The organism is Algoriphagus ornithinivorans, assembly GCF_900115305.1.
GTDB lineage: Bacteria > Bacteroidota > Bacteroidia > Cytophagales > Cyclobacteriaceae > Algoriphagus > Algoriphagus ornithinivorans.
Window position 1 is genome coordinate 64,183 of sequence record NZ_FOVW01000012.1, and the last position, 57,671, is coordinate 121,853.

Sequence of the window (57,671 nt, forward strand, 5' to 3'; positions counted from 1 at the left end):
AAAGGCCTTTAGCGCTATTTATGACTTTATTATTGATTCAAAATTTTAATCAAAGTCAATCTTGGTTTTTCATTGGAAATAAAAATGCCCCCAAAAAGTTATACACTTATTGGGGGCGGATCGACTTTCAACAGCCTTTTCTATTTCAATTATATATCAAACTTAATCCCTTGCGCCAAAGGCAATGCAGTTGAATAATTAATCGTATTAGTTTGTCTTCTCATATATGCCTTCCAAGCATCTGAGCCAGACTCACGTCCACCACCGGTTTCTTTTTCTCCTCCAAAAGCACCTCCAATTTCAGCACCTGAGGTTCCGATGTTGACGTTTGCAATTCCGCAATCAGAACCTGCCGCTGACAAAAATGCTTCAGCCTCTCTCATATTCGTAGTCATAATTGCAGAAGAAAGTCCCTGAGGAACTCCATTTTGAATGGCTATAGCCTCCGCTAAAGTTTTATACTTGATCAGATATAAAATTGGCGCAAATGTTTCATGCTGCACAATTTCAAAGTGGTTTTCCGCTTCATAAATGGCCGGCTTGACATAGCATCCAGACTCATAGCCCTCACCTTTTAAAACTCCTCCTTCAACAACTGCTTTACCTCCCTCCTCTTTTACTTTTTGGAGAGCATGCTCATACATTTTAACAGCATCCTGATCTATCAGTGGCCCAACATGATTTTTTTCGTCCAGAGGGTTCCCTATCACCAATTTGCTATATGCCGATGCCAGACGCTCTTTAATCGCATCAAAAACAGATTCATGAATAATTAATCTACGAGTACTAGTACATCTTTGTCCTGCTGTGCCTACAGCTCCAAAGAGTGCTCCTCTGATCGCCATATCCATATCCGCATCTTCCGTGATGATTATAGCATTGTTCCCGCCAAGCTCAAGCAAAGATCTTCCCAATCGCTCTCCAACTGCTTTACCTACCAATTTCCCCATTCTGGTAGACCCAGTGGCAGAAACTAAAGGGATTCTGGAGTCATGGGAGAGCAATTCCCCCACTTTATAATCTCCTACAATCAAAGAAGAAATCCCCTCAGGCATTCCATGTTTTCTGAATATTTTTCCAACTATCAATTGACAGGCAATTCCGGAAAGTGGCGCTTTTTCTGAAGGCTTCCATACGGTCACATCCCCACAAACCCAAGCTAAAGCTGTATTCCAAGACCAGACGGCTACAGGGAAATTAAATGCAGAGATAATTCCCACAATCCCCAATGGATGCCATTGTTCATACATTCTGTGACCAGGTCTTTCCGAGTGCATCGTTAAGCCATACAATTGTCGGGATAGACCAACGGCAAAATCACAGATGTCAATCATCTCCTGCACTTCTCCTAAGCCTTCTTGATAGGATTTTCCCATTTCATAGGAAACTAATTTTCCAAGATCAGCTTTTACTTCTCTCAGCGCATTTCCAATTTCCCGAACGATTTCCCCTCTTTGAGGAGCTGGAATAAGACGCCACTTTTCAAAGGCAACTTGGGCCGTTGTTATCACTTTCTCGTAAGTTTCCTCATCAGTCACCTGTACCTTTCCGATTAAAGTACCATCAGCAGGAGAAATAGAGGAGATATATTCTTTTCCGGAATCCATCCAGTTTTCACCGGTAGAAGAGCCCAAATTTTCTGATTTAATACCCAGTCTTGCTAGGGATACGGCTATGCCAAACTGCTTACTCATACATTTAGAATTTTAGGAATACCTTCAAAGCTAAAATAAAAGCAACCTTAGCCCAAGAATTCGATCAATCTTTCTTTATTAAACGCAATGGATTGATTTTGGAAAAGCCACGCTTAAAACCTTCTCCAGGCTGAAATTTGTAGATAAAATTTATCCTATAATTCCCAGTCTCTTTGCTTAAATCAAAATTATCCAAGCGAACCATCTGATTGTTTTTCAGGACATAATTTGCATTGATAGAAAACTTTCTGGAATTGTACCCAAAAAAGCCTCTTAAGAAATAGGTGGGTACTATGCCCCATTGATCTAAATCAGAGGATCCATTCCATTGCGCGTAAGCCAGGCTTAGATTCCCAGAAAATACTCCTGTAAGAAAAAAACCTCCTCCGAAAACAAGCGTACCTGCCAATCCTGCATTAGGACCAACCTGAAAAGATCGGTTACTTGAAAAATTACTTTCTCTTTGATTTTCGAAAGCCGGCAAAAGCAATGAATCACCTTTAATAGATCCACCATAAACCTCAAATCCTACAAAAGGTGAGAAGGCTGATCTCTTTTGAATAAATGACTGGTTAAATGCAGCCATCAAAGAGAGCTGTTCCCCATTAAATAAGTAATTAAAATTTAAACCCAATTTCCGCAACTTGATATCTTCGCGGAGATAAGGTGAATCAGAATTAGAAAGAAAATCTGACGGGATGCTATATCCATTGTAAAACTGTCCAAATACATCTATGATCATGTTTTTTGGATAAAGATGTGCCTGTAAATCCAGGTACAATGGCCAATCTTGTTGCCTGTCTGGATTGAGAAAGCCTACTGGCATAGCTAGATTTAAAGTAAGCTTTTGATAAGTAAAGCCTATACCCAAATTATTTCCTGAATTTGGTTGAAATCGATAAGTACTTCCATCCGCAGTCTTTTGGATCAGGTCAGTATATTTTTTTGAGAAATAAAATCGAAGACTGAAAAGCTCAGGAGTCTCCTCAACATAATTGGAGTCCAATTTAAATTTTTGCCCTATTACAGGTTCAAAAACCAGTACACTGAAAAAAATAAGGAAAAGGAGGATTCGCCGAAAAGCCATTTTTATTCATCTTGATAATTTCAAAATATCCAAAAAAAAATCCGGATCGCAAGGACCCGGATTTCTTTAGAAAACTGTTAGAGTTCGAAAATTGAGGCGATAAAACCTCGAGATTTAAAAAGAATAGTTGACAAAAGTTGTTTAATCACCGGAATAAAGTTAAGAATAGGATTTAATTATCCAAATTAAAATTTGCATTTTTTGCATAATCTAATTCATAATTAGCACTAGTCAATAAATTTCAAAATTTTTGGATTCAATTTATGGAGTTTGAAATAGACTTTCTTTGAGTTAGTTTGCAGAATTATGGATTCCGATATGCCTTTAGTCTCTGTAGTAATCCCCTGCTACAATCAAGCCTCTTTTTTGAAAGAAACCATTGAGTCAGTCCTGAAATCAACCTATTCTAAGATTGAAATAATCATAGTGAATGACGGAAGTACTGACCATAGTCTGCAAGTTGCCCTCAAAGCAGCTTCTACCAATCAGCAAATCGATGTGATTGACCAAGAAAATTCGGGAGTAGCTGCTGCCAGAAATAATGGTATTCAAAAAGCAAAAGGAGAGTTGATTTTACCACTGGATGGAGATGATCTTATTGCTGAAGATTATATAGAAAAATCCGTCGAGCAGTTTCAAAAAGATCCAGAGGTAAAAGTGGTTTATGCCCAAGCTGTGAAATTCAATGAGCAAGGGACTAAGCCCTGGAATCTCAAAAAATTCAGCAGAAAAGCATTGGCAAGGGATAACATGATCTATGTTTCTGGTCTATTCAGGAAATCAGATTGGGAGGATTGCGGCGGCTTTTCTGAAGATATGAAAATGGGAAGGGAAGACTGGGAATTTTGGATCAAAATGCTCAAAAACGGAGGAAAAGTGGTTCAATTACCTTTTGTGGGATTTTTTTACAGGCTTAGTCCAAATAGCAAGCGAAAAAGAACTGGTACCAACGAAATGAAAAAAAAGCGCATCGCTTATTTAAATTCTAAACACAGCGATTTCTTCGAGAAAGAATTAAACGGGCCTCTTAGATTTCAAAGAACCTGGAGTAAACCTTACAATACGCTGTTAAAATGGGTAAATAATTTTTTTTCTTGACTCTTTAATTTCTTTATCAAAAACCTTCAATTACTTAAATGAAAAACTCTTTAAAGAACAAAGCAAAGCAATTCTGGAAGGATTTCAGGTTTAACCTGAGTGCCACCGAAAACCCGCTTTTCATGAATTTTTATAAGCATCTTTATCAACCAAAAAAAGGGAGCATTGCTGAATTTTTATCGGAATACTCTTTGAGTAAGCAAGGTGACTTTCATGTGATTCAAATAGGGGCCAATGACGGAATAACGAATGACCCGATCCATAAATTTATTAAAAGAGACAGATGGAAGGGAGTTTTATTAGAGCCGCAACCAGATGTTTACAGGAATTACCTTTCCAAAATTTATGTCAAAAACAAAGGCCTTCATACGCTCTGCGCTGCAATTGGAGAAAAGGATGGTAAGCAAAAACTTTATAAAATTGGATTTAGCACCATGAGATGGGCCACGGGACTTGCTTCATTTTCTTTGGAAAAGCTAAAGGAAAACTTTGCATCAGGGGTAGTACAGAAAAACTGCGATCGGTTTGGAATAGAGATTCCAAAAGATCCTGAGAAGCAAATCACTTCCGAAGAAGTAGAAGTGATAAGTCCTGCTACTTTATTGGAAAAGTTTAAAATCCCAAAAATCAATCTTCTCCAAATTGATGCAGAAGGTTATGATCTAGAGGTGATTAAAATTTTTGAAATTGAAAAAACTCAACCCGAAGCTATCATTTTTGAAAATGTGAACTTACCAGAAGATGAATTAAAAGCCTGTCTTCAACTTTTGAAAAACAACAACTACCTATTGAAAAAATTCGGGAGAGATACCTTAGCTCTTCATTCCTCCAATACTGAAATGGCACATTTGGTGTTGAGTTCGAATTAAATCTTATCCAATCCCTTCCAGTATTTTAAAAAGTAGTATTTCAATGGGTTCTTATATTTCAACTGCTTCCAAGGTCTACTTCCATGTGGCCTGTGCCATACCGGTGCTTCCATAAGCACGAAATTCTCAAATCCACAATCTAAGGCTTTTGTAGAAATGAATGTATCGTACCAATCCTTGGCATCATCCAGTCCGGTAAAATCATAAGCCTTCAGAAATGGAAGAGAAAATAGCGTACAGCAGAAACTCAAACTCCGTTTTGTATTGATCTCAGTCTCTTTTCTTCCTTTGAATTTCAAGTATGGAAAATTGACAACTCCTGCTTCATCAACAGTAACAGCCCCGGTCAAGCCAGAGCCTGAATGGGATTTTTGATGCGCTAAAAGTTTGCTTATCGTATCCGCCTTCACCACCACATCCGATTCGACCACCAATAGTGGCAAGCCCAATTCCAAAGCTTTCTTCTGAGAAGTCTGAAGTACCAGTTTATAATTTGGAGAAGGGTGATCTGTGATTTCTTCTAAGTGAATCAATTCATAGCCGATTTCAGCTTTCTTTTTCTCTAATTCCACTTTTGTCTCTTCTGTGCTAAAATCATTAAAAATGATATGATGCACATCAACATCAGACTTGGAAATAGCTCTAGCTGTGTCCAATGTGGTTTCTATGGAATTTTTAACCGGCGTTATTACTAAGACTTCTGCCATGAATCGATTTTTGAACAAAAGTAAACCATTCTTGTGGGCAAAAAAATAACCCCGACTTTCGCCGGGGCTGTATAGTTAGGCTAACTCAGCCAATGCTTTTTTAATTCTTTTCATTGCTTCTTTGAGCTCATCTTCTGAAGCAGCATAACTCAAGCGAACGCAATTAGGAGCTCCAAATGCACCTCCTGTCACTAAAGAAACGTGAGCAACATCCAATAAATAAAGACATAAATCATCAGCATCTTTGATGGAATGCCCATGAGCCGACTTCCCAAAGTATGCTGTCACATCCGGAAAGAAATAAAATGCGCCCTCTGGAATATGAGTTTTGATACCCGGAATTTCTTTCAATAGGTCCAATACAATTTGTCTTCTGTTGAAATATGCTTCCGCCATTTCCTTAGAAGGAGTCTGATCACCGGCAATGGCGGCCAAGGCTGCTCTTTGAGCAATTCCTGTTCCCCCAGAGGTAAATTGACCTTGGATTTTTTCCACAGCTTTTGCTATCTCTACAGGAGCACAGATATATCCTACTCTCCATCCAGTCATAGCATAGCCCTTGGAGAATCCATTGACCGTAATGGTTCTTTCAAACATGCCAGGAAGAGATGCAATGCTGAAATTTTTTCCTGTGAAATTGATCAATTCATAAATCTCATCTGCAATCACCATCAAGTTTGGCTTCTTTTTAATCACTGCTGCTATAGCTTCCAATTCCGTTTGGCTAAACACCGAACCGGTAGGATTACAAGGAGAGGAGTAGATAACTGCTTTGGTTTTATCTGTCAATGCATCTTCCAATTGAGCTGCAGTAGCTTTGAAATTATTTTCTAAAGTACCCTCAATCAAGACAGGAACTCCTCCCGCTAGCTTGATGATTTCAGCATAACTCACCCAATACGGAGAAAAAATAACCACCTCATCTCCCTCATTTAACAAACACATGAAGGTATTGGCAATGGAATGCTTCGCTCCTGTAGAAACTACAATATTCTCCGCTTTAGCTTCTGAGATATTATTTTCATCTCTCAACTTTTTAGCCAGAGCCTCTCTCAGATCCTGATATCCAGCTACAGGAGGATAAGAAAAGTACTTTCCTTCGTCAATAGCTGATTTAGCTGCTTCCTGAATGTGTTTGGGAGTCTTGAAATCCGGCTCGCCGAGACTCAATCCAATAATGTCAATTCCCTGGGATTTCAGCTCTCTTGCTTTTTTTGCCATTGCAAGGGTTGCTGACTCCTCCATATTCAAGATGCGATCTGATAGAATAGAATTCATTTTTACAGTAGGTTTTTTACAAATTCCTCAAAAATAGGCAGAAGATTATTAATTCTAAACAAAGAAGCTGATTTGATGATGAATTGCTTTTATGAAAGTACCATATCGATGACAGGAATATCCAGCGTCATTCAGATTGCTTGCAAAAAACTGATAATAATCGTTTGAAATGTTATTTTTGAGTAAAATACTCAGAGCGGATTTCCGTTTTTTATTACATGAATAGAATTTATTCCATTCTTCTTTTAACCCTGTTTTTTCAGTCAGCTCTTTTTGCCCAAAGCAAGGAGAAAAAAGCCGATCCTGATTCTACGGGAGTAGTAGACTCTTCCCTTTTACCGACCACCATGCCTCTTTTGCTTTTTGATGATTCTAAAGAAAAAGAAGAGAAAAAAGAAAAAAAGAAGAAGGCCCGTAAAAACATCTGGTTTGGAATAAAAACTCAAAAAGGTTTCATCCGAAATAATATTCGGGGACAGCAGATTTATGAGTTCTTCAATTACACGGATTTGGAAAGAAAATTAGATCCTTATATCCGTGATGTGTACTGGTTTGACCCTAAAGATCGTGGTATCAAAAAAGAAGGTTTCGCCAAAGGCAAGGGTTACTTATTGCATGGACCTTACGAAAGAAGAGTCAATGATGTAGTGGTGGAAAGCGGGATGTATTATTATGGCACAAAGCATAAAACCTGGATGCTTTTTGACAGTAAAAATGTCCTTCAGGACAAAGACCACTTTACAGAAGGCTGGCCAAGAGAATCCAAAATCACTTATTATAACAGAAGCACCCAAACCGTAGAGGAAATCACTCCTATCCAATATGGACTGGAAGAGGGGAATTACTTCTATTTTTATGAAGACCGACAAATCGCCGTCACAGGAGAATTCCAATATGGTGAGAAAGTTGGCTTATGGACTGAATATTGGGACACCAACAATAGTAAAACCATCCGAAAAAGGGAGATTCAATATCCAGAAACTCCTTTTGCTGACAATTTCAAACCCTACATTCGAGCAGAGTGGGACAAGGATGGAAATCTCGTTTACAGAAACCCGAGAGCTGTTAATAATTAATAGAAGGCATCCTCAAATTGACGGAAATTGATGTTTCCGCTTTTATCCTTGTAAACAGCCACTATATCAAAGCGAATATCCTTATGCCAGTCTTTTTCATGGACATAAGCATCTGCTGCTTTGACCAGTAACTTCTTTTTGGTAAAATCCACAAACTCTTCTGCAAAGCCAAAACCAGTCCCTGAACGAAACTTCACCTCCACAAAAATCAAAATCCCTCTAAATTTCATGATTAGGTCGATTTCGGCATGTTTAAAGCGGTAATTTTTGTCCATTAACTCATAGCCTTTCCCAATTAACCATTCGGCAGCAAGCTCCTCGGCCATTTTGCCTTTATCATTATGCTCAGCCATCTTATATAATTGCTTAATTTTGAAAAATCGAAGAACGAATTCAACTCATTGACGGTTGAATAAAAATCCATTTGGAGACTTGAATGAACGAAGTAATTAATAAAAAGGTTGAGTTCCGCGATTTAGGCTTGATGGATTATCAGCAGGCCTGGGATTACCAAGAAGAGCTTTTTGCTAAGACCGTTGCCCGGAAAATCCGGAATAGAAACCTCCCGATTGCTGAACAGGAAGCAACCGACAACTACCTCCTTTTTGTAGAACATCCGCATGTCTACACTCTCGGAAAAAGCGGTAAAGAAGAAAACCTATTATTGGATGAAACGGGCCTTAAAAGTCATCATGCCACCTACTATAAAATCAACCGAGGAGGAGACATTACTTATCATGGACCGGGACAGTTGGTTGGGTATCCCCTGTTGGATTTGGACAACTTTTTTACTGATATCCATAAGTACCTCCGTTTATTAGAAGAAGCCATTATTTTAACTTTAGCTGAATATGGGATTGAAGCTGGCAGGATAGAAGGCCTCACTGGTGTTTGGTTAGATCATATCGAACAAAAAAACCCAAGAAAGATCTGTGCTATGGGAGTAAAATCCAGCAGATGGGTCACTATGCACGGATTCGCCTTTAATATCAATGCTGACCTCAGTTATTTTGGACACATCATCCCTTGCGGGATTGACGATAAGGCAGTCACATCTCTTAACAAGGAATTAGGAAAGCCAATTCCTATGGAGCAAGTAAAAGAAAAAGTTAAAAGGCATCTCAGACAGCTTTTTGAGATGGACTTATTCGAAAAATGAATTAGCGGAAAAGGATTTCCTCTTTCGAAGAAGAGCAATTACCTCATTTCCCCAAGCCATTGAAAATTTATACAGATGAAAAAAGATATTGACTTTTCTCCGGTAACTGGAGTCAAACTAGCTATTGCAAAAGAAGAAACAGCAAGTGGAACTGAATGGGGAGTTTATATCATTAACCTCAACCTAATCGAACTCAACACCGTCATGATTACTTCTAAAGGATATGGGGAAATTGACGGAGAGCAAAAAAAGACCTCAATTCTGAGACATATGATCAAAGAATTGGGACCAGAATGTGTGGCTAAGATTGAGCCGATAGACCCACAGGTTTTTGCTCTGACCAATGAGTTTTGGGTAAGCTACTATATTCTTGACCAGATATTTGACAAAAAGTTTATATTTACTCCAGGCAGTTTTGACCCCTCACTGCAGCGCATGATCCCCGAATTAGGTTTGGAAGGGGTTTTACATAGTTAGAATAAAGTATGGCTGATTTTTTTGAGCAATTAGGCGACATATTGTTTTTAGATATTGAAACCGCCTCTCTGACCGAGAAATTTGAAGATCTTGGGGAGCGGTTGCAAGAGGAGTGGGTCAAAAAGGAAAAACTCATCAAGAATACTGATCACGGCAAAATAGAACCAGGTTCATTGTATTTTGACAGAGCAGGAATTCATGCGGAATTTGGTCAAGTAGTCTGTGTAGGTGTGGGTTATTTCCAGTGGAAAAAGAAGGACAAAAAACTGATTTTTCGTTCCAAAGTTTTTTCAGATCCCGATGAAAGGGAACTTCTTGTTGACTTTTCTAGCTTATTAGAGAAGAAAAAATGGATTCTTTGCGCACACAATGGGAAAGAGTTTGATTTTCCCTATCTATCCAGGCGCATGCTGATTCAGGGAGTTCCGCTTCCTGAGCCTTTACAGATTGCAGGCAAAAGACCATGGGAAATACGTCACCTCGACACCATGGAGCTGTGGAAGTTTGGCGATTACAAGTACTACACCCGACTTGAGTTACTAGCTTCTGTTTTTGGAATACCTTCTTCCAAGGAAGATTTGGATGGGAGTGAAGTCAATGCCACTTTTCATTTGGAGAAAAACCTGGAAAAAATCAAAAAATATTGTCTAAGAGATGTAGAGGTCACGGCAAGAGTTTACCTTGCTATGAATCCACAGATTGACGAAATGAACCTTGAAGTTGTTCAACTGGACGACTTAAAAAAAGAACATAAAAAATAGGGTGTATTTCTTTTTACCTTAACCAAAACAAACACCCAAAACATGGGAAGAAAATCAAATAGAAAAAGTTCTAACAAGCAAAACGGAGGAAAGAAAACGGATGCCGCATCATTGGCCCGTAGAATTCTCCAATTTTTAGATGCGAATTACGGGCAGGAATTTAATGCCAAACAGATTATCAAAAAACTGGATATAAGAGACTCTCTTACTAAAGGTGGAGTGGAGCCAGTTCTTCATAAACTCGTGGAAAACGGGTCAGTCTCTAAAAGTCCGAGAAACTATTTTTCATCTACTCAAGACCCGGATTTTATAGAAGGAACTGTAGATTTTGTAAATCCACGATTTGCATTTGTAATTCCTGATAATCCGGAAAAAGTAGATGGAGACATTCTTGTCAAAGAAGCCGACCTCAAGCAAGCCTTAGATGGCGACAAAGTCAGAGTGATGGTATATCCTCTAAAGGGAAAAACTGGAAGGACTGAAGGAAAGGTGTTGGAGATTCTCGAAAGAGACAGAGATGAATTCGTCGGAAGAGTAGAAATTTCTCCACGATTTGCATTTGTGGTGCCTGATTTCAAAAAAATGCACAAAGACATCTTTGTTCACAGAGGTGATCTTATGGGAGCTGAGCATAATGAAAAGGTCATTGTCAAAATGACTGAATGGAGAGAAGGAGATAAAAATCCTACCGGAAAAGTCATCAGAGTGCTTGGCAAAGCGGGTGTGCATGAAGTAGAAATCCACTCCATTATGGCAGAGTTTGGGTTGCCATTTGAATATCCTCAAGAAGCAGATCAGGAAGCAAACGCAATTCCTGAAAAAATTACTTCCAAAGAAATTAATGCCAGAAGGGATTTCAGAGACGTGACCACATTCACTATTGATCCGGCAGACGCCAAGGATTTTGATGATGCCATTTCTTATAGAAAATTAGAAAATGGAAATCTGGAAGTTGGAGTCCATATCGCAGATGTTACCCATTATGTGAAGCCTAAAACAGCTTTGGAAAAAGAAGCTTATGACCGAGCTACATCGGTTTACTTGGTAGATAGAACCATCCCAATGCTTCCTGAAAGGCTAAGCAATGGTCTTTGTTCGCTTAGACCTCATGAAGATAAATTAACCTTTGCTTGTGTGTTTGAAATGGACTCCAATGCCAATGTGGTGAATCATTGGATTGGAAGAACTATCATTCATTCAGACCGAAGATTCGCCTATGAAGAGGCACAAGAGAACATAGATAATCAATCCGGAGACTTCTTTCAGGAGTTAACGTTGTTAAATGACCTTGCAAAGCAGGTACGAAAAAGAAGGTTCCAACATGGTGCTGTCAATTTCGAAACTGTGGAGGTCAAGTTCAAATTGGATGAAAATGGCACTCCACTCGGATTGATGATTAAAGAGCGAAAAGACATCCACAAAATGATTGAGGAGTTCATGCTCTTGGCAAACAAATACGTTGCTGAGTTTATCTTCAAAAAGAGAAGTGGTGCAGACACCTTCGTATACAGAACCCACGATTCTCCAGACATGGAAAAGCTTGAAACATTTTCGGGTTTTGCTAAGCGTTTTGGTCATCAAATGGACTTAGATAACGAAAAGAAAATTTCTTCCGCTCTCAATAAATTAATGGATGAAATCCAAGGCAAGCCGGAGCAAAATGTATTAGAGCAACTTGCTATCCGAAGTATGGCTAAGGCTAAATACACCACTGAGCCCAAAGGTCATTTTGGTTTGGCATTTCCACATTACACCCACTTTACCTCCCCAATCCGTCGATATCCTGACATGATGGTGCATAGACTTTTGGAACACTATCTGGATGGAGGCAAATCACCAGACGCAGAAGCCTGGGAACAAAAATGCGTACACTCTTCCGAACGGGAAAAGCGCGCAGCTGATGCAGAAAGAGCTTCTATCAAGTACAAGCAGGTAGAATATATGGCTCTGGCTGAAGAGAAAGATTATGACGGAATCGTCTCTGGGGTGACTGAATGGGGAGTCTTTGTAGAAATCACTGAAACCAAGTGCGAGGGAATGATCCGAGTACAGGATATGGACGATGATTACTATGATTTCGACCAGAAAAACATGCGACTTATTGGGTCGAGAACAAAAAAAATGATCACTTTGGGTGACAAAGTGAAGGTCCGCGTAGTTAATACCGATATTGACCGAAGAACTATCGATTTGGAATTTGCGAACAATGACGAAAGAAAGCCTCGCGCACGCGCTTTTAGATAAATTAGAGTCCTTTATCAGGGAACAAAACTTTGGAGAAGATCCCAAGGAACTTTACGAACCGATCACCTATATTCTCAGCTTGGGAGGAAAAAGAATAAGGCCTCTTTTGAGCTTGCTGGCCTATGGACTTTATAAAAAAGATCCTGAAACAATTCTAAGCCAAGCGAGTGCAGTCGAGGTGTTCCATAATTTCACCCTGATGCATGATGATATCATGGATCAGGCACCATTGAGAAGAGGAAAAGCTACTGTTCATGAAAAATGGAATGAGAATGTAGCTATTCTTTCCGGGGATGTCATGTTGGTGCGAGCTTATGATTTATTGCTTCCTACGCCTCCTACCCTTCTTCCCAAAGTCATTCGTCTCTTCAATAAAACCGCTGCAGAAGTATGCGAAGGGCAGCAGCATGATATGAATTTCGAAAGCAGGGAAGAAGTTCATGAGGATGAGTATGTCAATATGATTCGGTTAAAAACTGCTGTTTTGCTAGGCTTCGCTTTAGAATTGGGAGCAATCCTAGCAGAGGCATCCGAAGAAGACTGCCAAAAAATTTACGATTTTGGGGTAAATATTGGTATAGGCTTTCAGCTTAAAGACGACCTCTTGGATGTATTTGCAGACCAAGCAAAATTCGGCAAGCAAGTGGGCGGCGACATCATTTCAAACAAGAAAACATACCTCCTTATCAAAGCACTGGAACTTGCCGAAGGAGATGATAAAGATTTGCTTGATTTTTGGTTAACACAAAGCGAATTTGATAAGGAAGAAAAAGTTCAAGCCATCAAGGGACTCTATGAGAAATTAGGAATCCGAAAAAAGACGGAGGACAAAATGAATCATTATTTCTCAGAAGGCTTCCGGCAGTTGGATACGCTTCATTTTAAGAATGAGGATTTTTATCAAAACCTCAGAAAAATCACTGAAGACCTGATTCACAGGGAAAAGTAATATGGAACTTTCGATAACTGTAATCCTGATTATTATCACAGTAATCAGCAGCTTTTATGGATTCAATAATCACAGCTTCATCGAAAGGTGGATGTTTACTCCCTACAAAATCAAACATCAAAAGCAGTGGGATAGATTTATTCTTTCTGGTTTTATCCATAAGGATTATATCCATCTCCTCTTTAATATGTTTACTTTCTACTTTTTTGGGAGGGTAGTAGAACAGTTTTTGGCCTACCAACTTGGGAGCAGTCTCGGAGGTGTTGTATTTGTTCTGTTTTATATTCTGGGAATAATTATCGCGGATATCCCCACATACTTAAAGCACCAGAATAACAGTTATTACAGAGCTTTGGGAGCATCGGGAGGAACTGCTGCGACTGTCTTTTCCAGTATCATCATTCTTCCTTTGGCAGATATTTGTCTTTTCGGGATCATCTGTCTTCCAGGATTTATCTTGGGCGCATTATTTCTGATTTATTCCTACACCAAAGGAAAACAGGACAGCGATGGAATAAACCATGATGCCCATCTTTATGGAGCGCTTTTCGGAATCATTTTTATCCTGATTCTTTCTCCTAGCAGCGCTGTGCATTTTATAGATCAAATCAGGAATTGGAGGATTTTCTAAAGAAAAAACTAGATCCTTGACTAAGACTTTATCTGCTACAATTTTTCTAATTGTCTGATATTTTTATCTGCAACAGACTTTAAAAGTTGTGAAAGGTTATCCCCTTTCTCTTCCGCATAAACATCCGGCCCAGGGATTCCCACTCTCATTCCTACGATTTTGACAGCAGATGATCCATGCCCTTCCGTGGAAAAATAAATGTCGACTGCATTGATTTTGGACGAGTGGCGACCAATCTTATCTATCTGGTCCCTAATCAGTTGTTGGATAGAAGAGTCAATATCAAAATCAACTGCCTGTACGTCTATTTTTATGGCTTTATAGTTTTCTGTGTAATTCATGGAAACAATTGATTGTTGTTTTAGTTGATAATATAAGAATTTCTTTTTATATTATATATAGAAATTTTAGTATAAATCCTTTTTAAAACTCAAAATAAATAACCAATTATGAAAATTTTTGATAAAAACTTATTCTTGGAACTCACTCAGAAAAAAAGTGAGCCATTCATTTCTATTTACGTGCCTACATCACGTAAAAGCACAAACGCTTACAAAGACGACCAAACACGTTTTAAAAATCAATTATCACAAGTCGAAAAAGATTTAGAAAAGAATTGGGGTATGGATGAAAAAAGCATCTCGAAAGCACTTCGTCCTGCTCATCAATTATTGGAAGACTTTAATTTTTGGCAACATAATTCTGACCTATTAGCGGTATTTCTAGCTGGTGGTGAAATGGAGTATTTCCAGGTTCCGATCCCAGGAGTAGAATCTATGAATTTTATAGGAACCAAAGCTTTTACAATGCCATTAGTCCCAGAACTCAATGATGATGGTCACTATTATTTATTACTGCTTAATTTGGATAGAATTCGTCTATATGAAGCAACAAGAGATGTCATTCAGGAAATTATTCTTGACGAAGAAGAAGTTGCCGTTTCATTTACTGTAGAAGAGGAAATAGCCGAAAATCAAGATCATTTACAGGGACAAGGTGGCGTAGGAAGCGCAGGAGCCATGTATCATGGACATGATGGTGGATCGGATGAAGAGAAGAAAACAACAATCCTAAACTATTTTCACCGTATGACCAATATGCTGGAACCTCTTCTCAATAAAAATCCACTTCCTCTTTATCTCGCAGGAGTTGACTATTTGATTCCATTATTCCGTGAGGCTAGCAAATACAATCATTTACAAGATGGCCATGTCAGTGGAGCCTTCACCGAAAAAGATGTGATGAGTCTTCATCAAAAATCCTGGCAATTAGCTTCAAACTATTTTTCTTCTGAGAGAAGAAAGAGAATGAATGATTTCGAAGAAAAGAAAAGCGAGGGCTTATCCATTCAAAATGATAAAACCGCATTGATTAAAGCTGCCCATTCAGGAGCCTTGGACACACTTTTTGTTGATGAAAAACATGAGCATGTTTGGGGTACATTCGATACGCAAAAACATCAGGTAAATTATCAGGAATCAAGGGATAAGCACAGTCACTGTTTGATTGATTTGACAATCAGCCAAACCATCAAAAATGGAGGTAAGGTCTTTCTAATGAACTCAGACTCACTCCCTGGAAATGATATCATGGCTGGTATTCTTAGGTATCCCCTGAGTTAAAAAAATAAGCCCCGGAAAATTCCGGGGCTTCATCATTTAAGGTTTATTGAATTACTTTTTGATATCCAGTTTGGTTCGAAGCTCCTCAATATTCAGAATCTTCGAAATCTCCTCCTGCTCCAATTTTTTGAATCTCGCAAGTTGTACATCAATTTGCTGAGTTAATTCTTTTCTCACTTCTACAGATTGATCAGTTGGAGGATAATCTCCATTTCCAACCACGCTATTTAAATGAGCCAATTTATTATTCAGCCTGATCGGATAGTTTAGAGGATCTTGTCCGCTTCTGTTTTTGGTCTGGTACAAGGTCTCTTCTATCTCCTGCATTTGAGCTTTGATTTGCTCCAGGTTGGCTGGCTTATTTTCCATACTATCCAGTTCAGCTCTGTACTGACGAATCAATTTAATAGTCTGGTGCGTTTCTGTCAGCTTGCGGTTCACATTCATGAGAAACTCAAACTGTTTTTCCAATCCCGCCTGAGTGGTTTCATATCTAGGATCTGCCAAAACTTTGAAGCCTTGCTCCTGTCTTTCCCCATCCAAGGTAACTCTTACCTTATAATCGCCAGGAACAACCTTTGGACCTCGAAGATTAGCAGCCCACATGATGAGACCATCAAATCCTTCTGCATCTTCTACTCTCAAATTCCAATTGAATTCATTGCTACCAGCTTTCACTTTTAAAGTATCCCCTTGATAGCCTTTGGTTGAGAAAGTTCTCAAAACATTATTCCCATTATCCAAAAACTCAATTTTAAGCTCTTGTTTAGGCTCCTCTTTGATATAATAATACACCAAAACTCCTCCTGGTCTGTTGGTCCCCATGGTCGGAGACTTCCTTTTCACACCATCTATTCTATAAGAATCCTGAGGTTTAAATAGATGCAACTTTTTATTCTCAATACCTGGCTCTGCCTGATGCAAAACAGTTAGATCATCGATAATCCAGAATGAACGGCCCTGCGTTGCAGCAATCAAATTATTGTCCTTGATGGCCAAATCGGTAATCGGAACGATAGGAAGATTCATCTGCAAGGAATGCCAATTTGCACCATCATCTTTTGAATAATACATTCCAGTTTCGGTACCTGCGTAAAGCATTCCCTTCTTAACAGGATCTGCACGAATTACCCGAGTGAAATGCTCTGCATCTATTCCTTTGGTAATTTTAGTCCAGGTTTTACCATAATCCTTGGTCTTATATAAGTAAGGCTCAAAATTCCCGCTTTTATAACCTGTTGCAGCAAAATAAGCCTCTCCTGCTTCATATGGACTCGCCTCAATACTATTGATCTGTAACCATTCCGGCATGGCGGATGGAGTCACATTCACCCACGTTACCCCATTATCTGTAGTCACATGCACCAATCCATCATCAGAACCAGCCCAGATTACTCCCTTCTTCACAGGAGATTCTGCAGCTGTGAAAATAGTGGCATAATACTCTACAGAAGTATTGTCTTTGGTAATTGGACCACCGGATGAACCTAATTTACTAGCATCATTTCTGGTCAAATCAGGCGAAAACACTTCCCAGCTTTGTCCCTCATTAGTGGATCTATGAAAGCGGTTACTGGTAGTGTAAAGCATATTAGGATCATGCGGGGAGAAGAAAATCGGGAAGTTCCATTGAAATCTATACTTCATGTCTTCCGCACCATGTCCCATTGGATTATCAGGCCAAACATTGACTGTCCTGCTGATTCCTTTATCATGATCCTCTCTGGTCAAAAGACCACCATAAGACCCACCATATACAATGTCATTATTCTTTGGGTCCGGAGCGATCCAACCAGACTCCCCGCCTGCGGTAGGCTCCCAGTCATCTTCAGTGATTCCTCCTCTTCCGTCTACTCTGTGGCGGATTCTGACAGTTGAATTGTCCTGCTGCGCACCGTAAATTCTGTATGGAAAAGAATTGTCTGTGGTCACTCTGTAGAATTGGGAAGTCGGCTGATTCATGTAAGTGGTCCAATTGGCTCCACCATCTTCGGAAACTTGAGCTCCACCGTCATCGGCGATTATCATTCGCTGATTGTTATTGGGATCTATCCACAAATCATGATGATCTCCATGAGGTGCATTAGCTCCTTTGAAAGTTTTCCCGCCATCAGTCGATTTGTGATAGCTCACGTTTAGCACATATACTGTTTCCTCATCTTGAGTATCTGCATAAATTCGGGAATAATACCAAGCTCTTTGTCTTAAGCTCCTATCCTCATTCGTTTTGGACCAGGTTTGTCCTGCATCCGTGGAAGTATACACTCCACCGTTATCATTTTCAATGATGGCATAAAGCCTGTTAGAATTTAATGGAGAAACAGTTACCCCCATTATTCCCAAAATCCCTTGAGGAAACCCTTCTTTGGATGTAAGGTCTTCCCAGTTTTTACCGCCATCTATGGACTTAAACATTTTTGATCCAGGTCCACCGCTTTCCAATGAATAAGGAGTTCGCTTGATCTCCCAGGTTGTTGCATATAGGATATCAGGATTATTGGGGTCTAAAATCAAATCAACAGCACCGGCCACGTCGGAAACAAAAAGAACTTTTTCCCAAGTAGCACCTCCATTGGTGGTTTTGTAAACACCTCTTGTAGCATCAGGCTTAAATAAATCACCCAAAACCGCAGCATAAACTACATCAGGATTGCTTGGATGAATTCTCAGCCTTGCAATAAATCGGCTTTTATCCAAACCCGCTCTTTCCCAGCTTTTGCCAGCATCCTTACTTTTCCAGACTCCGTAGCCAAAAGACACGTTTCCACGGACTGTTTTTTCTCCTCCTCCTGCATACACTACACTAGTGTCACTTTCAGAAACAGCTACAGCGCCAATAGAGCCACCGAAAAAGCCGTCAGAAACAGACTTCCAGGTATTCCCGGAGTCAACAGTTTTCCAGACACCTCCACCTGTAGATCCGAAATAGTAGGTATGATCAGAGCCTACTACTCCGGTAACTGCATCTGATCTGCCTCCACGAAAAGGGCCAACCAGCCTCCATTCCAGGGCTTTGTAAACAGAAGGATTAGGTACATTTTGGGCTTGGGAAGAATTTGCCTGAAAAATAAAACAGAGCAAAATTCCCAATAAACCCAATGAAAATCGATTTCTCATAAGGATAATATTTGGTGGTTTCTTGAAGATAAAAAATTAGGATAAGTCTTCGACTCTATTGCTAAAAAATTGATCAGTGGTCGGAATTCTTTTTTGGCTAGAAACAAAAAAACCCTTTCCGAGGAAAGGGTTTTGATTTTCGTTTTAGTAGGTATTAAGCCTCAGCTGGCAAAACACTTACGTAAGACTTACCGTCTGCTTTCTTTTTGAAAGTTACAACACCGTCAGAAAGTGCAAACAAGGTATGATCTTTACCTACACCTACGTTGTTTCCAGCGTGATGCTTAGTACCTCTTTGTCTTACAATAATGTTACCGGCGATAACTTGCTCGCCTCCAAATTTCTTCACACCCAGTCTTTTGGAATGTGATTCTCTACCGTTTTTGGAACTACCTACACCTTTTTTGTGTGCCATGGTCTGATTCGTTTATGGTTTTCTAATAGAAAACTTAGAGTGTAATATTTTCAATCAATACTTTGGTGAAGTCTTGTCTGTGACCGTTCTTCTTCTTGTAGCCTTTTCTACGCTTCTTTTTGAAGACGATGACTTTATCACCTTTAACATGATCTAGCACCTTGCCAGATACCTTAGCGCCCTTAATTAAAGGTGCACCAACAGACACATTCCCATCAGCTTCTGCTAATAGTACTTGGTCAAATTCCACGGAAGCGCCAGTTTCTGCGTCTAGCTTTGGAGCATAAACAAACTGATCTTTTGTTACTTTGAACTGCTTTCCTGCGATGTTTACAATTGCGTACATGTGTTTCTTTCTAGATTCTTTGTCGAAATCGGAATGCAAATATAAGGAAGAGTATTTGAAGAAAAAAATGGCTCCATAAAATTATTATGACCTTAAGAATTACCTACTTCAGCAACTTAGAGCTGCGCCAAAAGTATTTATCAGTAATCCCTTTTTTCAGGAGCTTTAAAAGCCAAGATTTGTATCAACACATTCAAAGCTTCGCAAAGATAAAAAGTACCGAGAAACAGGGCAAGGAATCGTTGGACTCAAGCAATTTTAAAAGACAGTAATATTATCGGTAGAAAATTCAAACAGCTGCTCATACCTGATTTTCAGCTGTTTATTTCATTTTAAATCGATTGAATAGAATTGAACCTCGGTCAAAAATCACTTGAATTTTGTTAAAAATATTTTTTTCAAAAAAACTGAAAAAAGTTTCAACGCCTCAAAATGCCCATTTCAGCTTATCTTTTACTTTATTTGAATACATATAAAGCATTGTATTTATGATATTTAAATAGTTTTTGACTATTGTTCAAAAAACACCATAATTCAGTACTCCGGGGGTTTTATTTCTGGATTTTGGTTCACATATTTGTTCAAAGGCTGTTCTAAAAAGGCAGCCTTTTCTATCCCCGGCAACGATTACTGAAGAGCTATTTGTCTGAATTTAACTTATTTAAAACATTATCAAATAAACCAAAGAGAACGATGCAAGCAGAACCAATTTTAGAAGAGAATAAGAATCGCTTTGTTTTATTCCCCATCCAGCACGCAGACATTTGGAAATTTTATAAACAGGCAGAAGCCAGCTTCTGGACGGCTGAGGAGATTGATTTAGGACAAGACATGAGAGACTGGAAAAACCTGAATGATGGGGAGCGCCACTTTATCTCTCACGTATTGGCTTTCTTCGCTGCAAGTGATGGTATAGTAAATGAGAACTTGGCTGAGCACTTTGTCGCAGAGGTTCAATATACAGAAGCTAAATTTTTCTATGGATTTCAAATTGCCATGGAAAATATTCACTCAGAGACCTATAGCTTATTGATCGATACTTATATCAAAGATCCGGTTGAGCGAGACAAATTGTTAAACGCCATTGAGCACATTGACTGCGTCAAGAAAAAAGCAGACTGGGCATTGAGATGGATTGACAATGGAAGCTTCCAGGAAAGATTGATTGCTTTCGCAGCTGTAGAAGGAATCTTCTTTTCCGGTTCTTTCTGTTCGATTTTCTGGTTGAAGAAAAGAGGACTAATGCCAGGACTTACTTTCTCTAATGAACTGATTTCACGGGACGAGGGTCTTCACTGTGACTTTGCTTGTCACCTTTATACTCAACACGTACAAAACCCGCTTCCGAAAGAAACTGTCAAAGAAATTATCATGGACGCAGTTGCCATCGAAAAGGAATTTGTGACCGATGCACTTCCGGTAAGATTGATAGGAATGAATGCAGATTTGATGTGTCAATACATCGAATTCGTTGCGGACCGATTATTGATGGAACTAGGATGCGATAAGGTATGGAATAGTACAAATCCATTTGATTTCATGGATATGATCTCCCTTCAGGGTAAAACCAACTTCTTCGAGAAGCGAGTAGGTGATTATCAAAAAGCCGGGGTGATGAAGTCCAATGATGCAACAGAATCAGCACGCTTCTCTTTAGGGGAAGATTTTTAACCAAAACCACTTTACCCAACCATTAACCTCACCTGAACTATGCTAGTAATAAAAAGAGACGGAAGACGCGAATCAGTTCGCTTTGACAAAATCACAGCACGAATAGAGAATCTGTGCTATGAGCTGGATCCTAAATTTATACAGCCTATCGAAGTTGCCAAAAAGGTAATTGATGGTTTGTATGATGGAGTAACTACCTCTGAGCTAGATAATCTAGCCGCAGAAGTTTGCGCTTCATTGACAGTGAAGCATCCGGATTATGCGATACTTGCTGCACGGATTGCCATCTCTAACCTGCATAAAACAACCAGTCAGTCTTTTTCAAATACCATGAAAAGACTTTACACTTATGTCAATCCGATCACAGGTGAGAATGCGGCATTGATTGACCCGGAAGTGTATGGCATTATTAAAAAGAATGCGGCAAAGCTAGATGCGGCGATTGATTACAAAAGAGACTTTGGATACGATTACTTCGGCTATAAAACCTTAGAAAGATCCTACTTGATTCGTTTGGATGGCAAAGTAGTAGAGCGTCCACAGCATATGTTGATGCGGGTAGCCGTAGGTATTCATAAAGAAGATTTGGAATCTGTAATCGAAACTTACAATCTCCTTTCTGAAAAATGGTTTACTCATGCGACTCCTACCCTCTTCAACGCAGGTACTCCTAAGCCACAACTTTCCTCTTGCTTCCTTCTGACTATGAAGGATGACAGTATTGATGGAATTTATGATACATTAAAGCAATGTGCTAAAATCTCACAATCTGCAGGAGGTATCGGTCTTTCAATCCACCATGTAAGAGCTAAAGGTTCTTATATTAAAGGAACCAATGGCGTATCTAACGGAATCGTACCGATGTTGAGAAACTTCGATATGACCGCACGATACGTGGATCAAGGAGGAGGAAAAAGAAAAGGTTCTTTTGCCATCTACCTAGAGCCTTGGCATGCTGATATCAAAGACTTCTTAGAGCTTAAGAGAAATCATGGAAAAGAAGAAATGCGTGCCAGAGACTTGTTCTACGCACTTTGGATTCCAGATCTATTCATGAAGCGAGTAGAACAAAACGAAACTTGGTCTTTGTTCTGCCCTAATGAGTGCCCAGGCCTTTCCGATTGCTATGGAGAGGAATTTGAAAAGCTATACGAAAAGTACGAGCGTGAAGGAAAAGCAAGAGAAACCATCAAAGCTCAGGAATTGTGGTTTGAAGTTCTGGAATCTCAAATCGAAACCGGAACTCCTTACATGCTCTACAAAGATGCAGCGAATGGAAAGTCCAATCAGAAAAACTTGGGGACCATCAAGTCTTCAAACCTTTGTACTGAGATTATAGAATACACTGCTCCGGATGAGGTGGCTGTTTGTAACCTTGCTTCTTTAGCACTTCCAAAATTCGTGACACAAGGACCTGATGGAAAGCTTTTCTTCGACCATCAGAAATTATATGAAATCACCAAAGTAGCGACTCGTAACCTCAACAAGGTAATCGATGTTAATTACTATCCGGTAGAAGAGGCGAAACGATCCAACTTCAGACATAGACCAATTGGTTTGGGTGTGCAAGGATTGGCGGATGCTTTCATTATGCTGAGAATGCCTTTTGACTCACCTGAAGCAAAAGGATTGAATGAAGACATCTTCGAAACCATCTATTATGCGGCTGTAGAAACATCCATGGAGTTGGCCAAAGTTCAAGGTACTTATGAAACCTACGAAGGTTCACCAGCATCCAAAGGAGAGCTTCAGTTTGATATGTGGGGAGTAACGCCAAAATCCAACAGATGGAACTGGACGGAATTGAAGGAGAAAGTGAAGAAGTTTGGTTTGAGAAACTCCCTGCTAGTAGCTCCTATGCCAACTGCCTCCACTTCTCAAATCTTAGGAAATAATGAGTGCTTCGAGCCTTATACTTCCAATATTTACACTAGAAGAACATTATCAGGTGAATTCATTGTAGTTAACAAGCACTTGATGAAAGATCTGATCAAGTTAGGCTTGTGGAATGATAACATGAGAAACCGATTGATCTCCACCAATGGTTCTGTTCAGGATGTACCGGCGATTCCACAGCACATCAAAGATATTTACAAGACTGTTTGGGAAATTTCTCAGAAGGTGATTATCGATATGGCAGCAGATCGAGGAGCTTATATCTGTCAGTCACAAAGTATGAACGTCTTCTTGCAAGACCCGAACTTTGGTAAGCTTACATCCATGCACTTCTACGCTTGGAAGAAGGGATTAAAGACCGGTATGTATTACTTAAGATCTCAGGCGGCAGCTGCAGCGATCAAGTTTACTTTGGATAAGAGCGCCTTGGAGCCAAAAGAAGATAAAGCACAAGTAGAAACCGTAACCAAGTCCACCAAACAAGAGGCAGTACAATGCTCTTTGGACAATCCGGATGACTGCGAAATGTGCGGAAGTTAAATTTTAGAGTTCGTCAATTGGAAAAAGCGTCTGGGAATCTCAGACGCTTTTTTTTGCAAAAGCCTAGTTGACTGTCTCCAACTCAGAAATTAATTGATAATAAAATATTAGATTGACAGCGATACAATTGAAATCAAAAATTTACTTTTCAGAAAAAAACTCAAATAACCACAATATGTTGAATTCGTCTAAAATCCAATCTCAACTTCAAAATCTCAGCACTGATACTCCAGCCCAATTCGGTATCATGACTCCTCAGCATATGGTGGAGCATATGACCATCACTATGAAACTTTCCAGTGGAAGAATCAAACTCCCTGAATTTGAGCCGAATGAAAAGCAGCTGATGCAGAAACAGGCCTTGATTTATACTGACATAGAATTTCCCAAAGGAGTCAGAGCACCCAATTCAAATGGGGAATTGCCTGATTTGAGATTTCCGGACTTGGAAACTGCCAAAGAAAAATTAGTACAAAGCGTTCAAGAATATGAGGAGGCTTTTGAGAACAATCCCAAATTCAGGTCAATACATCCTCGATTTGGATATCTCACATTCGATGAATGGGAAAAATTTCATCATAAGCATTTCAAACACCATTTTGGCCAATTCGGGATTTGGTAAAACAAAAAGAGGTTAGTGTTTCCACTAACCTCTTTTTTTTATCTATTTTCAATTAAGCCATTTCCTCTTGATTAGCATATTCCTCCACAGGAATACAGCTACACATCAAGTTTCTATCTCCGTAGGCAGAATCAATTCTCCTGACAGTAGGCCAGAATTTATTGTCTCTTAAATAACCCAAAGGATACACAGCTTTTTCTCTTGAATAAGGTAGATCCCATTCTCCGATCAATACCATGTTGGCAGTATGCGGAGCATTCTTCAAAACGTTATTCTCTTTGTCTGATTCTCCCCTTTCGATTTCTCTGATTTCTTCTCTGATGGAAATCAAGGCATCACAGAATCTATCTAATTCCGCCTTCGTCTCAGACTCAGTTGGCTCAATCATCATGGTACCCGCTACTGGGAAAGAAACCGTAGGAGCGTGGAAACCATAGTCCATCAAACGCTTGGCGATATCCTCTACTTCTACTCCAAATTCTTTGAAGCTTCTGCAGTCAATGATCATCTCGTGAGCTGCTCTGCCTTTGGTTCCTATATACAAAATAGGGAAATGACCGTCTAATCGCTCTTTGATGTAGTTGGCGTTTAGAATCGCCATCTTGGTAGCATTAGTCAGTCCATCGCCTCCCATCATCGCAATGTAGGCATAGGAAATAGGCAAGATACTTGCGCTTCCATAAGGAGCTGCTGAGATAGAGGATACTGCCTGAGTACCCCCAGTTTTCACCAAAGGATTTCCTGGAAGGAATGGTGCTAAATGAGCTGCCACACAGATTGGTCCCATCCCAGGTCCACCTCCACCGTGAGGAATACAGAAAGTCTTATGCAAGTTTAAGTGACAAACATCCGCTCCGATTCTACCCGGAGAAGTCAAACCTACTTGTGCATTCATATTCGCTCCATCCATGTACACTTGACCACCAAATTCATGTATGGTCGCACAGATTTCTTGAATCGCTTCTTCAAATACTCCGTGAGTGGAAGGATAGGTAACCATCAAAGCTGACAAGTCATTTGCATGAGCTGCCGCCTTTTCCTTCAGGTCAGCCAAATCAATATTTCCTTTTTCATCACATTTCACCAAAACTACTTTCATCCCTGCCATTACAGCAGAAGCTGGGTTGGTACCATGAGCTGATGTTGGGATCAAGGCTACATTTCTATGCCCTTCGCCACGGCTGATGTGATACGCACGGATTACCATCAAACCTGCATACTCTCCTTGAGCTCCAGAATTAGGCTGCAAAGAAGTATCTGCAAAACCAGTGATTTCTGTTAACCAAGTTCTCAAATTGGTAAATAACTCCTGATAGCCTAAAGCTTGATCCATTGGAGCAAATGGGTGAATCTGCCCGAATTCCGGCCAAGTCACAGGAATCATTTCTGCAGTTGCATTCAACTTCATGGTACAAGAGCCCAATGAAATCATGGAATGAACCAAAGAAAGATCTTTTGCTTCCAAACGCTTGATATAGCGAAGCATTTCATGCTCGGAATGGAAGCTATTGAATACCGGGTGGGTTAGGTAGGCTGACTTTCTGTTCAAAGCCTCTGGAAGTTCCAAGCTCAAGTTGCTTACCAACTCATCCAAGTTTAAGGTATGCTTACCTTCTTCTGTAGCAAAAATATTGACGATGGTTTTAACATCTTCCAAAGTCTTGGTTTCGTCAAAAGAGATGAAGATGGACTCTGACTCGTAACGGAAGTTCATCTTCTCACCCAAAGCCAAGCCTCTAACTCTTTCGCGGGAAACCTCGTTCATCTTCACCTCAATGGTGTCGAAGAATGTCTGCTCTCCTACCTGGAGTCCAACTTGCTTTAGAGCCTGAGCAGTTAATTTTGCAAATCCATGCGTTCTCAAAGCAATATCCTTCAATCCCTTAGGGCCATGATATACTGCATAGAAGGAAGACATTACTGCCAATAATACTTGAGCAGTACAAATATTGGAAGTTGCTTTCTCTCTTTTTATATGTTGCTCTCTGGTTTGGAGCGCCATTCTATAGGCTTTATTTCCAGCTCTATCGATGGAAACACCGATGATTCTACCCGGAATTTGTCTTTTAAACTCTTCCTTAGTGGCGAAAAATCCTGCATGAGGACCTCCATAACCCATAGGTACTCCAAATCGCTGGGCGGAACCTACGACAACATCAGCTCCCATTTCTCCAGGAGGTGTCAGTAAAGTCAAGGCCAGTAAGTCTGATGCAAAAGCAGTCAATACTTTATTTTCTTTAGCAGCAGCCACTATCGCTGAATAATCTCTTACAGCACCATCCGCGTCCGGATATTGGAACAAGATCCCGTATAATTCCGGATCAGTCACATCCATTTGCTCGATAGACCCAAATACCAATTCAATCCCTACAGGCTCAGCTCTAGTTTCCAAAAGCGCCTTGGTCTGAGGAAAAATTTTCTCGTCTACAAAGAATTTATTAGCATTCTTTTTTTCTCTTGGCTTCACAGAATGAAGCATAGTCATCGCCTCAGCTGCAGCTGTACCTTCATCCAATAAAGAAGCATTTGCCAATTCCATTCCGGTCAATTCGCTGACCACTGTTTGGAAATTGATAAGCGCTTCTAATCTACCTTGAGCAATCTCGGCCTGGTAAGGTGTGTAAGCAGTGTACCATCCCGGGTTTTCCAGGACATTTCTCAAAACCACTCCAGGAACAATGGTATCATAATAGCCCATTCCGATGAAGGATTTGAAAACTTTGTTTTTGGAGGCGAGTTTTTTGAAGTCTCTCAAAAACTCGGATTCCAGCTTAGCTTTGGGAAGATCCAAAGGTCTCTCCAATTGAATGGATTCTGGAACAGTTTGGTTGATTAATTCCTCCAGGGAAGAGGCTCCGATTTTATCCAACATCTCTGCGATCTCTGCCTCGGTCGGGCCATTGTGTCTGCTCTCAAACTTGACAGCATTAGAAAGGTTAATCTTCATACGAATTGAATGGAAGCTGTAATGAATATTTGGGTTAGAAATACTTTGTCTTTCTGGCGGCAAAGGTAATATTTATCAACAGATAATCTTCTCTAAACCAGTAGAAATTCACCCTCTCAACACTCCTTTCCTGTAAACAGTTTGTGGGAGGCTCAAATTTTTGTATAGCTTAGAGGCCTAAATAAAACTTTATCAAAAAAATCGAGCATGATCCGTGCTTAATAATCGATCATGTAAGAGGAATCGAAGCTTTAAAGCGACGGTTTTTTTGAATTAAAATCAAATTAAAAACTATATGAACAAACGATTTGCGTTGACTGGAGCGCTTGCCTTGGGTTTGAGTCTGGGAGCAATTGCACAAAATCCAGTACAGGTGAAATATGCCAATACAATTACGGCAGAAGACTTGAAAGAATATCTGACCTTTTTGGCATCCGATGAGATGAAAGGTAGAGATACCGGTTCCCCGGAAGGATTGATTGCCGCTAACTATTTGGCGGATTTTTACAAAAGCTTGGGATTAACAGGACCAGTAGATGGCAGCTATTTTCAGGCAGTTCCTTTGGTAAGCAGCAAGTTTGACAAAGTGACTTTACAGGTAGGGAAATCAAAATTGGTTGAGAATGAGGACTTCGTATTCGTGGGTGATGCCAATATGAAAAAAGCCTCCAAAACTGAATTGGTATTTTTAGGCCTTGTCAATGATGAAAATTTGGCCAAAGTAGATGTAAAAGGCAAGCTCGTTGGTATTTGGGCTGTGGGTGAACGCAGTAATAATTTGCTGAATGCAGTGATGGACGCAGGAGCGGCAGGTGCTGTAATTGTAACTATGGAAGGTCAGGCAAATTTTGACAGAATCGCCAACAGATATAAATCATTAGCCGGTCGCGGAAGAGTAGGGTTTGATCAAGCCACCAGCCAAAGACCGGTATTCATGGTCAGCTCCGAAAAAATGGGCGAGCTATTTGGTACGCCGGTGGATGTTTTGAAAGAAGCTGCCAAGTCAAATCCTTCCAGTATCAAATCTCAAAAAGCGTCTTATCAGGTAGTGAAAGATAAAACTCCTTTGGAAGCTTATAATGTATTGGGCTTTTTGGAAGGTACCGACAAAAAAGAAGAAGTATTGGTTATCTCCTCGCATTACGATCACGTGGGTGTAAGCTCTACCGGCGAGGTTTTCAATGGTGCAGATGATGATGGTTCAGGTACTGTATCTGTGATGGAAATTGCTGAAGCATTTGCCACAGCAGCCAAAGAAGGTCACAGACCAAGAAGATCAATCTTATTTTTAAATGTAACCGGTGAGGAAAAAGGATTATTAGGCTCTCAGCATTATTCTGAGAATCCTATTTTCCCAATCGCAAATACCGTGAATAATATCAATATCGATATGGTGGGACGTATTGATTATGAATATCAAAATGCTGAAAACAAAGACTATGTCTATGTAATTGGCTCAGAGATGCTTTCTACCGATTTGAAAAAAATCAACGAGTATAATAATATCACCTACACCGATTTGATTTTGGATTATCGTTATGATGCGGAGGATGATCCAAATAGATTTTATTACAGATCAGATCATTACAACTTTGCAAAGTTTGATATTCCTGTGATCTTCTTCTTCAATGGAGTTCACGATGATTACCACCAAGTAACCGATACAGTGGATAAAATTGAATTCCCATTGATGGAAAAAAGAGCTCATCTGATTTTCCACACCGCTTGGGATCTAGCAAATAGAGAAAACAGAACTCGGGTTGACGGGACGAATACTAGAACTGATAGATAAAAATTATTAAAAGGGTCTCAAATGAGGCCCTTTTTTATTTGCCGACTCGAACTGAGTTATAACTCTTTCCTTGAAATAATAAGTCTTTCTCTTGAAGTAATTTGAAAATTTTAATTTGATCCGAAATATCATCTGAACAAAAACTAGAAATCATTTCAGCCCACATTTCTTTGTTTCTAGTTATTGAAAAATCAAATCCATCTTTAAGAAGATAAACACTGGAGTTGGGGTAAAATTCTCCTATGACATCAAATGATTTAGGATCTAGAACCAAATTGTATACTCCCCCAATCAAGGTTAATTTTGATTTAAATTCCCTTCCTAGATCATAATTTGTTCCTTTAAACCAATCAAAAGAGTTTAAGTCAAATTGCCATTCTATTGAAAGTAAACTTAAAAAATGTCTAAATGGTCCAAGATCATAAATTCCATTATCCAATTCATGTTCAAAAGCCCGTACTCCTAAACTTAGATTAGTTTCCTCTAGATTTTTCAAATCAAATCTCCTGGTGAATTCTTCAATGTTAGCTTTTAAAACACTATCTCTAATGGTCTTATCCATAAAGAAGTAAGGTTGCGAGGATTGGATGGAGAACCTAATTATTTGATTGATTGAATACTCATTTACGATAGATTCAAAGCCTCCTAAAAGGTCCCAAAAGCTAAGATTTTTAGGAATGTCAAAAAGCAGGGGATTCAAACTTACCACCTTTTCCACACTGGTTGGATATTCATGAAGGTAATAGTGAATAAGTCCTGCTCCACTTCCAAATCCTAACAATATCACTTGTCTATCTCCTAGAATTTCTTTTCTGACAAGCTCTATATCATTAATTATTTGGGTTCTACTTAGCCAGTGAAATTTCTTTTCTGACTCTATTGATTCATTTTCTTTTAAAAATCGACTTAAATCAGAAGAGAAATACCGTCCATGGATTTTTATATAATTGAAATCTTTTAATTCTACATTTAACAAATCTCCCACTCCTAAGTACTTATCAAAAGGATCTTCATGGGTGATGATAGTCTTCTTTTCAGGGTCAAATGGATTCTGGATAGTATATTCTATTTTAATTTTTTTTAGAAAAAGGGTCAAGATGGTCTAAAGGAACTTCTATCCACTGAGGTTGGCCAAATAGAAGACTAAGCAGAAAACAAAAAATACCCATGATTAATTGACCTCAAACTTGAATACATCAAATATTAAAAAATCCTCATTTAACAAAGAGTCTCCCGGGTGTGCTTTATTCAGGTATAGTCCGTTTTCATTGACAAACCAATTGTTAATTTGATAGGTACGATCAGGAAGAGGAATGGACTTTATTAACTTTAGTTCTTCATCAAAAACTCTAAGAACTTGGCTTTTGTCCAAATAAGAATTGTTAGAGTTAGCAGAGCGTGGTCTATCCCATACAATGCTGTAAATCAAGTTTCTCCAAGGATCTGGAATCGGAGATAAATATTGAGCATTCTCAATGGCATGTTCATCATAGGCTATATGATCATCTGTTTTAGGAATGCTTGGAACCACTTGCAATTTAGAATTGATAGTTGCGGTTAATATATCATCAACCAAATGATAATCACTAATTGAAGACTCATATTGATAATTGATTATCAATTGGTTCTTAAGCGCCCCATAAAAGCCCAAATTCGTCATAAAACCTACCTGACCAGAGACAGATTTGAAATATTCTGAATGATAGATGGGGAGTATATCTACCTCATAAGTCTCCAAATCCAAAGCAGTCATCAGTGGTAGAATAGCTATTTCTTCGGGGCTTTTACCTATTGGATTCATGAAAAAGTACACAGATTTACGATCTCTATCGTAGTATAACTTAAAGTAAAAATTACATTGTGGTACCCCTAAATTCAAATCCCCATAAATCTGAAATAAATCCCAGGATTGCTTGTTACTAAGTTCACTATTAATCAGATGTAGCTTACCTTGTTCGTAAACAAAAATAGAATCTGAAGATTGAATATAAAGTGACTCTATTTTTCCAATTCCATCCGGACCGTCATATTCTAATTTTTTTGAGGCTATAACTTCACCTTGATCCAGATTAAAAAAATCCAAGCTATGCCGTTTATCATTATATCCAATCAAGATAGAATTTCCATTCTGTTTGTAACTTGATTGTGTTTGATAGGAATTCAATTGATTAGATGAAACAGGAATTTCTAAATTTTCAACTGAGTATTTTAGAATTGAACTTTCTGCAATTGGTTCTTCACATGAATACAATCCAATCACAATCAGAATAATTAGAAGAAATCTTTTCATACTGCTAAATACCAAAAGTTAGTTCTTCTAAAAAGGAATTAGATTCTTTTAACGAAATCTGTTTAATTCTTCCTATTCTTCGTCTTCAATTGGTTCCTGTTCTTTTTCTTACCAGCTTTCTTAGCCTTTACTTTTTCCCCTTTGCCGATATTCTTTTTGGGTTTGGCCTTTTTTTCATGAAAAGCTCCCTTATAATCCGGATTGTCTCTTTGCTTCAGCTTGTCTAACTCGCGGGCATAAATCTGATTCTCCGCAAAAGGAGTTTCTGTAATAGTGACAGGCTTGGGAATTGCATATTCAGGCACTTCCATACGAATCAGCTCTTCGATTTTCTCAAAATGCCAAGCTTCCGCAGGATTAATAAATGTGATGGCCTTTCCTTCTTTCTCTGCTCTGCCGGTTCTACCTATTCTATGCACATAATCTTCATAGATCAGCGGCACATCAAAATTGATTACGTGAGAAACCATCGTCACATCCAAACCACGGGAAGCCACGTCAGTCGCAACCAAAATCCGCACATTTCCGGATTTAAACTCATCCATGGAGTTTATTCTGGTATTTTGACCCTTATTAGCGTGGATCACCCGGATTTCACCAAACTCATTCTTATTTAGAAAATTATAAACCTCCTCGGCATTTTTTCTGCTACGGGTGAAGATAATCGCCCGCTTTACAGATTCACTGTCTAGCAAATATTCCAAGAGGTAGATTTTAGTCCGGATATTTGGTACATAATATTTGACTTGTGCAATCGTCTCAGCAGTAGTTGCAGAAGGCGTGATCTCCACTCTTTCCGGAAATTCTAAAAATTCAGCAGCCAAGCGATCTACTCGAGGCGCAAAGGTGGCTGAAAAGAGCAAATTTTGTCTTTTGACAGGAATCACTTCCAAAATAGACCTAATCTGAGGCATAAACCCCATATCCATCATCTTATCTGCCTCATCCAACACCATGGTTTTAAGCTCCTTGGTGATCATCACTCCTTTTTTGTATAAATCCAAAAATCTCCCAGGAGTAGAAATCACGATATCCACACCTGCCTGGATTTGCTCAATTTGTGTTTTTGGACCAATACCCCCATATAAACTCACGATTCGTAAATCAGTGTAAGTAGCTAATTGATGGCAAACTTCCTCGATCTGCATGACCAGCTCACGGGTAGGTGCCAGAATCAGGGCTCTCGGAAGATTCCCTTGAGCATATTTGACCTTCATCAGGATAGGTAAGACATAGGCTGCCGTTTTACCTGTTCCGGTTTGTGCAATTCCCAACACATCATGGCCTGCCAATGCCAAAGGAATTGCTTTTTCCTGAATAGCCGTTGGAGAAGTGTAGCCAGCTTCGGCCACTGCATTTAGCAATTGCTTATTCAGCTTAAATGCATCAAATCCTACTGCCTCATTGCTCATGATTCCTTATTTTTGGGAAAACTTAAAAGATTGAAGATGAAAAGTATTCTGATCACCGATGCAAATATAGTCAATGAGGGCCGGATCTTTCGGGGAGATATTTTAATCCAGAAAGGAAGGATCGCCAAAATCGGCGAAAAACTGACTCCTGAACAAGTAGACCAACATATTGATGCAAATGGAAAATACCTCTTCCCCGGGGTGATTGATGATCAGGTACACTTCAGAGAACCGGGGTTGACACACAAAGGTGAAATTTATACTGAAGCAAAGGCTGGAGTAGCAGGAGGCACCACCTCTTATATGGAAATGCCCAATACTGTTCCTCAGGCTGTAACCATTCCCCTTCTCGAGGAAAAATATACCAGAGCCAAGGAAGTGTCTTTGGCCAATTATTCATTCTTTTTCGGAGGAACCAATGACAATTTAGAGGAAATCCTGAAGCTTGATTTGAAGAATGTCTGCGGCTTAAAGGTTTTCCAAGGATCTTCTACCGGAAACATGGTCGTCGACAATATTGAGTCTTTGGAAGGAATTTTCAGAGAATATAAAGGTCTTCTGGCTATCCATTCTGAAAATGACCACATCATCGCTGCCAATATGGCGGAGTACAAAGCCAAATATGGAGAGGATATTCCTATTCAGGCACATCCAAAAATCCGTTCTGAGGAAGCTTGTTACGATGCCTCCAGCAGAGCAGTTGCTATGGCTAAAAAGTTTGGAACACGACTACATATTCTCCATATCAGTACTGCCAAGGAATTGAGCCTATTTGACAACAGTATTCCATTGGAAGAAAAAAAGATCACAGCAGAAGCATGCATCCATCATATGTGGTTTTCGGAAAAAGATTACGACACCAAAGGCACCTTGATCAAATGGAACCCTGCTGTAAAAACAGCCAATGATAGAGATCAGATTTTCCAAGCGATGTTGGATGATAGAATCGATGTAATTGCCACAGATCATGCTCCTCATACCCTAGAGGAAAAAGATCAGGTTTACACTAAAGCTCCTTCTGGAGGGCCATTGATTCAACACAGCTTGGTAGCCATGTTGGATTTTTATCATCAAGGAAAAATTAGCTTGGAAAAGATCGCTGATAAAATGAGTCACAAAGTAGCCCAACTATTCAGGATCGAGGAAAGAGGATTTATTCAGGAAGGGTATTTTGCGGATTTAGTCTTGGTTGATCTCAATGCTCCATGGACAGTCAGCAAAGAAAATATCCTAGCAAAGTGTGGCTGGTCTCCTTTTGAAGGACATACATTTCAGTCACAGGTGACGCATACGATCGTTTCTGGACATCTAGCGTATGCAAACGGACAGTTTGACGAAAGTAAAAAAGGAGAGAGGCTAACTTTTTCAACAAATATTTAGGGCCATCCTTGCGCTGATTAAAGCGAATACTTACCTTTGCCAACCGATTGAGAAATGAGTTCTCAATCCAAAACAAATGGTGATTGTAGCTCAGCTGGTTAGAGCGCTGGTTTGTGGCACCAGAGGTCGCCGGTTCGAACCCGGTCTTTCACCCATAACCCCTCCTAGTGAGGGGTTTTTGCTTTAAATAGGGTGCATTTGGCACAACATTTGACAAATTCAGACCAAACTAAACCAACTTGAGATGTTTACTTTGTTCAAATCCTCACCAAAATTCCCTGTGGTAAAGCCTGTGAATATTCATCAGGTGAGAAGCTACATGGTAAAGTTTGAAGAGTCCTTGCGCAACTTTGAAGAGATTCAAAAAGAGGCAGTTCACTCCTAATTGAAAAAATCAACCAAGGTTATGGCAACATAACCTTAATTTTTGCCCTTTTCATTTTTTCTATCAATACAAAATTCTATTTTAACGGGCTACAATATTAGCCCCTATGAGTTATATCCATTTTGATAAAACCCAGTTGATTAATCTGAATTATTCTCTAGATAGAGAAATCATTCGGACCAACCGATCTGGAACCTATACCAGCACCTCGATAATCGGATGCAACACCCGAAAATATCATGGACTTTTAGTTGCTCCTCAGCCTCAAATCGATTCCCAAAATCATGTTTTCCTTTCAACGGTACATGAAACAGTTATTCAACGAGGTGCAAGCTTCAATCTAGGTATCAGCAAGTATCCTGGTAATTACTCTCCTAGAGGCCACAAGTATCTGGAAGATTTTGATTCAGAGCCTATTCCAAAACTCACCTATAGAGTAGGCGGAGTATTGTTACAAAAAGAGCTTATTCTGGACACCAACAGAGACCGGGTAATGATCCGATACACCTTATTGGAAGCTCATTCTCCTACAAAAATCAGGATTTCTCCTTTCTTGGCATTCAGAGGTTACCACACACTTTGCAAGGAAAATAATGATATCAACAAAAAATTTGAGAAGGTACCCAATGGGGCTAAATTCAAACTTTACCCGGTGTATGACCCATTGTATTTACAGCTTTCCAAAAAGAATGAGTTTGTCTCGGATCCAAACTGGTATCACAATGTAGAATACATTTTGGAAAGAGAAAGGGGCTACGAATACCAAGAAGATCTGTTTGTTCCCGGATACTTTGAATTTGACATAGAAAAAGGAGAGTCAGTGATTTTTTCTGCCGGCTTGACAGAGGCAGACCCCAAGACAAGAGAAAGGGCTTTTGCAAAAGAAATAGCAAGAAGAATCCCAAGAAGTAATTTTGAAAACTGTCTCAAAAACTCTGCTTCCCAGTTTATCAGAAGAAGAAACGGGGACACCAGGATCATTGCAGGTTACCCATGGTTTGGTTGGTGGGGAAGAGACACATTCATTGCTGCTCCTGGATTGACACTAGCTAATGGAGATTCTGAAACATTTTTGGAAATCATGGATACCATGTCCAAAGACCTCAAAGGTCCTTTATTCCCAAATGTGGGAAGCGGAACCTACACCAATATGAATTCCATGGATGCTCCTCTCTGGTTCTTTTGGTCATTGCAACAATACATTCAATTTACTGGAGACAGTAAAACCGTTAAAAAGAGATACCTTGATAAACTTAAGGGAATCATAGACGGATACAGGGCTGGAACTGACTTCAATATCCACATGCTGGATAATGGGCTGATTTATGGAGGAGAAGAAGGAATCTGTCTCACTTGGATGGATGCGGTAACTCCAGATGGTCCGGTTACGCCAAGAACAGGATGTCCTGTTGAGATTCAAGCCTTGTGGTACAATGCCTTATGCTTTTATCATGAATTAACAGGAGATCAGGAAATAGCCGAGTTGGCGGAAAAAGTAAAATCATCTTTCGAGGCCGAATTTTGGGATGAGGAAAAAGGCTATTTGGCTGATGTGGTTCAAGGAAATGAAAAAGACTGGTCCATTCGTCCCAATATGGTCTTCGCCACTTCCTTACCTTATACTATGCTCAGCGAAGGGCAGAATGATCAGATCTTGGAACTGGCAAAGTCCAATCTTTTAACAACCAGAGGCCTGAGAACTTTAGCTCCGGATGACCCGGCATATAAAGGGTATTATTTTGGAGACCAGATCAGCCGTGATCAAGCTTATCATAATGGAACGGTTTGGGTTTGGCCGATGGGTCATTTCGTAGAAGGCTATATCAAGCTTCACGGGAAGTCTGCCAAGAATTTTATAGGAAAAATTATTAAAGGATTTGATGGTGTCATGACACAATATGGTGTTGGAACAGTTGCCGAGATCTTTGATGGAGATCCTCCTCATAGACCAAAGGGAGCTGTATCTCAAGCCTGGAGTGTTGGGGAATTGCTAAGAATGATGGAATTGGTCAAGAGTTTATAAATAAATTATGAAAGTTTTAATGTTCGGTTGGGAATTCCCACCACATATTTCTGGAGGACTAGGAACAGCCTGTTATGGATTAGTCAAGGGATTGGCCCATTATAATCAGGATATCATTTTTGTAGTCCCAAAATTATGGGGGGATGAAGAACCCCTGGCTGATTTTGTCAATGCAAGTGATGTATCCATCGATTATCGGGAACGAAAATTCAAGAAAATCTGGAAGAATCTGACCTATCTGGAGGTTAGTAGTTTTTTGGTGCCTTATCTGGGCCCTGAGGAATATAAAAAGTTCACGGATTATGCCATTCATGACAGAACAGATGTAGACGAAAGTATTTTTACTACCAAATATGAGTTCAGCGGAAAGTATGGCAAAAACCTCATGGAGGAAGTAAGCCGATATGCTTTAACTGCGGCTCAGATCGCCAGAGACAGAGATGATTTCGAAATTATCCATGCACATGACTGGTTATCTTTCCCTGCCGGTATCGCGGCCAAGGAGATATCAGGAAAGCCATTGGTAGCTCATGTGCACGCTACAGAATTTGACCGCTCAGGCCAATCTGTTAACCGGCCTGTTTATGATATAGAAAAAGCAGGAATGGAAGCTGCTGACCACGTTTTAGCAGTAAGCCAACTGACCAAAAATATTATCATCAATAAATACGGAATTCCTGCTGAGAAAGTCAGTGTCTTGCACAATGCGGTATTGGATGCAAGCATTATCAAATCCAAATACAACAAGAAGGTTCCTGAAAAAATCGTGACCTTCCTAGGAAGAATTACTTTCCAAAAAGGCCCTGAATACTTTGTAGAAGCCGCAAAGAAGGTACTAGACAGAGATCCAAATGTGCGCTTTGTCATGGCAGGATCCGGAGACTTACTCAATAGGATGATTGATCGGGTAGCCGAGCTGAGGATGGCTTCCAAATTTCACTTTACCGGATTTTTAAAAGGGGACGATGTGGATCATATGTATGCCATTTCGGATGTGTATGTGATGCCTTCTGTATCTGAACCCTTTGGTATATCTCCCCTGGAGGCTGTGAGGCACAATACTCCCGTTATCATATCCAAGCAGTCAGGTGTTGCAGAGGTTTTGGTCAATGCAATCAAAATTGATTTCTGGGACATTGACGCAATGGCGGATTCCATTTTTGCCTTACTGCATTATGATGGTATTTCCAGGATGTTCAAGGAAATGGGAAGCCAAGAACTTAAAAAATTAAAATGGGAACATGTGGCTGCCAAATTGGTCACTGTCTATGAAAAAACTTTATCCACGAGACCATGAGAACTATCTGTTTTTACTTTCAGGTTCATCAACCCTACCGATTAAAACCTTATCGTTTTTTTGATATTGGAGAGGACCACTATTACTGGGATGACTTCCTGAATCGAAGTGTAATTCGAAAAGTAGCCCAAAAATGCTACCTGCCAATGAATGCTTTACTATTGGAATTAATCCAGAAGCATCACGGGGCATTTAAAGTGACTTTTTCTTTTTCAGGAACTTTCATGGATCAATTGGAGGCTTATGCACCCGATGTATTGGAAAGCTTCCAGCGTTTGGTGGCAACCGGACAAGTAGAATTACTGAATGAAACTTATGGTCACTCCTTGGCAGCTCTGAAAAGTAAGGAAGAGTTTGCCGGAATGGTCAAGCAACATCAGGATAAAATCAAGCAGCTTTTCAATGGGTACCAACCCAAAGTATTCAGAAACACTGAGCTGATTTATTCTGATAAAATTGGGGCTATGGTGGCTGATTTAGGCTACAAAGGAATATTGACGGAAGGTGCCAAGCACGTGCTGGGCTGGAAAAGTCCCAATTACGTGTACCAAAACTCCATCAATCCCGACCTCAAAGTATTGCTTAAGAATTTCCGGCTTTCAGATGATATTGCCTTCCGTTTTAGCAATAAAACATGGGAAGACTATCCATTGACTACAGACAAATTCATCAATTGGATTAATGCTATTCCTCAAAGCGAGCAGGTCTTAAACCTCTTTATGGACTATGAAACCTTTGGAGAACATCAGTGGGCCGAAACCGGGATTTTTGATTTCATGAGAGCTTTGCCGGAAGCTGTATTCAAGCATACAAATTTTGGTTTCTCTACTCCTTCTGAGGTAATAGATAAAGTCCCTGCAGTCAGCCCTATTCACGTGCCGATTCCTATCTCATGGGCAGATGAAGAAAGAGATTTGACTGCCTGGCTTGGAAATGACCTACAGGACGAGGCTTTTGACAGATTGTATGAATTAGAAGCCATGGTCAAAAAGACCAAGGACCCGGATTTGATGAGAGACTGGAATTATTTACAGACTTCGGATCACTTTTATTACATGTGTACCAAATTCTTCTCTGACGGAGATATACACTCCTACTTTAGCCCTTATGACACTCCTTATGATGCATTTATCAACTATATGAATGTACTGAGTGACTTTGTATTGAGAGTCAAAGGAAAAGTTAAGGGATTAGAAAAAGCATAAAAAAAGGCCGTCGATGACGGCCTTTTTTTGATCTCAATTTCAATAATATCTTATACGGATATCCGCTTTCTTACCAGTATTGACAAAAATATGGCCTATTGTCTGCTGAAAAGATAAGAATCCCGAAGCTTCGGTCTTCGGTCTTCCAACCAGTCAAGCAAGGAAAATAAGGCAACTGGCATGATCGCGGATAATCAGATTATCTTAATAGACTTTCCTAAATCAATAACTTTCAGATTTATTCGGGAAATCCTTGTTTTTAACATCCCTGATATAATTTTTAAATGCATCGGTCATTACTTGTTGCAAATCAGCATATTGCCTCAAAAATCTAGGTTTAAACTCCTGAGTAATACCCAGCATGTCATGCATTACCAAAACCTGCCCGTCTACATGCGGTCCAGCTCCAATACCTATAACCGGGATCTGTACTGACTCTGCAACTTTCTTCGCTAAGGAGGCTGGAATCTTTTCCAGAACAATGGCAAAGCATCCGCATTCTTCCAAAATTTTTGCGTCCTCCAATAGCTTTTTAGCTTCTGCCTCTTCCTTGGCACGAACAGTGTAAGTCCCGAATTTATAGATGGATTGAGGAGTCAAACCCAAATGTCCCATCACCGGCACACCGGCACTCAAAATTCTACTCACAGACTCTTTGATTTCAGCGCCGCCTTCGACTTTTACTGCGTGAGCTCCAGATTCCTTCATGATTCGAATCGCAGATCTCAAAGCCTCAGAACTGTTTCCCTGATAGTTTCCAAATGGAATATCCACTACCACAAAAGATCTTTTGACCGCTCTAACTACTGAACTTGCATGATAAATCATCTGATCCAGCGTAATTGGCAAAGTAGTCTCATGCCCGGCCATCACATTGGAAGCGGAATCCCCCACAAGAATGATATCTATTCCAGCAGCATCAACAATAGTGGCCATGGAAAAATCATATGCTGTGAGCATGGAGATTTTTTCTCCACGTTCTTTCATTTCCTGCAGAATATGGGTGGTGATCCTTTTGATATTAGCCGATGAGTGAACAGACATGAAATATTAGTGAAGGTGAACGAAATAATTTTCTTCGGATAAATCTACTTTAATATGCTCGTTAAGGGTAGTAGAGAGCTCATAACCTGTATAATCAGGTCGAATTGGAAAAAGGCCATGAGCACGATTCACTAATACGGCCAATTCCATTTTGTCAATATCTTCTTCCAAAAATGGCTTGATTGCATAGACAATCGTTCTACCTGTATTCAATACATCATCCACAACGATAAGGGTTTTGCCGGAAAGAACTACTGATTGTGACAATTCTACTTTAGAATGTGCGATGTCGGATTTATCCAAAACTATCTCCACTTCTTCCACTGCTAAATTCGAGATACTTTTAAGCTCTTTTGCCAGAAGCTGGGATAGAATTAGCCCCATTCCGCTGATACCTGCAAAGACAACTCCAGATGAATAGAGATTTCTCTCGTAGATTTCGTATGCCATCCGGGTGATCTTTTTCCGGATTTGTTGGTGATTGAGTACTTCGCTCATGATTTGTTTTAAAAATGAAAATTAGGCCAATTTACCCTGCTTTCAAAATTATGACTTAACGGTGTGAATCTTCTTCATTTAAAATGTTCACATAACTTTCGTATCTGTAAGGATGAATGTAACCTTCTTCCAGTTGTTTGAGAATTTTACATCCCGGCTCATTTACATGCTGGCAATTATTATACTTACACTCTCCCAAATGCACCCTCATCTCAGGAAAGTAATGAGAAAGCTCATATTCTTCAATTTCTAATATTCCAAATTCTTTGATTCCGGGAGTATCTATCAAGTCTCCTCCTTCTTGGAGAAAAAACATTTCCGCAAAGGTGGTTGTGTGAACCCCCTTACTGCTGTAGCCTGAGATTTCTTTGGTTTCCTGTCTTGCATCAGGAATTAACCTGTTCAATAAAGTAGATTTCCCCACACCCGAATGACCTGAAATTAGGGTGGATTTTCCTCGAAGGTGAGGAATCAGAAGATCCTTCAATTGCTGGTTTTCCAGGGCTGAAACCTCGACCACAGGATATCCCAATGGTTCATATATTTCATGAATATCCTGCAGCCAATCTTGGGCGTCTTCCCCTTCCATCAAGTCCATCTTGTTTACCACTAAAATGGCGGGAATTCTAAAACTCTCCGTGCTTACCAAAAACCTGTCAATAAAGCCAAGAGAGGTTCTGGGGTTTTTCATGGTTATCACCAACATGGCTTGGTCGAGGTTGCTGGCAATGATGTGAGAAAAATGCTGCTTCCGGGTGGATTTTCTAATCACATAATTTTCTCTGGGAAAAATTTCCCGAATCACTCCAGTAGCCTGACCTTCTTCTAAATCCAAGCCTACCCAATCGCCCACCGCAATGGGGTTGGTTAGTTTGAGTTCATCTTGTTTGAACTTTCCTTTAAGTCTGGCCTGAATCATCTTTTCCTCAACCTGTACAGTATACCAGCTCCCTGTAGACTTGATCACTCTCCCTTTCATGATTTCAGATATTTAGAGGTATAGGCAAGAATTTTAGCAGACGCCCCTAGCTGAGACTCAACCCAGTTTTTAGCTGCTTGTCTTGTATTTTGCATAAGTAAGGGGTTTTTGAGAGCATCAAACTTTTCATTTAACTCCTCTCCATTCCCTACAGAAAACCCACAGCCCTGAGCTATTGCTTCTTCAGCTTCCGGGAATTTATTTACTTTTCTTACTTCCCCAAAGATAACAGGAACACCAAAACCTATGGGTTCGAGGATATTGTGTAACCCTTCTCCAAAAGCCCCTCCTACATAAGCGATTGTGGCATATTGGTAAAGCCTGCTGAGCATCCCAATATTATCGATAATTAAAATAGGAGATTTCTCAGTCTGATCCCATTGAGAATAAAAAAGCGTCTTGGTCTGAATTTGATTAGCCCAAGTTTGAAGATGCTTTGACTTAATATCATGAGGAGCAATGATAAATTGATAGTCCGGATTGGAATTGATAAGCGGAATCAATAAGTCCATATCCTCCTCCCAAACAGAACCTAACACCATAACCTTTGAACCTCCCACCCATTTAGTGATCTCTGTGAACTCTTTTGCCATCATCGCATTCTCAGCAACTCTATCAAACCTGGTGTCACCTGAAAGGCTGTGATTTGTATAGCCTATTTGATTCAAAAGGGATTGACTGTGCTCATTTTGACAGAAAATATGATTAAAACTAAAAATAGGCGCCCGAAAAAAGCCTTTCCTCTTAAAGTAAATTTGATCATCTCTAAATGATGCGGCAATCAAAAATGTAGGGATCTTCTTTTGATTCAAACATTGAAGAAAATTAAACCACAAGTCATATTTCACAAAAAAGCTCATCTTCGGCTGAAGAATACCCAGATATGTTGCGGCATTTTTTGCTGTATCTATCGGTAAATAACCGATGTAATCCACCTCGTTTGGGGACTTTTTTTGAGTTGGAATAAATCCGGAAGGGCTATAAAAACTTACCGATATCAAGTGATTAGGAAAGCTGTGCTTTAATCCGGAGATGACAGGTTTAGCCTGTTCAAATTCTCCCAGCGAGGCAACATGGAACCAGATTAAGGGTCCAGAGTTAGCTTTTCTAAAACTTTCCAGATCTGTAAATAGATTTTTACGGCCTTTGTAAAAAAGTTGAATCTTTTCGGAAAACAATGAAATCAGAGGCAATGCAAAACTCAATAAATGCATTCCAAGATTATATACCCACTTCATCTTTCAAAATTAGGCTTTAATCCCAAAATTCCTTTGTTTCACGTTTTTGGAAAAGGAGTTTCTTCAGGTTTCTTCAAAAAAAGAGAGAGCGAAGGGTGAAATTCCACCAAAAATTAATTATTTTCAATGTTACTGTTAAGCCACCCACCAAATTCAGACTGTTATTTCAAATGATTAAAGTACTATTTGTTTGTCTTGGAAATATATGTAGATCGCCCCTGGCAGAGGCCATATTCAATCAAAAAATTAAAGATTCCGGTTTAGAGGTTCACTTTAAATCTGACAGCGCTGGCACTTCTGATTTTCATATAGGAGAGCTTCCTGACGAACGAACATTGAAATGCGCCGAACTGCATAAAATTCCCATCAAACACCGAGGAAGACAAGTAAATAGAACTGATTTCAGGGACTTTGATTACATCATTGCGATGGATGAGAGCAATCTCAAAAATTTGAATTCTATGAAAAGTAAGTGTGGGTTTCCCGACAAGGAAATCCATCTGATGCGAGATTTTGTGCCAGGAGATGAAGGCCTTTCTGTTCCTGACCCTTACTATGGAGGCGAGGAAGGTTTCTTGGAGATTTATAGAATACTGGATGAGGCAATAGACCACTTTTTGAATCAAGTAAAAGTCACCCATCAGCTTTATGCTTGATCTGAATGAGATCTATGAACAAGTACTTTTTGACAGTTTAGGACCCTTAGCCGAACTCAAGTCCGCTTCATTAATTGCAGCTGGCAGCCACAACCAAGGAATAAGGCTTGATAGTAATGAAGGCAGTTTTTTTCTCAAGCTCAATTTTGACCATGAGAAGGACATTCTTTACAAAGAAGCAGAGGGCTTAGACTTACTTAGGAAATCTACTTTTATCAAAATCCCAAATGTCTTTGGATGTGGAAGAGTGGGTGATTACAATTATTTATTGTCAGAATTTATCCCTTCCGGAAGATATCAACTCGACTATTGGGAAAACTTAGGATTGGGTCTAGCTCATTTACACTTGACCAATCAAAAAGAATATGGGTTGGAAAATGACAATTACATCGCCTCCCTTCATCAGAAAAATTTGACATCAGATTCCTGGTTGGATTTTTTCATAGAACAAAGACTGGAGCCATTGTTAGGGAAAGCTTATTTTGACCGCTTGATTCCGCTCGACTTCTTAAAAAGATTTCAAGAAATATATCCCAAACTAGAATCTGTTTTTCCGGATGAAAAACCGGCGCTTCTTCATGGAGATCTGTGGTCTGGAAATGTAATCGCAACCAGTCAAGGTGAACCTTGCTTGATTGATCCTGCAGTATATTTTGGTCATCGGGAAATGGATATAGCATTTAGCCGACTTTTTGGAGGTTTTGACAACAGGTTTTATGAATCCTATGAATCGATTTTACCTTTAGAACCAGGTTTTGAATCTAGAATGGGCATATACAATTTGTATCCTTTATTGGTACATTTGAATCTATTTGGCGTCGCCTACTTACCTGGAATAGAAAAAATTGTAAACCGATTTCGTTGATGAGCTTTTTGATCCGCCCCTATCAAACCCAAGATTGCAAAGCAATTTTGGAAATAATCAATGATAGTATCCTCAATACATTTTTTAATTATGATTACCATGTAAAAACGCTCGAGGAAGTTTCCCGGAATTTTGATCAAAAACTAAATGACAATATCCCAATTCTAGTGGGTGAAATGAATGGGAAAGTAGTGGGCTATGCGACTTATGGGAAGTTTAGGGCCAAACCCGGATACGATAGAACTATAGAGCACAGTATCTATTTGGATCACTCCGCTCAAGGAAAAGGCTTAGGTACTGCTATGCTTAGACAATTGATTTATCTGGCTAAAGACCAAGGATATCATGTAATGATAGCTGGTATGGACTCTGAAAATCATGGGAGCTATCGATTTCATGAAAGGTTGGGCTTCAAGGAAGTTGCAAGACTTCCTGAAGTATCATTTAAGTTTGATAAGTGGCTGACCTTGGTTTTTATGCAGCTGAACCTGGAAAATTTAGCCTAAAAGAACTTTCTCGCCTGTTTTTACAGCTTCGAAAATCGCATCAATGATTACCATATCCTTCAAGCCTTCCCTTCCATCTACAGGGATTTTGGGAGTTACACCATCAAAAATTATAGCAGCCATCTGATCCATCTGGGTCGTCTGATGAGTGACATGGGGCTCATTCAAAGGACCTTTATGGGTTTTTCCCTGAATAGGACCATAGCCTGTGGAAGGCTGCATTTCTGCAAAACCCTGGGTCCCATTTAAGAAGAATTTATCCAAATTATTCATGCTGTAGGTAGAAAGGCATGAAGCCACGACCCCAGAAGGAAAGCCCATCTGAAATGTGATGGTTTCGTCAATCCCATCCTTGAACTTGACCGGATCGGTCTTTACTTCCTGAGCAGTTACCCAAATCGGTTCCTCCCCTACCATATATCTCGCACCATTGATAGAATAGATACCGATATCCATCATTGCACCCCCTCCTGATAATTCTGGATTGAGCCTCCATTGAGTCGGATCCCCAATTTTAAATCCGCTCAATCCCTGAAAAAATTTGATATCTCCAAACTCTCCTTTTTCTCGCATTTCTACCGCCTTCAGCGTATTGGCTTCAAAGTGCATTCGGTATCCGATCAATAACTTTACTCCAGCCTGATCACAAGCAGAAACCATTTCAGCTGCATCTGAAGCATTCACAGCCATAGGCTTTTCACAGATCACATGCTTGCCTGCCTTGGCTACTCGGATAGTCTGTCCTTTGTGTAAGGCATTTGGTGTGATCACATAAACGGCATCTATATCCGGGTTATCCTTAATGGCATCGAAGTTTTCATAGTTATAGCAGTTTTTGGCAGGAATTCCATATTTAGATTGCCACATGGCAATTTTGGACGGAGTTCCGCTGATCACACCTACCAGTTTTGCCCGCTTACAATCCTGCATCGCTTCTGCGACTCTGGTACCATAACTTCCCAATCCCATAATGGCAACCCGCAAAATTTTATCCTGATCGAATATTTCGGAAATAGGGCTAGAAAAAACAGAAATTGCTGGAGTCGAGAGCGCTATAGCAGTTGCACCTGCCTTTTGGATAAAAGATCTTCTGGAATTCATGGATTAATAGGTTGATTTATTGAAAAATACGGATAAAAAATGATTTCTCTTCTAATTGGTAAGTTTAAGACGGCGAAATTCATTTTATCAACAAGATCCATAAAATCCACCTTTCGGAATTACTCTTTTCTTCTGACAAACTGGACTGTGTTTCTCGTACTTTGCTCCAACAAGATTTCATATCCCGGATTGAGATCGCTGAAATCTTTTCTGTCAGGATGCAGTACAGTCAAAAGCTCTAATCCTTCATTGTATCGAATGATAAATTTATTTTTCAGGGAATTGACAAGCTGCTCTAATTTGAAAAGTTGCTGATCTATAATAATCGAAACTGATATCGCCGAAGTCTGAAGAAAATTTACCCGAAGTTTGAGTGCATTCAATTGCTCATAGATAGTGTGAATTTGCTCCTCTTCAATGAAGGTAAAGTCCGTAACCCGAAACGTGACTAAAATCTGATTTTGCTTCAAAACAATGGTAGGAATTGGATTTTGTTTTCCTAGCTGAAAGATTTTGGTACCGGCAGCTTCTGGTTTCAAAAAGGATTTTACAAATAAGGGGATACCAGAATTAGCCAAGGGTTTGATGGTTTTGGGATGAATCACCGAAGCTCCATAAAAGGTCATTTGAGCAGCCTGCTGGTAATCAAGTTCATCAAAAAGCTGCGTGTCCTCAAACAGCTTAGGGTCTGCATTTAATACTCCTGGTACGTCCTTCCAAATAGTCACAGAGCCGGCATCTAAACTTGTAGCAAGTATGGCTGCGGTAAAGTCAGACCCCTCTCTTCCTAATGTCGTGGTTCGACCTTGAGGATCAGCCCCGATAAAACCTTGGGTAACGACTGGAAACTGATCTAGAATCGACTTCAGATTTTTTTGGCAATTCAGTCTGGTCTTTTCCCAGTTGATTTTCGCAAATCTAAAATCACTATTGGTGGAAATAAATTCTCTGGCATCTTGCCAAACTGAGACCAAGCCAATTTCACAGAGATATTCCATTACGATTCTACTGGAAATTAACTCCCCAAATGCCACTACCCGGTCATAATATTCATCGTAATTATCTTTGGTTATAGGATTCACTAACAATTTTTCCAATTGCAAAAAGTAATTATCCAACTTAGAAAATATCGTGTGATCTGCGGGGAACAAATCTTTACATATCTCTAAATGATAATTTTTTAAAATTGTACTATTTGAAGAAATATCTTCTTCTTTCATTCTCAGTTCCAGTAATTTCTCCAATGCGTTAGTGGTCTTACCCATGGCAGAAACTACGATTACCATATTTTTTCGCAATCGATTACGCAAAATTTCAGCTAAGTTTTTGACTGCTGAGGCATCTTTTACAGAAGCTCCTCCAAATTTGAAAATTTGTGTTTTGGTCATAAAATATTATTCCTAATTTCGAGAGTATATAAACCCAAATATTGTACTTTTCTAATCCATGAAAATTCTTCCTTATCAGCCAGACCAAAGCGGGATGGCTTATTCTGTCGGAACAACTCTGGACCGATTTATCAAATCTAAGCAAAGTGACTTCCCTTTTGCTTCCGGTGAACTTTCCCAACTACTTCGAGACATCGCTTTAGCTGCCAAGATAGTCAATAGAGAGACGAATCGCGCAGGCCTTGCCAATATCGGAGGTGCATTTGGTCAAACCAATGTACAAGGTGAAGAGCAACAGAAGTTGGACGTAATAGCCAATATACGTTTTATGAGAGCTCTCAGTAAAGGCGGGGAAGTTTGCGCAATTGTATCTGAAGAAGAAGATTCAGTCATAGATTTACAAAACGGTTCGGGAAAATATGTAGTCGCGATAGACCCTCTTGATGGCAGCTCCAACATTGATGTAAATATCAGCATAGGAACCATTTTTTCAATTTACAGAAGAAAAACACCTGTGGGTAGCCCTATTCAAGAAGAAGATATCATGCAGCCTGGAAAAGAGCAAGTTGCTGCTGGGTATGTGCTTTATGGCTCCTCCACTATGTTGGTCTATACCACAGGGTTTGGTGTAAATGGGTTTACCTACGAAAACTCCCTGGGAGAATTTTTCCTTTCTCACCCAGCTATACAAGCGCCTAAAGATGGAAAAATCTATTCCATTAATGAAGGTTCAGAATTAGAATGGGCCCCAGGTGTAAAAAACTACGTTGACTATTGCAAAAGGTCTCAATATTCTGCGAGATATATCGGTTCATTGGTGGCAGACTTTCATAGAAATTTATTGAAAGGGGGAATTTATGCCTATCCTTCAACCCAAAAAAATCCCAATGGAAAACTAAGGCTGCTATATGAGGCTAATGCTTTGGCTTTTATTGCCGAACAAGCAGGGGCAAAAGCAACGAATGGAACACAGCGAATTTTAGATATTCAGCCTGAGACACTTCACCAGAGAACTCCACTTTGGATTGGGTCTGAGAAAATGGTAAACGAAGCCATGGGATTTTTAAGTAAGAAAAGGGAAGCTGTAAATCTGTAGAACTAATGGCTGGGTTTTGAGGTTAGGTAAATTGGATGTTTTTATCTTCACACTCCAAATTCTTAACATATGAAACTAAACAAAACCTTTTTGGGACTAGCACTAGCTGCCAGTTCTCTATCCATTTATGCATGTGATTCGAAAGATGATCTTGACATAGCCAGTGATGAGCCAATTGATGAAACTTTTGCGGTTCAGACTGAGAAAATGTTGATCAATGTAGACACGCTTTATTCTGATTTGGAAAGTCCTTGGGGAATGACCTGGCTACCTGATGGAAAAATGCTTTTGACTGAGCGAAAAGGAGAAATCCTGATTTTTGAAAACGATAAATTCACCGGTCAAAAAGTACAGGGGCTACCCAAGGTACATGAGGTAAATCAAGCTGGGCTACTGGATGTTCAAGCTCATCCAAATTATGCTCAAAATGGATGGATATACATTTCTTATGCCAAACCAAAAGGAGGAAATAAAGGTGCTACAACAATCATGCGATTCAAGCTGGAGGGTAATCAAGCAGTTCAACAGGAAGAATTGATTGAAACTACTCCAGAGTGGGAAGGCGGAAGACATTATGGATCCAGAATTGTTTTTGATAAAGACAATTATTTGTTTTTCTCCAACGGAGATCGAGGAGACACTCCTTCCAATGCGCAGGATTTGACCAATTCTCATGGTAAAATTCACAGAATCCATGATGATGGCAGAATCCCTTCTGACAACCCATTTGTGAATGAGCCGAATGCTATCAAATCCATTTGGACCTACGGAAATAGAAACCCACAAGGCTTGGTTTATGATAAAGCTAATGACAGAGTTTGGGAGGCTGAACACGGGCCGATGGGTGGCGATGAGCTTAACCTGATCGAAAAAGGAAAAAATTACGGCTGGCCAGTAATCACCTACGGACAAAATTATGATGGAACTCCCATCACAGATATCACAGAAAAAGAAGGAATGGAGCAACCAGTAACCTACTATGTTCCTTCTATTGCCACATGCGGGATGACTATTGTTACTTCCGATAAATATCCAGCTTGGAAAGGAGATATTTTAATTGGAGCATTAGCTAAAATGCACATCAATAGAGTAGATATGGATGGCACCAAAGCCCTTTCGCAGGAAGTGATGCTGCAAGATATCGGTAGAGTAAGACAGGTTTCCGAAAGCCCGGATGGTTATTTGTATGCCATTACAGAAGGCACTGGACTCTTAGTCAAATTGATTCCAATTCGATAACAAAAAAAGCTCTCAAATACTGAGAGCTTTTTTCTTTTCTATTAAATACTTAAACAAAATCAACATCCACATTGAATGGGTACTTCATCAAAAACTGGAGCGCCTCCTCAATTTCCAAATCTTCAAAAAGTACGCGATACAAGTTTTCTGTAATCGGAGCGCGTAAATCTGCTGCTTCCAAAAACCCTTTAATAATTTTTACAGTATTGACACCTTCTGCCACTTCCTCCATACTGGCTTGAATCTCTGTCAAACTCTCGCCTTTGGCCAATCTATATCCTACCGTAAAGTTTCTGGAATCCACGGAATTACAAGTCGCTACCAAGTCTCCTATTCCTGCAAGTCCTATGACGGATTTTAAGCTTCCTCCTAAGGCATTACTTAAATGGGCCATTTCCACCATGCCTCGGGAAATCAAAAGTCCTCTGGCATTTTCTCCCAAACCAAGCCCTGCCAAAGCCCCTGAAGCGATTGCAATGATATTTTTCAATACTCCACTAAGTTCCACCCCAATGATATCCGAATTACCGTATACCTGAAATTTATCAGACCTTAAAAGTCGCTGGCCTTCCATGATTACCTCATTGTACTTGCTGGCAATTACGGTAGCAGCCGGCTGACCTTTGCTGAGCTCTCTAGCCAAATTAGGGCCTGCTAGGCATCCCACCCTGACAGCCACTGTCTCCTGTTGAATTACTTCACTCATGGTCAAAATCTGGCTTCTTTTGATTTTTTTGACCGTGTCTAAAGTTTGACCTTCGGGAAGATTCAAACAAAGTCCTTTGGTACCATGAATCACCAAATGGTAAGGATGTAGGAATGGAGCGAACTTTCTTGCCACTTCCTGAAAACCGGAAGAAGGCACCATGAAAAACAAGATGTTACACTCTTTGCAGAGAGTCTCTGGGTCAAAAGTCCCCTGAATGCTGGCATGCAAGGCCTTTCCATGAGCACTACTTTGGGTATTGATTTCGTCAACTACTTCTGGCTTTCTGGCATAGACCATCACCTTGCTTTTTTCAGCAAGCATATTGGCTATGGCCGTACCAAAGCTACCTACTCCTACTACGCCTATGGTACTAGATTTAGAAGAGTTTTTCAAGGCCATATCCGTGTAATCTGTTGTGATAAAAATACAATAAACTCATATCCTCAGTGACTATGTCTCCCTGACGATTTTTGATTAAAGGTCTTTTTGCATGGTACATTCCCACATTATCCAATCCATGGGAAATAATCTCATCCATAGACCTTTTCATGTGCGGAGCAATATTAATCTTCCCTTCTGCTTTTAGTGCTAGAATCCTTTCATAGACCATTTCGCAGGCTTCTTTAAATTCCTGATAGGGCAAAAATATTTCTTCCTCAGGCAAGCGAATCAAATCGAAAAGGTCCAGTTTATTATTCCGCTGTTTGATCAATTCGAAGGCAGTAAAAGCCACCAAGTGTGAACTGAAAACCCGGTTGATTTTATGAAATTCCTCAACTATGCGCTTTCCAAGCATATTGGTATACTCTTCCTCCCGCTGCTGATCTACAGTAATTTGGTTGTTGGAAATAAAATAATCTCGGGGGTCAATCTTTCGTCCGTATTTATCAAGACTATCTCCATGTTCATCCACATAATTCCCTAGCACATCCATGGCTTTGCCTACAGAAACTGAAATATCAGAACCTTTGGTAAAGAATTTTACCAAGAACTTGGAAATCTTGTAAGAATTAGAAAACTCGTCATTCTCTTTGTAATAGCGTTCCTGTCCGGTAATGCTGAGATAATCCTTGATCAAACTTGGTGCTTCCAAGACAAAATGATAATTGATAGTCACTGGCACAATGAAGATTTTGCCAGAGATATCATTAATATCATTCTGATAGTTAGTCCTTTGCGCTTCGATGGCAGTACTTAATAGCCCTAATTTCAACTTGGACTCAATCATACCGCTTCGGCTCCGGGTTCCTCCCGGAAAAAATAAGGAATGGCATCCAAACTGTATAGCCTCTTTGGAATAGGTCTTTAAGGTTTCCAGATACATGAGATTCTTTTTCCTCCTATCCACCTTATAGGCACCCAAGGCATTCATGAAATAAGCAAAAATCGAAATATTAAACAGGTTAAGACCTGCCCCATAAATAAAGGGAGGCAAGCCCAAAACAGAAATGATCCAACCAATCAAGATACTATCCAAGTTGGAAAAGTGAGTCGGAACCATGACTATAGTGCCTTTGGTCGCCAGATCTCTTAATTGATCCGTTTCGCCCGTGATCTGGATTTTATCCTGAAGTGTATATTGGTTACTGAATATGGATTTAAACCCTTTTACCCTGGCAGCATTCAGTAATCTGGAAAAGCCATAAGTGACTACGCTTCTGGTAAATTTATAATGTTGGTGATTGAAATTACTGGCAATTTCCTCAGAATAACGATTGGTAATTCTTTCCAGAATCTCCTTATAGGCCTCCAGCCTCTTACTCCTATTCAGCTTGGTCTCAGAGTTGATCTGCAATAATGCAGCTTTGACTTTTCCCCAGAAATCTCCTTCATCATCCGGGTCAACAACCCAGGGATTTTGCTTAATTCTAAGCTTTTCCCGGTACAGGGTAGTCTCCAACTCCTCTTTGAGAATATCAGGGTTTTTGCCAGTCAGCGTAAGGATTTTATCCTGTGCGCTGGCTGAAACTCTGGAAACAAATTCCTTTCTCTCCCTTGCCAATTTTACGACAGGCCATTCATCCTTGCTAGGCAAAATTGGCTCGTACCGATGTTTGATATATTTCTCCTCCAAAATGGAAAGTGGGTTTAATAAAAGTGAATGCCAAAGATAAGGAAAATGAACTTGTAGCGGGAATCTTAAGCCTTAGGAACAGAGGGCTCTGATTTCGACTTCAGGAATAAAGCCACTACCAGAGTGGTAATCAATCCCATGACTATAGCGCCAATCAGGGATTGAACCATATAGCTTTTTAAATTGAAATAGGCTTCCGCATTAGCCAGGGTCATTTTCCCACTCGTAACTGCATGTTCGATTACGTTGGTAAAATATTCGGGAGTGATATAGGTACTGATAACATATTGAGCTAGGGGACTGAGTAAAGCAATAATTAGGGTCATAATCAGACCTGTGACCACTCCCTGTTTGTAGCTCATTCGCCCAAAATATGTATTTCTCTTTTTATCCAATAAGGCAAAAACATAAATCAGGATCGCAGGAATAGCAAAGAAGTTCGTGTAGGTAGCGTGATCAGCTATTTTTTCATCATGCCAGCCCATGGATTTTTCAAATAACATCCACAATAGCATAGTCAGAATGAAAATAAATGCCCATTTGAGCTCTATCTTAATGTTTTTCATAGTGATTTGGGTTAGGTGATGGGGCGATATTTATACAAATTACAAAATTTCAGAAACGTTTATACTTTTCTGTTGTTTCTCAGGTATCAAATAGAATCCCTTGTCTAGGAACTAAAGGGTATTATTTTTACGCCAGCAAATCCCAATGAAACCAGATCTCAAACAAATACAGGTGCCGATCGAGTCGGAAATGGTTGTTTTCGAACAAAAATTCCGCGACTTCATGAAAAGCAAGGTGAAGCTGCTCGATCATATCACCAATTATATCGTGAAGCGGAAGGGCAAGCAAATGCGGCCCATGTTTGTGTTTTTGACGGCTGGCGTATGTGGAGAAATCAACGATTCCACCCACAGAGGTGCGGCTTTGATAGAGTTGCTTCACACGGCAACCCTTGTTCATGATGATGTCGTGGATGATGCAAATTATCGCAGGGGCTTTTTTTCCGTCAATGCATTATGGAAAAATAAAATCGCTGTTCTTGTCGGAGATTATTTGCTTTCCCGAGGCTTACTTCTTTCAGTGGACAATGGGGATTTTCATTTGCTCCAGATTGTTTCCAATGCAGTCAAAGAAATGTCGGAAGGCGAACTGCTTCAGAGCTATAAAGCCAGAAAACTGGATGTAGACGAGGAAGTATATTATGAAATTATCCGTCAAAAAACAGCCAGTCTAATTGCTTCATGCTGTGCTGTTGGTGCCGCTAGCGTAAATGGAGACCTAGAAATGGTCAGCAAAATGCGTGAATTTGGAGAGAAGGTAGGTATGGCCTTTCAAATCAAAGACGACCTTTTTGATTACGGAGAAGAAGAAATCGGGAAACCTGTAGGGATTGATATCAAAGAGAAAAAGATGACTTTGCCTTTGATATTTGCTTTAAGTAAGGCGGATTGGTTAGAAAAAAAGAAAATCATCCGCCTCATCCGAAACAAATCCAACGATAAAAAAGCTGTAAATCAGGTCATAGATTTTGTAAAAAAGAGCGGAGGATTAGAGTATGCCAAGGAAAAAATGAATGGGTTTTATCAGGAAGCTCTGGGCATTTTGGAAGGATTCCCAGAATCAGAATACCGAGCCTCACTTTCAGCTTTAGTCAGCTATACAATAGAAAGAAAAAAATAAGACCTCTTCGAAGGTCTTATTTTTTTCTAAAACACTTTTTGACTCAGCTTATCTCATCAAAGTTCGCTTTCAAGTCAGGCTTATGGCTTTTGATAAGAATTGATCGTTTGAATTTTTCCATCAGGTAAATGGACCAATTCTGCCATTTTGATATTTCTCAAGGGTGTTTTACCTGAAAGCTCTGTATCATGGTAAAATAGATACCATTTCCCCTCGAAATTGACAATAGAATGATGATTAGTCCAACCTTCTACGGGTTCCAAGACATTTCCCTGGTAAGTAAATGGACCATAGGGACTATCTCCAATAGCGTATGCTATAAAATGTGTATCACCCGTTGAATAGGATAAATAGTACTTCCCATCATGTTTATGCATCCAGGCAGCCTCAAAGAACCTTCGAGCATTATCTCCTGCTTTAATCGCTTCACCATTTTCATCCAGGATCAAAATCTCCTTTGGCTTCTCTGACAAACCGGTCATAGCATCATCCAATTTGGCAATGTATGGCATCAAAGCTTTTTGATCTGGCCCCGGTAGCCCATCCATTGGCCCCTTTCTTCCTTCTATGAGTTTTTGATCTTCATACCATTGAAGCTGTCCTCCCCAGATTCCTCCCCAAATCAAAAAATACTCCTCCTGATCCTGAAAAACAGCAGGATCCATACTGAAAGTACCTTTGATTGGTTCTGCTTCTGGTTTAAATGGACCTTCCGGGCGATCTGAAACGGCGACTCCAATTTTAAATATCCCCTGTTTATCTTTTGCTGGGAAATAGAGATAGTATTTGCCATTTTTTTCGGCGGCATCCGGAGCCCACAACTGTCTACTTGCCCAAGGAATATCTTCCAATTTCAAAGCCACTCCATGGTCAGTGACAGGCCCATTCACCTTCTCCATTGAGAAAACATGGTAATCTTTCATGTCAAAATGAGAGCCCATATCATCTTCTTCCACATCCGTTTCTATATCATGGGAAGGGTAAACAAATAGCTTTCCTTCAAAAACATGAGCTGATGGATCGGCTGTAAAAATATGTTCCACAAGTGGAGCATGCGCAAATTTAGACTCCTCTGTTTCTACTTCTGCAGACTGAGAAGATTCTTGGGGTTTAGAGCAAGCAAAAGCAATAAATAGAACTCCCAAAAGGTAATTTGAAAATTTCATATGAGGTTAGGTTAGGTTTGATTGCTATGAAAATACTCAAAGAGGAGTGGATTTCTAAATTTTGGAGCAAATGGAGCAAATATGAATTGATGCGCTAATCAGTTTTTTTTACAATCCTCCCAAAAACCCTTTAAATTCTTCAAACCTTTTACCCATCGAGAGCACCTTCTTTTCTCCTTCCAGAAAAGCTGCCAATCGATCCGGCAAAACCAACTTTTCATTCAATGCGTCTTCCACCACGTCTCTGAATTTTCCTGGATGGGCTGTTTCTAAAAACACACCAACATACCCTGGATTTTCAGCCATGAAATCTTTCAAGCCTAAATATCCCACTGCTCCGTGTGGATCAAGAGTGTAGCCTTTGGGCTTGACATCCTGTATTGCTTCGATGGTCTGAGCATCGGTGTAGAAAAAACCTTTGACATTTTTCCGAAACAGCTCCTCATTTCCATCATAAAGCGCCTGAAGTCGAGGAAAATTACTGGGATTCCCCACATCCATAGAATTGGAAACTGTAGGTACAGATGCTTTGGCTTCAAAAGGTAACCCCTTTAAATAATCAGGGACTATTTTGTTGAGATTGGTTGCAGCGACAAAATGGTCTATTGGCAATCCCATTTTCCAAGCCAAAACTCCAGCCGCCAAATTACCAAAATTGCCACTTGGCACTGAGAAAACGATCTTTTTCCCATCTTTAGGCAGTCTTGAATAGGCGTAGAAATAATACAGGCATTGAGGAATCCATCGGGCAATATTGATAGAATTGGCTGAAGTCAGGAGCAAGCTTTTATTCAATTCCGGATCCAAGAAAGCCTGTTTGACCAAAGTCTGACAATCATCAAAAACTCCTTCCACTTCTATCGCAGTAATATTCTGTCCGAGGGTGGTAAACTGTTTTTCCTGAAGCTTACTGACTTTCCCTTTCGGAAAAAGAACAATGACTTCGACTCCTTCCACTCCTAAAAAACCATTAGCCACAGCGCTTCCCGTATCTCCTGAAGTCGCTACCAAAACATAGACTTTTTGATCAGTTTTGGCAGTAAGCATGCTCATTAATTTGGAGCAAAAGCGTGCTCCAAAATCTTTAAATGCCAATGTAGGTCCATGAAATAACTCCAAACTGTAAACTCCTTTCTCCACTTCAACTATTGGAGCATCGAAAACAAGAGTATGATCCACCAAGGCTCGGATTTGCTCATTTGTCAAGTCTTCCGAAAACAAGGCCTCAATCACATCGTATCCAATTTCTTGAAAACTCTTGGATGAAAAACTTTCTATCAGTTGCTGCGGTAAGACAGGAATCCTCTCGGGCAAGTACAAGCCCTGATCTGGAGCCAGTCCTTTAATCACAGCTTCTGGTAAACTGACTTGGTGTTTTGGGTTATTGGTGCTATAATATTTCATCAATTATTCTGTTAAAACATAACCACCATCTGTATTGATGGCAGAAAAATACACATCCACGCCCAACCCTATACTTTGATAAACCTCCTCCGCGGCCTTTGCAATTTGGATTGCTTTTTCCTTGCCTTTGGATAAACAAAACAGTGTTGGACCACTGCCCGATATTCCCATTCCCAAGGCCCCGGCACCTTTTACTGCTTCTCTTACTTCATAAAAGCCAGGAATCAATACCGCTCTGTAAGGCTCCGCAATGACATCTCGCAATGACCTTGAAATCAATTCATAATCTTCTTCATATAGACCAGCGATCAATCCAGCCACATTTCCTGATTGAATAGTAGCGTGTTTCAAGGGAATAGCTTCTCTCAAAACTGATCTGGAATCAGCTGTTTTCAATTCAAAATGTGGGTGCAATAAGGTACAATACAGATCCTGAGGAACATTCAGCTTAATCACATCCAAGGGATGATAGTCTCTGATCAGTACAAAACCTCCCAATAAGCTCGGGGCTACATTGTCTGCATGGCCGGCTCCGCAGGCAATTTTTTCAGCAGCAATTGCAAAAGGAAGAAGGTCTTTTTTCTCATAGGGACTGCTCAAAAATTCATTTGCTGCAATCAAAGCAGCAACAGCACTTGCCGCACTGGAACCCATGCCCGATCCAAGCGGCAATCCTTTTTCCAATTGAATAGAAATACCAGGGTTTATTCCCAAGTCCTCTACCATAGCTTGAATAGCTACCGCACAGGTATTCTTAGCAGCATCCAAAGGCAGTTTTCCATCGTCTCCTGAAATTGAACTTACTTCCAGGCCGGGACTTTCCTTTTCATTCAACTGCACAATATCTCCCATGCCCTCAATGGCAAATCCTAAAATATCAAAGCCGCAGGATACATTGGCCACAGTAGCAGGAGCAAAGGCTTTTACGGTTTTCATTACTCGCGGGTATAGTTACCAATCCTAATCACGTCAGCGAAAACTCCAGCAGCCGTCACATCAGCTCCAGCTCCTGGGCCCCGAATGATCATCGGT

General features: G+C 39.9%; 51 protein-coding genes and 1 tRNA gene (1 of these 52 running past the window's edge). 26 read left to right on the forward strand and 26 right to left on the reverse strand.

Annotated features, from left to right (window positions below; genetic code table 11):
* Positions 1–149 precede the first annotated feature (149 nt).
* Positions 150–1,694, reverse strand: coding sequence for an L-piperidine-6-carboxylate dehydrogenase (amaB, locus tag BM073_RS16505; protein ID WP_091655440.1), 1,545 nt, complete (start codon positions 1,692–1,694; stop codon positions 150–152).
* A gap of 64 nt (positions 1,695–1,758) precedes the next feature.
* Positions 1,759–2,781, reverse strand: a complete 1,023-nt coding sequence (locus tag BM073_RS16510; protein WP_091655441.1) for a DUF4421 domain-containing protein — start codon at positions 2,779–2,781, stop codon at positions 1,759–1,761.
* A gap of 306 nt (positions 2,782–3,087) precedes the next feature.
* On the opposite strand from BM073_RS16510, the gene BM073_RS16515 reads away from it, so the two are divergent.
* Complete coding sequence (locus BM073_RS16515) at positions 3,088–3,879, forward strand: glycosyltransferase family 2 protein (RefSeq protein WP_091655442.1); 792 nt, start codon at positions 3,088–3,090, stop codon at positions 3,877–3,879.
* Between the two features lie 38 nt (positions 3,880–3,917).
* Positions 3,918–4,748 (forward strand): FkbM family methyltransferase, encoded by an 831-nt coding sequence (locus BM073_RS16520; RefSeq protein ID WP_091655443.1) that lies wholly within the window; start codon positions 3,918–3,920, stop codon positions 4,746–4,748.
* Here BM073_RS16520 and BM073_RS16525 read toward each other — a convergent pair.
* Positions 4,745–5,455 (reverse strand): glycosyltransferase family A protein, encoded by a 711-nt coding sequence (locus BM073_RS16525; RefSeq protein ID WP_091655444.1) that lies wholly within the window; start codon positions 5,453–5,455, stop codon positions 4,745–4,747. The genes BM073_RS16520 and BM073_RS16525 overlap by 4 nt on opposite strands.
* A 75-nt stretch (positions 5,456–5,530) precedes the next feature.
* Positions 5,531–6,733 (reverse strand): pyridoxal phosphate-dependent aminotransferase, encoded by a 1,203-nt coding sequence (locus BM073_RS16530; RefSeq protein WP_091655445.1) that lies wholly within the window; start codon positions 6,731–6,733, stop codon positions 5,531–5,533.
* Positions 6,734–6,951: 218 nt separating this feature from the next.
* On the opposite strand from BM073_RS16530, the gene BM073_RS16535 reads away from it, so the two are divergent.
* Complete coding sequence (locus BM073_RS16535) at positions 6,952–7,809, forward strand: toxin-antitoxin system YwqK family antitoxin (RefSeq protein WP_091655446.1); 858 nt, start codon at positions 6,952–6,954, stop codon at positions 7,807–7,809.
* Here the strand turns inward: BM073_RS16535 and BM073_RS16540 are convergent.
* Positions 7,806–8,162 carry a YraN family protein gene (locus BM073_RS16540; protein ID WP_091655447.1) on the reverse strand — a complete coding sequence of 119 codons (357 nt, stop codon included), beginning with the start codon at positions 8,160–8,162 and terminating at the stop codon, positions 7,806–7,808. The two genes, BM073_RS16535 and BM073_RS16540, sit on opposite strands and share 4 nt — an antisense overlap.
* A gap of 83 nt (positions 8,163–8,245) precedes the next feature.
* On the opposite strand from BM073_RS16540, the gene lipB reads away from it, so the two are divergent.
* The 6 genes from lipB (at position 8,246) to BM073_RS16570 (ending at position 14,030) form a co-directional block, all read left to right on the forward strand.
* Entirely contained in the window at positions 8,246–8,968 is a 723-nt protein-coding gene (lipB, locus tag BM073_RS16545) for a lipoyl(octanoyl) transferase LipB (protein WP_091655448.1), read from the forward strand.
* A 75-nt stretch (positions 8,969–9,043) separates the two neighbouring features.
* Positions 9,044–9,445 (forward strand): hypothetical protein, encoded by a 402-nt coding sequence (locus tag BM073_RS16550; RefSeq protein ID WP_091655449.1) that lies wholly within the window; start codon positions 9,044–9,046, stop codon positions 9,443–9,445.
* Positions 9,446–9,453: 8 nt separating this feature from the next.
* Positions 9,454–10,206 (forward strand): 3'-5' exonuclease, encoded by a 753-nt coding sequence (locus BM073_RS16555; protein WP_091655450.1) that lies wholly within the window; start codon positions 9,454–9,456, stop codon positions 10,204–10,206.
* A 42-nt stretch (positions 10,207–10,248) separates the two neighbouring features.
* On the forward strand, positions 10,249–12,450 hold the full coding sequence (rnr, locus tag BM073_RS16560) for a ribonuclease R (RefSeq protein ID WP_091655451.1): 2,202 nt from the start codon (positions 10,249–10,251) through the stop codon (positions 12,448–12,450).
* Positions 12,413–13,399 (forward strand): polyprenyl synthetase family protein, encoded by a 987-nt coding sequence (locus tag BM073_RS16565; protein ID WP_091655452.1) that lies wholly within the window; start codon positions 12,413–12,415, stop codon positions 13,397–13,399. The genes rnr and BM073_RS16565 overlap by 38 nt, the downstream gene beginning before the upstream one ends.
* A gap of 1 nt (position 13,400) precedes the next feature.
* Positions 13,401–14,030, forward strand: a complete 630-nt coding sequence (locus BM073_RS16570; RefSeq protein WP_091655453.1) for a rhomboid family intramembrane serine protease — start codon at positions 13,401–13,403, stop codon at positions 14,028–14,030.
* Positions 14,031–14,065: 35 nt separating this feature from the next.
* Here BM073_RS16570 and BM073_RS16575 read toward each other — a convergent pair whose 3' ends face one another.
* Positions 14,066–14,371, reverse strand: coding sequence for an HPF/RaiA family ribosome-associated protein (locus BM073_RS16575; RefSeq protein WP_091655454.1), 306 nt, complete (start codon positions 14,369–14,371; stop codon positions 14,066–14,068).
* A 108-nt stretch (positions 14,372–14,479) separates the two neighbouring features.
* Here BM073_RS16575 and BM073_RS16580 point away from each other — a divergent pair, with 108 nt between their 5' ends.
* Positions 14,480–15,652: a baeRF7 domain-containing protein gene (locus tag BM073_RS16580; protein ID WP_091655455.1), complete on the forward strand. Its 1,173-nt coding sequence runs from the start codon at positions 14,480–14,482 to the stop codon at positions 15,650–15,652.
* A 51-nt stretch (positions 15,653–15,703) separates the two neighbouring features.
* Here the strand turns inward: BM073_RS16580 and BM073_RS16585 are convergent, their stop codons facing one another.
* The 3 genes from BM073_RS16585 to rplU all read right to left on the reverse strand — a co-directional run bounded on the left by BM073_RS16585 (position 15,704) and on the right by rplU (position 19,530).
* A complete protein-coding gene (locus BM073_RS16585; protein WP_091655456.1) occupies positions 15,704–18,769 on the reverse strand; it encodes a VPS10 domain-containing protein in 3,066 nt (1,021 codons plus the stop codon).
* A gap of 154 nt (positions 18,770–18,923) precedes the next feature.
* The gene (gene rpmA / locus BM073_RS16590; protein WP_091655457.1) at positions 18,924–19,184 is read right to left on the reverse strand and encodes a 50S ribosomal protein L27; all 261 of its coding nucleotides are present in this window, start codon (positions 19,182–19,184) and stop codon (positions 18,924–18,926) included.
* Positions 19,185–19,218: 34 nt separating this feature from the next.
* Complete coding sequence (gene rplU, locus BM073_RS16595) at positions 19,219–19,530, reverse strand: 50S ribosomal protein L21 (RefSeq protein ID WP_091655458.1); 312 nt, start codon at positions 19,528–19,530, stop codon at positions 19,219–19,221.
* Positions 19,531–20,223: 693 nt separating this feature from the next.
* On the opposite strand from rplU, the gene BM073_RS16605 reads away from it, so the two are divergent.
* The 3 genes from BM073_RS16605 (at position 20,224) to BM073_RS16615 (ending at position 24,259) form a co-directional block, all read left to right on the forward strand.
* Positions 20,224–21,201 carry a ribonucleoside-diphosphate reductase small subunit gene (locus BM073_RS16605; protein WP_091655460.1) on the forward strand — a complete coding sequence of 326 codons (978 nt, stop codon included), beginning with the start codon at positions 20,224–20,226 and terminating at the stop codon, positions 21,199–21,201.
* Positions 21,202–21,240: 39 nt separating this feature from the next.
* Positions 21,241–23,637 carry a ribonucleoside-diphosphate reductase subunit alpha gene (locus tag BM073_RS16610; protein WP_091655461.1) on the forward strand — a complete coding sequence of 799 codons (2,397 nt, stop codon included), beginning with the start codon at positions 21,241–21,243 and terminating at the stop codon, positions 23,635–23,637.
* 175 nt (positions 23,638–23,812) lie between these two features.
* On the forward strand, positions 23,813–24,259 hold the full coding sequence (locus BM073_RS16615) for a hypothetical protein (protein WP_091655462.1): 447 nt from the start codon (positions 23,813–23,815) through the stop codon (positions 24,257–24,259).
* A gap of 52 nt (positions 24,260–24,311) precedes the next feature.
* Here the strand turns inward: BM073_RS16615 and gcvP are convergent, their stop codons facing one another.
* Positions 24,312–27,206 (reverse strand): aminomethyl-transferring glycine dehydrogenase, encoded by a 2,895-nt coding sequence (gcvP, locus tag BM073_RS16620; protein ID WP_091655463.1) that lies wholly within the window; start codon positions 27,204–27,206, stop codon positions 24,312–24,314.
* Between the two features lie 295 nt (positions 27,207–27,501).
* On the opposite strand from gcvP, the gene BM073_RS16625 reads away from it, so the two are divergent.
* The gene (locus BM073_RS16625; RefSeq protein ID WP_091655464.1) at positions 27,502–28,998 is read left to right on the forward strand and encodes a M28 family metallopeptidase; all 1,497 of its coding nucleotides are present in this window, start codon (positions 27,502–27,504) and stop codon (positions 28,996–28,998) included.
* Between the two features lie 34 nt (positions 28,999–29,032).
* Here the strand turns inward: BM073_RS16625 and BM073_RS16630 are convergent, their stop codons facing one another.
* The 3 genes from BM073_RS16630 to BM073_RS16640 form a co-directional block, all read right to left on the reverse strand.
* Complete coding sequence (locus BM073_RS16630) at positions 29,033–30,094, reverse strand: alpha/beta fold hydrolase (RefSeq protein ID WP_091655465.1); 1,062 nt, start codon at positions 30,092–30,094, stop codon at positions 29,033–29,035.
* A gap of 75 nt (positions 30,095–30,169) precedes the next feature.
* Positions 30,170–31,288: a DUF4221 family protein gene (locus tag BM073_RS16635; protein WP_091655466.1), complete on the reverse strand. Its 1,119-nt coding sequence runs from the start codon at positions 31,286–31,288 to the stop codon at positions 30,170–30,172.
* A 62-nt stretch (positions 31,289–31,350) separates the two neighbouring features.
* Positions 31,351–32,700: a DEAD/DEAH box helicase gene (locus tag BM073_RS16640; protein WP_091655467.1), complete on the reverse strand. Its 1,350-nt coding sequence runs from the start codon at positions 32,698–32,700 to the stop codon at positions 31,351–31,353.
* Between the two features lie 36 nt (positions 32,701–32,736).
* Between BM073_RS16640 and BM073_RS16645 the strand changes: the two genes are divergently transcribed.
* The 6 genes from BM073_RS16645 (at position 32,737) to BM073_RS16665 (ending at position 38,990) form a co-directional block, all read left to right on the forward strand.
* Positions 32,737–34,080 (forward strand): dihydroorotase, encoded by a 1,344-nt coding sequence (locus tag BM073_RS16645; protein ID WP_091655468.1) that lies wholly within the window; start codon positions 32,737–32,739, stop codon positions 34,078–34,080.
* Positions 34,081–34,158: 78 nt separating this feature from the next.
* Positions 34,159–34,234 (forward strand) — tRNA-His (locus BM073_RS16650).
* 90 nt (positions 34,235–34,324) lie between these two features.
* The gene (locus BM073_RS18145) at positions 34,325–34,465 is read left to right on the forward strand and encodes a hypothetical protein (RefSeq protein WP_175557941.1); all 141 of its coding nucleotides are present in this window, start codon (positions 34,325–34,327) and stop codon (positions 34,463–34,465) included.
* A gap of 106 nt (positions 34,466–34,571) precedes the next feature.
* A complete protein-coding gene (locus tag BM073_RS16655; RefSeq protein WP_091655469.1) occupies positions 34,572–36,488 on the forward strand; it encodes a glycogen debranching enzyme GlgX in 1,917 nt (638 codons plus the stop codon).
* A gap of 7 nt (positions 36,489–36,495) precedes the next feature.
* Complete coding sequence (locus BM073_RS16660) at positions 36,496–37,785, forward strand: glycosyltransferase family 4 protein (protein ID WP_091655470.1); 1,290 nt, start codon at positions 36,496–36,498, stop codon at positions 37,783–37,785.
* A complete protein-coding gene (locus tag BM073_RS16665; protein WP_091655471.1) occupies positions 37,782–38,990 on the forward strand; it encodes a glycoside hydrolase family 57 protein in 1,209 nt (402 codons plus the stop codon). Before BM073_RS16660 ends, BM073_RS16665 begins: the two co-directional genes overlap by 4 nt.
* Before the next feature lie 222 nt (positions 38,991–39,212).
* Here BM073_RS16665 and panB read toward each other — a convergent pair whose 3' ends face one another.
* From panB to BM073_RS16685, 4 genes are read right to left on the reverse strand one after another with little or no spacing between them, the layout of a single operon-like run.
* Complete coding sequence (panB, locus tag BM073_RS16670; protein WP_091655472.1) at positions 39,213–40,034, reverse strand: 3-methyl-2-oxobutanoate hydroxymethyltransferase; 822 nt, start codon at positions 40,032–40,034, stop codon at positions 39,213–39,215.
* A gap of 6 nt (positions 40,035–40,040) precedes the next feature.
* A complete protein-coding gene (locus BM073_RS16675; protein WP_091655473.1) occupies positions 40,041–40,532 on the reverse strand; it encodes a phosphoribosyltransferase family protein in 492 nt (163 codons plus the stop codon).
* 55 nt (positions 40,533–40,587) lie between these two features.
* A complete protein-coding gene (gene rsgA / locus BM073_RS16680) occupies positions 40,588–41,511 on the reverse strand; it encodes a ribosome small subunit-dependent GTPase A (protein ID WP_091655474.1) in 924 nt (307 codons plus the stop codon).
* The gene (locus BM073_RS16685; protein ID WP_091655475.1) at positions 41,508–42,749 is read right to left on the reverse strand and encodes a 3-deoxy-D-manno-octulosonic acid transferase; all 1,242 of its coding nucleotides are present in this window, start codon (positions 42,747–42,749) and stop codon (positions 41,508–41,510) included. The genes rsgA and BM073_RS16685 overlap by 4 nt, the downstream gene beginning before the upstream one ends.
* 170 nt (positions 42,750–42,919) lie before the next feature.
* Between BM073_RS16685 and BM073_RS16690 the strand changes: the two genes are divergently transcribed.
* The 3 genes from BM073_RS16690 to BM073_RS16700 are packed head-to-tail and all read left to right on the forward strand — an operon-like array spanning position 42,920 to position 44,776.
* A complete protein-coding gene (locus BM073_RS16690; protein WP_091655476.1) occupies positions 42,920–43,405 on the forward strand; it encodes a low molecular weight protein-tyrosine-phosphatase in 486 nt (161 codons plus the stop codon).
* Positions 43,398–44,270, forward strand: coding sequence for a fructosamine kinase family protein (locus BM073_RS16695; RefSeq protein WP_091655477.1), 873 nt, complete (start codon positions 43,398–43,400; stop codon positions 44,268–44,270). Before BM073_RS16690 ends, BM073_RS16695 begins: the two co-directional genes overlap by 8 nt.
* On the forward strand, positions 44,270–44,776 hold the full coding sequence (locus BM073_RS16700; protein ID WP_091655478.1) for a GNAT family N-acetyltransferase: 507 nt from the start codon (positions 44,270–44,272) through the stop codon (positions 44,774–44,776). Before BM073_RS16695 ends, BM073_RS16700 begins: the two co-directional genes overlap by 1 nt.
* Here the strand turns inward: BM073_RS16700 and BM073_RS16705 are convergent.
* A complete protein-coding gene (locus tag BM073_RS16705; RefSeq protein ID WP_091655479.1) occupies positions 44,768–45,877 on the reverse strand; it encodes a Gfo/Idh/MocA family protein in 1,110 nt (369 codons plus the stop codon). The genes BM073_RS16700 and BM073_RS16705 overlap by 9 nt on opposite strands.
* 119 nt (positions 45,878–45,996) lie before the next feature.
* On the reverse strand, positions 45,997–47,265 hold the full coding sequence (locus BM073_RS16710; protein WP_091655480.1) for an aspartate kinase: 1,269 nt from the start codon (positions 47,263–47,265) through the stop codon (positions 45,997–45,999).
* A 58-nt stretch (positions 47,266–47,323) separates the two neighbouring features.
* Here BM073_RS16710 and fbp point away from each other — a divergent pair, with 58 nt between their 5' ends.
* Both fbp and BM073_RS16720 read left to right on the forward strand, forming a co-directional pair.
* A complete protein-coding gene (gene fbp, locus BM073_RS16715; protein WP_091655481.1) occupies positions 47,324–48,361 on the forward strand; it encodes a class 1 fructose-bisphosphatase in 1,038 nt (345 codons plus the stop codon).
* A 69-nt stretch (positions 48,362–48,430) separates the two neighbouring features.
* The gene (locus BM073_RS16720) at positions 48,431–49,600 is read left to right on the forward strand and encodes a PQQ-dependent sugar dehydrogenase (protein ID WP_091655482.1); all 1,170 of its coding nucleotides are present in this window, start codon (positions 48,431–48,433) and stop codon (positions 49,598–49,600) included.
* 49 nt (positions 49,601–49,649) lie between these two features.
* Here BM073_RS16720 and BM073_RS16725 read toward each other — a convergent pair whose 3' ends face one another.
* The 3 genes from BM073_RS16725 to BM073_RS16735 form a co-directional block, all read right to left on the reverse strand.
* Positions 49,650–50,708, reverse strand: coding sequence for an NAD(P)H-dependent glycerol-3-phosphate dehydrogenase (locus tag BM073_RS16725; RefSeq protein WP_091655483.1), 1,059 nt, complete (start codon positions 50,706–50,708; stop codon positions 49,650–49,652).
* Positions 50,686–52,383, reverse strand: a complete 1,698-nt coding sequence (locus tag BM073_RS16730) for a 1-acyl-sn-glycerol-3-phosphate acyltransferase (protein WP_091655484.1) — start codon at positions 52,381–52,383, stop codon at positions 50,686–50,688. The genes BM073_RS16725 and BM073_RS16730 overlap by 23 nt, the downstream gene beginning before the upstream one ends.
* A 65-nt stretch (positions 52,384–52,448) precedes the next feature.
* Positions 52,449–52,949, reverse strand: coding sequence for a DUF4199 domain-containing protein (locus BM073_RS16735; protein ID WP_091655485.1), 501 nt, complete (start codon positions 52,947–52,949; stop codon positions 52,449–52,451).
* Between the two features lie 145 nt (positions 52,950–53,094).
* On the opposite strand from BM073_RS16735, the gene BM073_RS16740 reads away from it, so the two are divergent.
* Entirely contained in the window at positions 53,095–54,069 is a 975-nt protein-coding gene (locus BM073_RS16740; RefSeq protein WP_091655486.1) for a polyprenyl synthetase family protein, read from the forward strand.
* 80 nt (positions 54,070–54,149) lie between these two features.
* Here BM073_RS16740 and BM073_RS16745 read toward each other — a convergent pair whose 3' ends face one another.
* The 4 genes from BM073_RS16745 to thrA form a co-directional block, all read right to left on the reverse strand.
* The gene (locus BM073_RS16745) at positions 54,150–55,235 is read right to left on the reverse strand and encodes a glycoside hydrolase family 43 protein (RefSeq protein WP_091655487.1); all 1,086 of its coding nucleotides are present in this window, start codon (positions 55,233–55,235) and stop codon (positions 54,150–54,152) included.
* Between the two features lie 108 nt (positions 55,236–55,343).
* Positions 55,344–56,639, reverse strand: coding sequence for a threonine synthase (gene thrC, locus BM073_RS16750; protein ID WP_091655488.1), 1,296 nt, complete (start codon positions 56,637–56,639; stop codon positions 55,344–55,346).
* A gap of 3 nt (positions 56,640–56,642) precedes the next feature.
* Positions 56,643–57,575, reverse strand: a complete 933-nt coding sequence (locus BM073_RS16755; protein WP_091655489.1) for a homoserine kinase — start codon at positions 57,573–57,575, stop codon at positions 56,643–56,645.
* On the reverse strand, positions 57,575–57,671 hold the end of the coding sequence (gene thrA, locus BM073_RS16760; RefSeq protein WP_091655490.1) for a bifunctional aspartate kinase/homoserine dehydrogenase I. It continues 2,351 nt past the right edge of the window; only the last 97 of its 2,448 coding nucleotides appear in the window; its start codon lies beyond the right edge, outside the window; it ends in the stop codon at positions 57,575–57,577. The genes BM073_RS16755 and thrA overlap by 1 nt, the downstream gene beginning before the upstream one ends.

What these genes read in the sequence shown, in the direction of transcription:
- rsgA (WP_091655474.1), bottom strand. Translation starts at nt 41,511, where the DNA reads ATGAAAGGGAGAGTGATCAAGTCTACAGGGAGCTGGTATACTGTACAG.
- BM073_RS16695 (WP_091655477.1), top strand. Translation starts at nt 43,398, where the DNA reads ATGCTTGATCTGAATGAGATCTATGAACAAGTACTTTTTGACAGTTTA.
- BM073_RS16570 (WP_091655453.1), top strand. Translation starts at nt 13,401, where the DNA reads ATGGAACTTTCGATAACTGTAATCCTGATTATTATCACAGTAATCAGC.
- BM073_RS16685 (WP_091655475.1), bottom strand. Translation starts at nt 42,749, where the DNA reads ATGAAGTGGGTATATAATCTTGGAATGCATTTATTGAGTTTTGCATTG.
- BM073_RS16550 (WP_091655449.1), top strand. Translation starts at nt 9,044, where the DNA reads ATGAAAAAAGATATTGACTTTTCTCCGGTAACTGGAGTCAAACTAGCT.
- BM073_RS16520 (WP_091655443.1), top strand. Translation starts at nt 3,918, where the DNA reads ATGAAAAACTCTTTAAAGAACAAAGCAAAGCAATTCTGGAAGGATTTC.
- BM073_RS18145 (WP_175557941.1), top strand. Translation starts at nt 34,325, where the DNA reads ATGTTTACTTTGTTCAAATCCTCACCAAAATTCCCTGTGGTAAAGCCT.
- BM073_RS16665 (WP_091655471.1), top strand. Translation starts at nt 37,782, where the DNA reads ATGAGAACTATCTGTTTTTACTTTCAGGTTCATCAACCCTACCGATTA.
- BM073_RS16660 (WP_091655470.1), top strand. Translation starts at nt 36,496, where the DNA reads ATGAAAGTTTTAATGTTCGGTTGGGAATTCCCACCACATATTTCTGGA.
- rnr (WP_091655451.1), top strand. Translation starts at nt 10,249, where the DNA reads ATGGGAAGAAAATCAAATAGAAAAAGTTCTAACAAGCAAAACGGAGGA.
- BM073_RS16565 (WP_091655452.1), top strand. Translation starts at nt 12,413, where the DNA reads ATGACGAAAGAAAGCCTCGCGCACGCGCTTTTAGATAAATTAGAGTCC.
- rplU (WP_091655458.1), bottom strand. Translation starts at nt 19,530, where the DNA reads ATGTACGCAATTGTAAACATCGCAGGAAAGCAGTTCAAAGTAACAAAA.
- BM073_RS16585 (WP_091655456.1), bottom strand. Translation starts at nt 18,769, where the DNA reads ATGAGAAATCGATTTTCATTGGGTTTATTGGGAATTTTGCTCTGTTTT.
- BM073_RS16515 (WP_091655442.1), top strand. Translation starts at nt 3,088, where the DNA reads ATGGATTCCGATATGCCTTTAGTCTCTGTAGTAATCCCCTGCTACAAT.
- BM073_RS16615 (WP_091655462.1), top strand. Translation starts at nt 23,813, where the DNA reads ATGTTGAATTCGTCTAAAATCCAATCTCAACTTCAAAATCTCAGCACT.
- BM073_RS16755 (WP_091655489.1), bottom strand. Translation starts at nt 57,575, where the DNA reads ATGAAAACCGTAAAAGCCTTTGCTCCTGCTACTGTGGCCAATGTATCC.
- BM073_RS16725 (WP_091655483.1), bottom strand. Translation starts at nt 50,708, where the DNA reads ATGGCCTTGAAAAACTCTTCTAAATCTAGTACCATAGGCGTAGTAGGA.
- amaB (WP_091655440.1), bottom strand. Translation starts at nt 1,694, where the DNA reads ATGAGTAAGCAGTTTGGCATAGCCGTATCCCTAGCAAGACTGGGTATT.
- BM073_RS16655 (WP_091655469.1), top strand. Translation starts at nt 34,572, where the DNA reads ATGAGTTATATCCATTTTGATAAAACCCAGTTGATTAATCTGAATTAT.
- BM073_RS16735 (WP_091655485.1), bottom strand. Translation starts at nt 52,949, where the DNA reads ATGAAAAACATTAAGATAGAGCTCAAATGGGCATTTATTTTCATTCTG.
- BM073_RS16530 (WP_091655445.1), bottom strand. Translation starts at nt 6,733, where the DNA reads ATGAATTCTATTCTATCAGATCGCATCTTGAATATGGAGGAGTCAGCA.
- gcvP (WP_091655463.1), bottom strand. Translation starts at nt 27,206, where the DNA reads ATGAAGATTAACCTTTCTAATGCTGTCAAGTTTGAGAGCAGACACAAT.
- lipB (WP_091655448.1), top strand. Translation starts at nt 8,246, where the DNA reads ATGAACGAAGTAATTAATAAAAAGGTTGAGTTCCGCGATTTAGGCTTG.
- BM073_RS16580 (WP_091655455.1), top strand. Translation starts at nt 14,480, where the DNA reads ATGAAAATTTTTGATAAAAACTTATTCTTGGAACTCACTCAGAAAAAA.
- rpmA (WP_091655457.1), bottom strand. Translation starts at nt 19,184, where the DNA reads ATGGCACACAAAAAAGGTGTAGGTAGTTCCAAAAACGGTAGAGAATCA.
- BM073_RS16675 (WP_091655473.1), bottom strand. Translation starts at nt 40,532, where the DNA reads ATGAGCGAAGTACTCAATCACCAACAAATCCGGAAAAAGATCACCCGG.
- BM073_RS16705 (WP_091655479.1), bottom strand. Translation starts at nt 45,877, where the DNA reads ATGAATTCCAGAAGATCTTTTATCCAAAAGGCAGGTGCAACTGCTATA.
- BM073_RS16745 (WP_091655487.1), bottom strand. Translation starts at nt 55,235, where the DNA reads ATGAAATTTTCAAATTACCTTTTGGGAGTTCTATTTATTGCTTTTGCT.
- thrC (WP_091655488.1), bottom strand. Translation starts at nt 56,639, where the DNA reads ATGAAATATTATAGCACCAATAACCCAAAACACCAAGTCAGTTTACCA.
- BM073_RS16510 (WP_091655441.1), bottom strand. Translation starts at nt 2,781, where the DNA reads ATGGCTTTTCGGCGAATCCTCCTTTTCCTTATTTTTTTCAGTGTACTG.
- BM073_RS16710 (WP_091655480.1), bottom strand. Translation starts at nt 47,265, where the DNA reads ATGACCAAAACACAAATTTTCAAATTTGGAGGAGCTTCTGTAAAAGAT.
- BM073_RS16740 (WP_091655486.1), top strand. Translation starts at nt 53,095, where the DNA reads ATGAAACCAGATCTCAAACAAATACAGGTGCCGATCGAGTCGGAAATG.
- BM073_RS16690 (WP_091655476.1), top strand. Translation starts at nt 42,920, where the DNA reads ATGATTAAAGTACTATTTGTTTGTCTTGGAAATATATGTAGATCGCCC.
- BM073_RS16700 (WP_091655478.1), top strand. Translation starts at nt 44,270, where the DNA reads ATGAGCTTTTTGATCCGCCCCTATCAAACCCAAGATTGCAAAGCAATT.
- fbp (WP_091655481.1), top strand. Translation starts at nt 47,324, where the DNA reads ATGAAAATTCTTCCTTATCAGCCAGACCAAAGCGGGATGGCTTATTCT.
- BM073_RS16525 (WP_091655444.1), bottom strand. Translation starts at nt 5,455, where the DNA reads ATGGCAGAAGTCTTAGTAATAACGCCGGTTAAAAATTCCATAGAAACC.
- BM073_RS16610 (WP_091655461.1), top strand. Translation starts at nt 21,241, where the DNA reads ATGCTAGTAATAAAAAGAGACGGAAGACGCGAATCAGTTCGCTTTGAC.
- panB (WP_091655472.1), bottom strand. Translation starts at nt 40,034, where the DNA reads ATGTCTGTTCACTCATCGGCTAATATCAAAAGGATCACCACCCATATT.
- BM073_RS16575 (WP_091655454.1), bottom strand. Translation starts at nt 14,371, where the DNA reads ATGAATTACACAGAAAACTATAAAGCCATAAAAATAGACGTACAGGCA.
- BM073_RS16605 (WP_091655460.1), top strand. Translation starts at nt 20,224, where the DNA reads ATGCAAGCAGAACCAATTTTAGAAGAGAATAAGAATCGCTTTGTTTTA.
- BM073_RS16625 (WP_091655464.1), top strand. Translation starts at nt 27,502, where the DNA reads ATGAACAAACGATTTGCGTTGACTGGAGCGCTTGCCTTGGGTTTGAGT.
- BM073_RS16535 (WP_091655446.1), top strand. Translation starts at nt 6,952, where the DNA reads ATGAATAGAATTTATTCCATTCTTCTTTTAACCCTGTTTTTTCAGTCA.
- BM073_RS16555 (WP_091655450.1), top strand. Translation starts at nt 9,454, where the DNA reads ATGGCTGATTTTTTTGAGCAATTAGGCGACATATTGTTTTTAGATATT.
- BM073_RS16635 (WP_091655466.1), bottom strand. Translation starts at nt 31,288, where the DNA reads ATGAAAAGATTTCTTCTAATTATTCTGATTGTGATTGGATTGTATTCA.
- BM073_RS16645 (WP_091655468.1), top strand. Translation starts at nt 32,737, where the DNA reads ATGAAAAGTATTCTGATCACCGATGCAAATATAGTCAATGAGGGCCGG.
- BM073_RS16720 (WP_091655482.1), top strand. Translation starts at nt 48,431, where the DNA reads ATGAAACTAAACAAAACCTTTTTGGGACTAGCACTAGCTGCCAGTTCT.
- BM073_RS16640 (WP_091655467.1), bottom strand. Translation starts at nt 32,700, where the DNA reads ATGAGCAATGAGGCAGTAGGATTTGATGCATTTAAGCTGAATAAGCAA.
- BM073_RS16540 (WP_091655447.1), bottom strand. Translation starts at nt 8,162, where the DNA reads ATGGCTGAGCATAATGATAAAGGCAAAATGGCCGAGGAGCTTGCTGCC.